This window comes from Agreia bicolorata (genome assembly GCF_000938265.1).
Taxonomy (GTDB): Bacteria; Actinomycetota; Actinomycetes; order Actinomycetales; family Microbacteriaceae; genus Agreia; species Agreia bicolorata.
Map to the genome: position 1 here is coordinate 456,512 of NZ_JYFC01000002.1, position 56,368 is coordinate 512,879.

Below are 56,368 nucleotides of genomic sequence, written 5' to 3' on the forward strand. Positions count from 1 at the left end.
GTGACGAGGTGACGGGCCCGCTCGGTGCCGACTACTCGATGGGGTTGGACGAGTCTCAATTCGCTCGAGTCGCAACGCTCACGCCGAACCTGGAGTCACGGCTCCTGGCGTCCAAAGACCACGAGGATCCCGATTCGCTTCGGGCCTTGGCATTCGCCCAGAACCCGGACGGGCCTTGGCAGGGGATGTTGAACTCCCCTGAGTTCCGGCAACTCGACATGCCGAGTGCCAGCGGGCACGGCAACGCCAGGTCGGTCGCGAGAATATACGCGGCTGTCGCCCGCGGTGGCGAGCTCGACGGCGTGCGCATCCTTTCGCCGGGGGCGATCAGCCAGATGGCGACGGTGCAGCACGATCAGATCGAGCTTCTGCAAGAGCGGCACTACCGCCAAGGGCTCGGCGTTCTACTGAACTCTCCCGAGGCCGTCTACATGGGTCCCCATCCCGACGCGTTCGGTCATCACGGCATCGGGGGATCGATCGGATTCGCCGACCCGGGTGCCCGAATCGGGTTCGGCTACTCGGTGAACAAGATGCACGCCGTCGGAACGAACGGGCCTCGTGCCCGCCGGCTGATCGATGCGCTCTACAGCATCCTCTGACGCCTGAAAGACGCGCGCGAATTCACCCCGAGGTCGGGGCGAGCTCCGCTGCCTTCAGAGTGTTTCTCAGCAGCTCCGCGATGGTCATCGGCCCGACTCCGCCGGGGACAGGCGTGAGATAGCCGGCGTGACCGAGCAGCTCGTCGAACCGCACGTCGCCGATCAATCCTGCCGTCCCACGGTGGATACCGACATCGATCACCGCTGCGCCTTCGGCGACGTCATCGCGCCCGACCAGATGGGGAACTCCCGCGGCGACCACGAGAATGTCCGCCCGTCGCATGATGGCCTGCGCGTTCCGCGTTCGTGAGTGAACCACCGTGACGGTGGCGTTTCGGGCCTGGAGCATCTGCGCCACCGGTCGGCCCACCAACTCTGAGCGGCCGACGACGACCGCTTCTCGACCTGCCAGATCGATGCCGGCAGCGTCCAGCAGAGTGATCACCCCGCTCGGTGTGCACGGCTGCAGCCCTGGTCTGCCTCGCGCCAGCAGTCCGACGCTGGTGGTCGTGAGCCCATCGACGTCTTTGAACCAGGGGATGCGCTCGATCGAGGAGCTCGAGTCGATTCCTTCGGGAAGAGGGAGCTGCAACAGGATGCCGGAGACGGCGGTGTCGGCGGCCAGCCGATCGATTTCGCCGTCGATGTCTGCCGCCGTCGCTTCAGCGTCGAGATGGCGGTGGAAGTCGGCGATCCCGGCACTCGCAGCCTGACGCCGCTTGTTCCGCACATAGACCTGTGAGGCAGGATCGTCCCCGACCAGCACGGTGGCCAGTCCCGGCCGAGTGCCGGTTCGGGATACGAATGCGTCGACGTCACGCGTGACGCTCTCTCGGACGCCGCGGGCGATAGCCGTCCCGTCGATGATGATCGTGTCCATCACAGGTTCCTTCTTCCGATGATCGTGAGGTTCGAGTTCACCCTCTCGCCCAGCTCGAGCTCCGCTTGATCGTGGCCGGTGACGACGATATCGACAGCCCCCGAGGCGAGAAGCTCCTTCACACGCCGATACCCGGCGATGGAATCCGGCAGATCGGTCAGAGCGACGAACGGCAGCTCGTCGCGCAGTTCCTCTCGGAAGTGCGCTACATCCGACGTCAGCAGAACGGTTCCGACCGATGTGGCGACCGTCACCATCGACTGCCCGGGTGTATGGCCGCCGACCTCAAGCACGCGCACGCCAGGAGCGATCTCGGTGCTTCCCTCGAAAAGTCTGAGGCGTCGGCTCTGACGAAGGTGCGACAACTCTGCCAGTTCACTGGCCTCGGTGAAGTGAGCGATCTGCGGCGCACGCGAGATGCTGGTCTCCCAGAATTCGACTTCCGAGCGAGCCATCCAGATGGGCGACGTGGGAAAGAGATCGAGATTTCCGATGTGGTCCCAGTGCGCGTGGGTGACGATGAGAGGCCAGCCGGCTCCGGGCTCGACGCCAAGACTCCGATAGATGTCTGCGGGCGAGCTTATGACCGTGCGTCCTCGCCGCTGAGCCGCAGCGGCGGAGAAGCCCGTGTCCACGAAGATCGTCCGAGTCTCGTTGCGGATGACCCAGAGGAAGTAGTCGGTGACGATCGCGCTATCCGGCTCCCCGCTCAGCGAGTAGTTGAGAAACGCCTCGCTTCGCATCCCCACTCGGGTTCCATGCCGCGCGATGGCCACCTCGTACTCGTCATCCTTCACTACCGCGGTGTTCATGCGGTTCGTCAGAGCGCCGAGCCTTCAACCACCGAAACGGTCGGTTCGAGCCCGTCGGCGCCGACGATCTCCCGCCACGCCTCGAAGCCGTCCTGAAAAGCCACGATGCCGGCTTCCGGAAGGGTAATCTCGATTGCCTCGAGCACCTCCTGAGCACTCGCACCCTCCGCGAGAGCGACGCGAATATGCGCTTGGATCTGCGCGCGCGGCGCGCGAAGCACCGTGAGGCAGCAGATGAATATCAGCTCTTTCGTCTTGCGGTCGATGATCCGCTGATCGAGGTAGGCGGCGGAGACGATCCCGTTGGCAGCTTTCAGAACCGGGAAATCGTGCTTCGCCATGACCTTGTGATAGCTGAGTACGTAGCCCCGCTTCGCGGCCATGTCGTCGATATATTCCTGCGCTTCGTCAGTCATGATGATGATCCTTCTTCTGCTGTTGGTGAATCGGTCGGAATGAAACCTCGCCTGCGTTCTCGTACCAGGCGGCCACCTGGGTGTGGTCGAGCTCGCGTCCCTTGCCGAGTTCGTCGAACGCTGTGGTGGTCACGTCGGCGGCCGAATGCAGTACTGAAGCGGGAATGCCGGCCGCATCGACCACGTCCAGCGCTATGCCGATGTCTTTCACCATGAGTGCCAGGGCGAACCCGGAATCGAAATGACCGGTCAGCACCTGCTGAGGGAACTTGACCTCGCTGGCTTGGCTGCGCCCGGTCGATGCGTTGACCACATCCACCATCACGGCGGGATCTATTCCCCAGGCGGTGGCGGCCACGAGCACTTCGGACATCGCGGCGATGTTCGTCGCGGAGAGCAGGTTGTTCAGCGCTTTCGCGGCGTGGCCGGCTCCTGACGGGCCAACGTGGATGAACGCGGCGGACATCGGATCGATGACCGCGCGCGCCCGGGCCACCGCCTCGACTGTGCCACCCGCCATCACCGCGAGTTCGCCGGTTTTTGCTTTGGCGATGCCGCCGGATACGGGTGCGTCGACGAAGTCGATACCTTGTCGCTTGGCGGCTTCCGCCAGTCGGCGGGTGCTCGCCGGTATCGATGAACTCATATCGATGACGAGCGAACCCGGTCGGAGACGTGTGAAGAGACCGTTCGAGCCGATGGTCACGGACTCGACGACGGCGCTGGTCGGCAGCATCAGGATGACGGTCTCGAGATCGATGGGAAGGGAGCGCAGGTCGTCGACGAGTTGGGCCCCCAGGGCGCTCGCGAGTTCGGCGGTCGCGGGTGCGGGGTCGTAGAGATAGAGGTCTGTCCGGCCGAGGCGGCTCGCCATGGGTGCGCCCATCCGGCCCAGCCCGAGGAACAGGAGGCTCATGCCAGCGCCTCGTGGTGACGCGGAAGGTCGCTGCGCAGGACGGTCATACCCGTGAGCCTGTTGAGCGTCGCCGCTGGGTCGCTGAAGTCGCCAGCCGCACGCACCATGCTCTCCAGGGCTGCGGTGTCGGATGTGTCGTACACCAGCCCCTTGATGCGGGAGGCCATGGGCGAGGCGAACTCGCGAAAAAGGCTAAGCCTCGTTTCCGCCCAGTGGTCGAGAAGGCTCTCATCCGCGGTCCCTCGGAGTGCAGCAGACAGCGGCTCGATCAGGGCGAGGAGGTCATAGATTCCTGAGGTCAGCCCGAATCCGCCGGTGGGATTCGTGGCGTGCGCGGCATCGCCGAGGAGAAGCACGCGCCCGGTGCGCATCGTGTCGACCATTCGCTGGTGCATCCGGTAGGGCGTGAACGAATCGACGTCGAATGGCACATCGCCGAAGCCGAGTGCGGCCAGTCGACCCGGCAGCCGGTCGAGCACGCTGTCCTCGGGCAACTCCGCCGACTCGCTCCACGTCCACCGCCAGAGGCCGGTGTCGTTGATCTGCGCGATGACGGCGCCATGCTCGGGATCGAAGATCATGTTCGCTTTCGCCAGGCCGCCGACGACATCGAAGGGATACTGGATGTTGGTCGCGACAAATCGCTGAGGCCAGGTCGTGCCGTCGAAGCTCAGCCCGAGCGAGCGGCGGACTGCGCTTCGTGCTCCGTCGGCGCCGAGAACCCAACGGGTCGCCCAGGTCTCCAGACCCTCCGGGCCATCCACATCGAGAACCGCGTGATCGGCATCGTTGCGCACGGCCGTAACGGTTGCTCCGTTCAGGATGCGAGCATTCGGGTAGCGGGCGAGATGCTGGAGCGCAATTTCAACGACCTCGTGCTGGCCCAGATGCACATTGTAGGCGTAGGGCGAGATCGCCGCGACCGGATCGAGCGGAATATCGGCTCGGAGTCCCGTCGACAGAACGCGCTGCTGAAAGCTCGTGTTTCGCAGTCCGGCGGCATCCATGTCGCCCAGCACGCCGAGCCGATCGAGTCCGTCGAGGACGTGCCAGTAGTACACCATGGCGCGCGGAGAACGGACGATCAAGGGTTCTGCCTCGAAGACGACCACGTCGTGCCCACGTTGAGCAAGCCCGAGGGCTGCGAGGGCACCGACAGGGCCGGCTCCGACGATGGCTACTTCTGCGGAGTTCATACGAACGATCATCGACGCCGAGGATCTGGATCGCATCAGTGGGGCCACCGGTGACGCACGAGGTGCGGTAGCGTGACAAGGCACGACGAGCACGCAAAGGAGCGTCAGCATGACACGGGCGCGTTTTCCGGGGAGTGAGACAGAACTCGAGATAGCGGTCAGCACGCTTCTAGACGAGCTGCAGAATTCACGGAGCGGCGTGCTGATGGTTCGAGGCGAGTTGCCTGTCGATGCTCTGAGGCTGTCGATTTCGCGCCATTCGTCGCATCCCGAACAACGACATCTCGTCGGCTCTGCGGCAGAGACCGACCTCAGTTTTGCCGGACTGCACCAATTGGTGGGGGCACGACTGCGAGAGAGGGCGACCACGGACTCGTCTGTCCGCGCCGTGGCCGAGGTCTTCGCGGGCGCCGACCGGCATCCGGACGATGTCGCGGCTGCGACGCTCGACCTGCTGCGGACCACGTCGCACGGCGGAGTCGTGTGTGTCGTGCATCGGCCGCACGTGGTTGATCAGGCCTCGATGGAGGTGCTCCTGCGCCTGTTCGAGAGTGCACATGCAGAGCCGATCGGACTTATCTGCGTCGTGCCATTCGAGGTCGATCCTCCGAAGATTCCGGGTATGAGGACGGTTGTTCTTCCGCTGTCCTCCGCCGATCTGCGTGGCCGCATGCTCGCGATGAGCGCCGCAGCGCGCGGGGTGCTCGTGCGTACGGCCGCGGATCGTCGCTTCGGAGCAGATCGCGCGCGGCCGGCGGTTTCGGCAACGACGAGTTCGACCGTGCTCGCAGAGCTCGAGAGGGCGGGGTTGATCGCGGTACTCAGGGGCGACGGTCGCGACGCCGACGATCTTGGTCGTGCGGTGTACTCCATCGCGAGTTCGGCCGATCGACGGCGAGCCCACCACTTCCTGGCGGCCGATGCTGCTCACGACGACGATCGCCGCGTTCTGCATCTGGCGTTGTCGGCAACGGGGCGTGACGAGCTGCTGGCCGATCGAGCGGCGGCCGTCGGTGCGAGCCGGAGGGCGCACGGGCGGCCAGCCGAGGCTGCCGAGTACCTCGAGCGGAGTGCGAGACTGACGGGTGATCCTGCCTCGTATGCAGAACGGATGACAGACGCCGCTGATGCCCGGCGGGCGGCCGGTGGCATGGATGAGGCGCGATCGCTGCTCCGACTGGCGCGGCAGCGCACACTCTCCACTCTGCTCCGCGCTCGGGTCGACCTCATCGAAGGGTCGATCGAGTTCTCGGCGGGGGAGCTCGATTCTGCTTACCGTTTCTTCATGGCGAGTGCCACTGCCGCGATCGAACGTGATCCGGTCGTCGCGACCGGAGCGCTGACCCGAGCCGCCGAGGTGGCGTGGTGGTCCGGACGCGCGGATCGCGCTGCGGAGGTTTCTGCGATGCTCGAGACGCTTCCCTCAGACGGCGGAGATACGGCCGCGTTTATGCTGGCACTGTTTCGCGGCGCCAATCGGAGACTGGCAGGCGAGGGTGTCGGGGCCGGTGCCGACCTTCGACACGCCTTGGAGCTCGCCGACACGCTCGACGCCCCTCGAACAGCGATTCTCGCCGGGCAGGCTGCTTTTCTTCTTGGCGACGACCGGGTGGCATCGATGCAGTTCGGTCGTGCCGCCGAGGAGCTTCAGGCGTCGGGGGACGTCGGAGACCTTTCTGTTGCGCTGCAGGATGCCGCCGCCGTAGCGGCCTGGACCGGAGACCTTCCGGCCGCACGAGATCTGGTCGAACGCTCGATTGCGGGAACCCCAGGAGTCAGCGCGTTCGCTTCGTCGGTGCTGGCTCACGTCGCTGCGCTGAGGGGAGAGGCGGTCGAGTGTCGGCGGCTCGTCGATCAGAGCATGTTCGCTGCCGCACACGAACACTTTCGGAGCGCTTCGGCGACCGCAGTGTGGGCGCTCGGCCGTCTCGAACTCGGCCTCGGCAATCCCGACGTGGCGCTTGACACGATGCTGGGTTTGACCGACAGCCAGTCCGGCCATGCGCATCCGCTCACGGCACTGTTCGCGGCTCCCGATATCGTCGAAGCCGCCATGAGGAGCGGAAGACCCGGCATCGCGCAGCGCGCCCTAGCCGACTTCGAGACATGGGCGGTCGGCGGAGGACACTGGGTGGCGGCCGTCGCGCCGCGTCTGCGGGCCCTGCTGAGCGAAGAGAAGTCGGCGATCGGAGCCTACGAATCTGCCCTGCATGCGGCGGCGGAAGCAGACCTGCCTTTCGAAGAAGCGCGAGTGCGCCTCCTCTTCGGGGAGCACCTTCGACGTGGCCGGCAGCGAACCCGCGCACGAGAGCAGCTTCGCGACGCGATTGTCGTGTTCGATGCGATCGGCGCGGCGCCATGGGCCCATCGGGCTCGTGCCGAACTTGCGGCCAGTGGCGAAACGGCGCGGCCGCGGGACGGCGGCTCGGGAAAGGCTCTCACAGAACGGGAAAGGCAGATCGCCACCTTGGCTGCGGGAGGCGCGAGCAATCACGAGGTCGCAAGTCGATTCTTCCTGAGCCGCAAGACGGTGGAGTACCACCTCCATCAGGTGTACCAGAAGCTGGGCATCGGCTCGCGCGCCGCTCTCGCGGCGGCACTTCAGGACGATGCACGGGATGCCGAATCCGAAGGCTTAGCCGGCGCCGAGCGCCGCTGACAGCTGCGTCCTCGAACTGATTCCGAGCTTCACATAGACCTTCGCCAGGTGGTATTCCACCGTTCGCGGGCTCAGGTGGAGCTCTGCGGCCACGTCGCGATTCGAAACGCCCGTGGCGACCAGCTCGGCGACCTGAACCTCCTGCGCGGTGAGCCCGTTGAGGGTTTCGATCCTCGTCGAGGTCGCCGCTTCGCCGCTCGCCCGGAGTTCTGCCCGGGCCTGGGCCGCCCACGCATCCATGCCAAGCTGCGTGAATGAGGCGGTAGCTGCCCGGAAGTGCTCTCGCGAATCGATCCTGCGTCGCATCTTGCGGAGACGACGCCCGAGCAGAAGCTGCGTGCGAGCGCGGTCGTAGGGTCGAAGCAACCCGTTGTCAGGCTGCAGGGAGCGTTCGAAGTGGCCCACCGCTTGCACGTCGTCGGCGAGTAGTCCGCGCAGTCGGGGCATGACTGCGCGGCCCCAGGGAGACCCGGCCTCTGCCCAGCGATCGAACAACTCAGCGACCTTCTCGGCCGACTCGAGGTGACCGGCATCCACGGCCGCTTCGACGTAGTCGGGCGCGGCGTAGAGCACTGTGAGCGGATGCTGCGCGGGGCCCGAGTAGATTTCCGACAGCTCGCGGAAGGCGTCGGCCGAGCGGCCCAGGGAGAGTTCGAGCCGACCCAGAGCCCAGCGTACGGTGGCGGGGTTCGCGTCGGGAGAGCCGGACAGTGCATCGGCGGCGAACCGACGGCAGTCGACCTCGTCGCCCCGGAGGGCTGCCACATGCGCCAGCACGGCGTACTGAAACGGTCCCCTCCGGCGCTCCCCGTACTTCTCCGCGAGCTCGAGCGCTTGATCCGCGGCCACGGCGGCGGCATCGAGTTGACCGTGCCAGGCATTCACGAACGCGAAGAGTTCAAGGGCGAAGGGGAGCTCAGATGACGAGCCGCCCTCTCTGATCGATGTGATCGCAGCTCCCTGGAGGCTGAGCGCCCGTTCGTCATCCCCGATTAATCCTGCAACCTCGCTGGCGAAGACGAGCTGCCGTCCTTCGAGGCCACTGACCGCGTCGAGTGCGGTGAGCACGTCGGGGATGGCGGTGAAGTCGTGTTGGAGGATCCGGAGTCCGGCAGGGATGGAGTCCGCCACGAATCGGTCGATCGAGGAGACTGCTGTCGGCTCGATGCGCTTGCTGAGGTGAACGGCTGCCTCCGCCCAGTCGAGGCGGCCGGACCACCAGGCGACTCCTGCCACGCGGCTGGTCAAGTCGATCGCCAGCCCGGGCGATTCGCTCGATGCGGCCTCGGTCGCGGAGACGAGCAGATCGAATGCGTCGTCGGGATCGGCGGACCGCTGGGCAAGCGCACCCGCCACGAAAATCGCGGTGGCGCGCGCCTCCGGGTCGTCGACAGGTTCCGCCAGCGCAAGCAGACGCTGAGCACGACGATCCAGGCCTGCTCGCCATGCTGCCAATCCTGCACGCACGAGGAGCGACCCGCGCTGGCCCGTCTTCTCGGTGAGCTGGGCAGCGCGCTCGATGAGCAGCGACTCGCTGGCAGGACCACCCCGACGGCGAGCCTGATCGACCGAAGCCAGGAGTGCGTCTGCTGCGACCTGATCTGGCCCTGCGGCGGCAGCGGACCACTGCCACGCCTGCAGGTCGGAGTCTCCAGCGAGTTCGAGAGCCTTCGCGGCCCGGCGGTGTGCCGCGCGACGCTCGTCGGGCGCCAGCGTGAAGTAGACCTGCGAGCGGAGATCCTCGTCGAGAATCCGAACGCGCTCCACATCGACCGTGACCATGCCTGCGAGTTCCAGCAGGTCGAGATCGCTCAGCTCGGCATTGTCTGCTGCGGTGAGCGCGATGTCGATCTCGGCGTCTCCCAACACGGCGATCGCCGAGAGCAGCCGTCGTGCACCGAGGGGGAGCGCGTCGATGGCGCTCGCGTGGAGACGGACCGACCCATCGTCGGCGGGTGTGCGAGTGGGTTGCCAGATGCCCTGGACCGGCACATCATTTGCGGGAAGAACGATGGTGGGGAGACCGATCTCTCGCAGTCGCTCGTCGGCGTCGGTCGCCGAGAAGAGCAGCGTGATGCGCGTGCCCGCGCTTCGTCGGCCGAAGAACTCCATCAGCGCGAGATGAGGCCGTGTCGACGGGTCGGCTGTGTCGACGAGAACAACGAGCGGGTGCTCCTGCCCGATCCGCAGAGCCTTCTCCCAGGCCTCGGCGAACGCTCGAACCCCATCAATGAGAGGAGGGAGGCCTTTCGCCAGTGACGCTGGCCGTATGCTGCGCCACTCGGGATGACGCAGCGCGAAGGTACGCACGAGTGAGGCCGCGTCAGCGGCATCCGGGGCGGTCACCAGAGCGCCTCCTGAGGAGTCGACCACGATCCACCGGTCGAGCAGGGTGAGGAATCGGTCGCGATCGGCCGGATACGGTCGATGACCGGCGTCGGCGCTGTCAGCTGTGCTCACGATGTGGGGCTCCGTCGCTACAAGTGAGGTCATGGATGCGAGCCGTGCCGTTGGCGCGTCACCATGGTGCAATCGGCCGAGCCTCCACATGGAGCGGGGTTCGGACGATGAGATTCTTTCACACTCCTTCACGAGCACCGTCGCTCCGAGCCCGAAAGCAGATCGATGTCCACCTTCGATGACGTCACAGAACAGGTCCGGCGTGAGAGCGCCCTGACCGAGGAGGTGATCGCCAGCTTCGCCGGCTCGACGGACGATCGTTTCCGCACCGTCATGGAGAGTTTGGTGCGCCACCTTCATGGTTTCGTGCGCGATGTCCGGCTCTCTTCCGCAGAATGGGACGAGGCTATCGCCTTCCTCAACAAGGCCGGCCGGATCACCGACGACCACCGGCAGGAATTCATCCTGTTGTCTGACGTGCTCGGCGTGTCGATGATGACCGTCGGGGTGAACTCGCCGCCTCGCTCACGGGCGACCGAGTCGACCGTATTCGGCCCGTTCTTCGTTGAGGCCTCGCCAGAGTACGAGCGGGGCCAGGACATCTCCCGGGGCATGAGCGGAATGCCGTGTTATGTGCACGGCTCGGTGAGGTCGGTCGACGGTGCAGTCGTGCCGAGCGCTCGTATCGAGGTGTGGGCGGCCGACGACGAAGGGTTCTACGACGTGCAGCACGCCGACCAGGAACTGGCCGGCCGTGGGCACCTGTTCGCATCATCCGCGGGCGAATACGATTTCTGGACAGTGCAACCGGCCGCCTACCCCATTCCACATGACGGCCCGGTCGGCGATCTGCTCACCGCCGCACGTCGGTCTCCAATGCGACCGGCTCACATCCACTTCATGGTGTCGGCCGACGGGTACAAGACCCTGATCACGCATATCTTCGTCGCGGGAGATCCCTGGCTTGACGGGGACGCCGTTTTCGGTGTCAAGTCGAGCCTGATCGTCGATTTCTTCGAGCACCCGGCGACGAGCGCGGCACCTCGTGGGCGCCGGCTCGACGTGCCCTGGAGCGAGGCCGTGTTCGAGATCGTTCTCGCCCCCGTCGACTGACGGCCGTTCGGAGCAACGCCGTTGAGGTCACGGCGGTTGCCGTCACCGCTCAGAGCGCCGCCCCGAGGATGGTGGCGATGCCACTCCGGGATACGGGGCGCGGATTCGCGATCGGCAGCTTCGCGGTGACCACATCGATCGCATACTCGAGCTCTTTCTCGTCGAACCCCAGTGCCCGGAGGGTGCGGGTTGCGCCGATCGAGTCGTACAGTTCATCCAACCCGGACACCGCGTCGGTGGCACCGAGAGCCTGAGCCACTCGCGCCGCGGCGTCCGGTGCATCGTGCAGGTTGAACTCCAGCACGTGCGGCAGGATCACTCCGTGCAGTTCGGCATGGGGAAGGTCGAAGGCGCCGCCCAAGGCATGGCAGATCTTATGGTGCAGCCCCGACCCAGCCGCCGCGAACGACAGACCAGCGAGGAAGGAGCCGTACAGGAGGCTTTCGCGTCGCGCCGAATCGAACGGGTCTCCCGATCCGCGCAGCCCACGGCTCAGCGAGCGCAATCCGTCTGACGCCATGGATGCGGTCACGGGGTTCGAGTCCGGTGTCCAGAACGCCTCCACGCAGTGGGCGATCGCATTGAGAGCGGACGCTACCGCGACCTCATGGGGCAGTTCGGCGAGCAGATCCGGATCGTAGACAACGGCCGTCGGTAAAACGCCGCGGTCGTAGCCCGTCTCTTTTCGAGCCGCCGTCGTCAGGCCCCAGATCGGGGTCACTTCCGATCCTGCATAGCTGGTCGGCACGGCCACGATCGGGAGGCGTAGCGTCAGTGCGATCGCTTTCGCCGTTCCTGTCGCCGACCCGCCCCCGATCGAGACGATTCCGTCTGCATCGAGCTGAGCGGCCAGCGCACGTCCAGCCTCGGCGACCTCGAGCGGAACGTGCTGGCGCACCTGGTCGAAGGTGCCTACCAGCCGGTCGCCCAGCTCACGGGTGAGTCGTTCGGCGCGCGGCCGTTCGCGCCCCGAACACACGAGCAGTACTCGGCGGAGGCCGGCACGGTCGACCTCCTCGGCGATGGCCGTGGCGGCGATGCCCGCTCCGAAGCGCGCACGGGTCGGCAGAGAATCGATGGAGAACCGCACGCCGGGTCTCAATCGAGCAGGTCGGGGTTCTGCACGGCGTCGTCGGCGGGCGGCGTAGGGGCAGGGCCGCCTTTCAACCAGGACAACTCCGCTTCGACGGCGGCCACGGTCATGTCGGGATGGGTCAACAGGTAGAAGCGACGCTCTCGGATGCCGTCCAGCACGAGTTGCGCGACATCCTCGGGCGCCATGCCGATCTTCTCGGTGGCCCGCTCGATGTTGTGATGGATGCTGACGCGCAGGTCATCGGAATCGGTGGCGGGAACGCCGGCCGGACGATTGCGCTCCGAATCGTTCATCCGGGTCTTCACCAGGCCCGGGACCAGAAGAGAGACCCCGACGTGGGGGTCGGTCGTACTGAGTTCGCGCTCCAGATTCGCCGTCATCGACGCGACGGCGGCCTTGGACGACACGTACGCGTGGAAGGTCGGCAGGCCCGTGGCGAAGGCGGCTTGGGAGGCGGTCGTCACGATGTGAGCTTCCTCCTGCTGCCTCAGAATCGGCAGAAAGGCCCTGCAGCCGTAGAGCGGGCCCCAGAAGTTCACGTCGAAGACCCACTTCCAGGTCTGCTCCGACATCTCCGAGAACAGGGCGCCGCCTTCGACCCCCGCGTTGTTGCAGAGGACGTGCACCGCGCCGAACTCTGCGACGGCGCGGTCGGCGAGATTCTGTACTTGATCGGGGTCGGTCACGTCGGTGCGGACTCCGATCGCCTCAGCGCCTGCCGCGCGCAGCTCTGAGACCGCGCGGTCCAAGGCTGCCTGCTCCACATCGGCCAGCACGACCTTCATTCCTTCGTGCGCGAAGCGATCGACCATCGCCCGCCCGATCCCACTTGCCCCGCCGGTGACCACTGCCACCTTTGATGTAAAACTGCGCATCTTCGTCGCCTTTCGTAGCTCGACCAGAACTCTCCTCGCCCCGGCACCTGATCGCATCGGTGCCGCCACCAGTGGTGCGACGCACCCTAGGGAGCTCATGGATGCGACACCGCCCGGACTCGCGTGAACCTGTTGAGCAGACCTGATTCGAAGGAGAACAGCGAATGTCCACGACAGCCCCGCCCACGAACCACACGGACAGCCTGCACGGCGCGCTTGCCGAATTCGAAGCGCTCCTCGGACAGGCGGCCGTCATCACCGACCCCGTCGCGCTCCACGAGTTCCGCGACCCTTTCACCTATCGCGAGTCCGATCAATGGGATGCCGCGGCGGCCGTTCTGCCCACGACCACTGAGCAGGTGGCGGAGGTGGTGAAGATCGCCAACCGGTTCGGCGTTCCCTTGTGGACCTTCAGCCAGGGCCGGAACAACACCTATGGTGGACCGGCGCCCAGGGTCAAGGGTGCTGTGATCGTGAATCTGCGCAATATGAACCGGGTCATCGAGATCGACGAAGACCTCGCCTTCGCCGTTGTGGAGCCCGGCGTGCGCTGGTTCGACCTCTACGATGCGCTCGAGGCCGCTGGTGGTCGCCTCTGGACGTCGATTCCCGACCTCGGCTGGGGAAGCGTCATCGGCAACAGCACCGAGTACGGTCGCGGATACACCCCTTTCGGCGACCACGCCGAGAACATCTGCGGCCTCGAGGTCGTGCTTCCCACCGGGGAGATCATGCGCACCGGCATGGGCGGCATGTCGAACAGCCAGACCTCGCATGTCTACAAGCACGCATTCGGCCCTCAGCTTCAGGGACTGTTCCAGAGCTCGGGTCTCGGCATCATCACTCGCATGGGTTTCTGGCTGCAGCGCCGACCGGAGACCTATGCATCGTGTTGGCTGAGCTTCGAGGGCGACGAGGCTCTCGCGGCGGCAGTCGATCGAATGCGGGAGTTCATGCTCGACGGCACGGTCACGAACTATCCCGTGATTCTGCACGGGGTCGCGCTCGATGACGACGGCAATCCGAGCTTCACCCCGGACGACGACCTCTGGCTCGCCAGGTTCGCTCTGTACGGCCGGCCCGAGATCGTGGATGCGCATTGGGCTGCGTGCGAGCGGGTGTTCGGCGAGATACCGGGCCTCACCCTGCGGCGGCGGGTGTACGACGGCACCGACCGCACGTCTCACGCCGGCCACGAGGACCGGGTCATGGCAGGAATCCCCGACATGGACATCCTCGAGCTGTTCCAGAGCGTCTATGGAGAAGACACGGCTCACCTCGACTTCTCGCCGGTCGGCCCGCTACGGGGAAGCGATGTCGTCGAGACAGCTCACCTGATGCAGGGGCTCTACGAGAAGACCGGCGAGCGATTCTTCTCGGGCCTGATGCTCTCCCCGCGAAGCGTGATCCACATCAGCACGATGTTCTTCGACCCGCACGACGAGCAGCAGACCGCAGCGGTCTACGCGAACTATTCGGCCATGCTCGCGGTCATGCGGGAGCGCGGCTACCCGATCTACCGCACCAACCTGCAGCACATGGACGAAGTGGCGGAGCAGTTCGACTTCAATGACGGAGTGCTGCTGCGAGTGAACGAGCGGATCAAGGACGTCCTCGATCCCAATGGCATCCTGCAGCCCGGCAAGTCCGGCGTCTGGGCCAAGAGGTACAGGGAGCAGAACTCATGACGATCTCAAAGACGGAGATTCCGTACATTCTGGCGGTCGCCTGCGAAGACAGGCCCGGAATCGTGGCCCGTATCACCGGAGTGATCTTCGAGGAAGGGGGAAACATCGCAGAGTCGCAGCAATTCGACGATTCTCTGTCGGGGCGCTTCTTCTCGCGAATCGCGTTCACCCCGTCTGGCCCTGGCTTCGACGAGGCCAGGCTCCGTGCGCGGTTGCAGGCACTGATGGCGGAGTTCGACGCCGATTACCGTTTCGAGCGCGCAGATGTGCGCAGACGCGTGGTGATCCTTGCTTCCAAGCAGGACCACTGCCTCGCCGACCTTCTTTATCGTGCGCGTACCGGGGATTTGGCGATGGACGTGGTCGCCGTCGTGTCGAACCACCCGATCTCGGTCTACGGGTCGCTCAACTTCGGCTCCGTCCCCTTCCACCACTTCCCGGTGCTCGACGGTGACAAACGCGCACAAGAACGCCGTATCTCAGCCCTGATCGAAACCCTGAATGCCGACCTCGTGATTCTCGCCCGGTACATGCAGATTCTCAGTGATGAGTTCTCGGCCGAGCTGAACGGCCGGTGCATCAACATCCACCATTCCTTCCTGCCCGGATTCAAGGGGGCGCGTCCGTACCACCAGGCGTTCGAGAGGGGAGTCAAGCTGATCGGAGCCACCGCGCACTACGTCACCGGTGATCTCGACGAGGGTCCGATCATCGTGCAGGATGTCGAGGCGGTCAGCCATCGCGATCTGCCAGATACTCTCGTGCGCAAGGGCCGTGACATCGAACGCCGGGTCCTCGCCCGCGCGGTGAGGTACCACATCGAAGACCGGGTGTTCGTGAATGGGCGCACATCCGTCGTCTTCCCCGATTGACCGGCTCGTCGACATGAACATGACACGACCCCACCTGAGCGGCGAGATCCGAGAGCGATCGCGTCGCGGCGGGTTCTGGATACCGGGACAGAAGGTCACCGGCGAAGCCGGGACCTTGCTTCGAGGTTCGATGTGGGTGGAGTGGGAGTCACCGGTCGATCCGCTTGCCGACCCCGTAGTCTTCGTCCACGGCGGAGGAGGCCAGGGGACGGACTGGCTCATGACGCCCGACGGTCGGCCGGGCTGGGCCGCGGAATTCGTGGCGGCCGGGCATCCGGTCTATGTCGTCGACCGGCCCGGGCACGGGCGCTCTCGCAGCCACCCCGATCTGGACGGTCCGCTGACCGGCTCGATGCCGTTGGAGGCGGTAGCCAGAGTGTTCGCCTCGTCCGTCGGCCAGGGCGACGAAGCGGCTCGCGACGGTATCCGCGACCTGGTCCTCCACCAGCTCGGCGCCTCGGCCGGCCCGCGACACCGCGACCTCGCCGAGGGCAACCGGCGCGACGCGGACCGTCTCGTCGAGCTGCTGGAGATGATCGGTCCGGCGATCATCGTCAGTCATTCACTCGGTGCCCTCGGCAGCTGGGTCGCCGCGTCCCGACGACCCCGGCTGGTGAGCGCCCTCGTCGCCGTGGAACCACCCGGTCCACCGTTCTCCACGATTCCCGGTGTCGGGCGACTCGATTCCGGTCTCGCTGCAATCGACCCGGCCGACGTCGACACCACCGTGGACGACGCCTGGGCGCGTTCGCTGAGCGGAGTACCGATCGTCGTGGTGACGGCACCCGAATCGCCGTTCCGGGACGGAGCCTCGCGACTCGCCGGCTATCTCGTCGCGCTCGGACTCGATGCGGAGGAGCAGGCTCTCGAGCAGCACGGCCTCCAGGGGAACGGACACGGGCTCATCCTGGAATCCAACTCGTCGAGCACGGCCGCCGTCGTGCTCGAGTGGATCGCCACTCGCCGCGGCCATGCTTCGTTATGACGTGCCCGGTGACTTCGACCTGGAGCGCGCCTATGCCTGTCTCATCGGCGGGAGGACCGACTCGGTCTGGCTAGACAGCGGTGACGGCGCGCGAAGCTATTTCGCCATCGGTGAGCCGGTGGATCTCGCGGGAGGCGTTCTTTCCGCCCTTGACCGGGAGCTTCCTGCCCGGAGGGTATCCCCGCCCTCCGATGTCATCCACGAACTCGAGTTCACGCTCGGTTTGATCGGGTGGCTCGGGTACGGGGTGCTCGGGGAGACGTTGGGCATGGAGACTATTCCGGATCTCCGCCGTACTGATGCCGCGCTGCTGAAAGTTGTTCGGGCGGTGATGATCGACACCCAGGGAGCTCACCTCCTGGCGATAGGCGACGAATGGCTGGCTGAGAACGCGCAATGGCGGCACGACGTACTTCGCCAGCTCGCCCTCATCGAGGGAGTCGGCCCACTCGCGCCGCCTCCACCTCCGCGTCCGACCACGACGCGATGGGCGGACTCGCCAGCGGAATACCGAGGAAAGATCGCCGCGTGCTTCGAGTCGATCCACGCCGGAGACGCCTTCCAGCTCTGCTTGACCACCACTATCGAGGTCGCTGGATCCTTCGACGTCTTCGATCTCTACCGCCGTGTCAGGAAGACGAGCCCGACTCACCACGGAGCGCTCCTGCGCATCGGGGGCGTCAGCGTCGTCAGCGCGTCGCCGGAGCGGTTTCTGGAGATCGACCCGGCCGGCCTCATCACGACCCGGCCTATCAAGGGGACACGTCCCCGTGCGGCGGACAGCGCAGCAGACGACGCGAGCCGCGAAGAGCTGCGGCACAGCGTCAAGGAGCAGGCGGAGAACCTGATGATTGTGGACCTGATGCGAAACGACCTCTCGCAGGTCTGTGAGGTCGGAACCGTCGGAGTACCCGGCTTGTTCGAGATCGAGAGCTATGCCCAGGTGCATCAACTTGTGAGCACCGTCACCGGTCGGCTCACCCCGACGGCGACGGTGGCCGACGTGCTTCGCGCCTGCTTTCCGGCCGGCTCGATGACCGGAGCCCCGAAACGCCGGGCGATCAGCCTGTTGCAGTCATTGGAGATGCGGGCGCGCGGAGTGTATGCCGGGGCGTTCGGATACTTCGGCTTCGACGGATCGGTCGACCTGGCGATGACGATTCGAACCATCGTGGTCGACTCTCACGGCGCGACTGTCGGCGCAGGCGGGGGTATCACTGCCCTGTCGAATCCCGACGCCGAAGTCGAAGAAGTGGCAGTAAAGGCGGCACCTCTGCTCCGGGCGCTCGGCTGTATCGGCTGGTGATCGTGGTTGTGACAGCGAAGGAACCCATCGAAGAATGAAGGAACGACGTGCTCATAGAATCAATTCCGGGAATTAGGACCACTGTCGGGGAGAGCCCCATCTGGGACTCGTCATCCAGGTCGCTCTGGTTCGTGGATATCCTCGAACCCGCAGTGCTCCGCCTCGATGAGCACGGCGACCTGAGCCGATGGGCGACACCTCGTCAGGTCGGCGCCGTAGCGCTCGCGGACTCCGGCACAGTGGCGGTCGCTCTCGACAATGCCTTCACGACGCTCCATCCCTCCAGCGGTGACTTCGCGCCGCCGACGGCGGCCGGAGTTGCGGCAAACGCCGCGATCAGCGAAGGGAAGGTCGATAGGGACGGCCGCTTCGTAGCCGTCTCCGGCGGACGCGATTTCAGCTCAGCTGTCGGGGCGATCCACCGCTGGGAGCCTGACGGCAGCGTCACCGAACTCGACGACGGGTTCATCCTCGGCAACGGCCTCTGTTGGAGCGTGGATGGCTCGATCATGTACGTCGCCGACAGCAAGCGCGGCGTCATCTACGCATACGAGTACGGCACGTCACTGGGCGAACGGCGCGTCTTCGCCCGATTCGACGACGACGGCGCCTTTCCCGACGGGGCCACCGTCGACGAGGACGATCATGTCTGGACGATCCTTCACGGCTCGAAGTGGCTGATCCGGATGGCTCCCGATGGCCGAGAGGTGCTTCGGATCGACATGCCCAGCCCGAACATCACGAGTCTCGCGTTCGGCGGCCACGCACTCGATGAGATCTACGTCACGTCATTGGACCCGGCGAGCATCCCCGATGCCGCCGCGTCAGCTCGGGACCGAACAGAGTCCGGGCTGTTGTACCGGATCTCGGGGTCGGGTTTCGTCGGCGTACCCGAGACGCGCGTGAGGCGAGACAGCTACTAAAAGGCGCAAGCGCTACTAGTGAGGTCATGGATGCCGTGCAATGTCGGTGCTGTGAGACTTCGAGCACGCCGAGCGCGGTAAAGGTTAGTTGCACCGCGGTCTGCGTCACAGTCCAGTTCAGCGAAGAACGGAAGTAGAACATGAAGACAATGGTGTCTGGAGCGTCCGGAGGATTCGGGCGCGAGGCAGTCGAGCTCCTGCTGGAACGTGTCGCTCCTCAGGACCTCATCCTCGTGACGAGGAACCCAGCGAGTCTGGCGGATCTTGCCGCGCGCGGCGCAGAGGTGCGCCAGGGCGACTTCGACCGGCCCGAGGAACTCGATACCGCATTCGCCGGCGCGGATCGCATGCTGCTCATCAGCACCCGCGACGTGGGACGGCGAGCGGAACAGCATGCCATCGCGATCGAGGCGGCGACACGGGCCGGCGTGCAGCACATCGTCTACACCTCGAGTGACGGATCCGAACCCGGCAACCCCGCCATCGTCGCACCGGACCATCTGCGCACCGAGATCCTGCTGGCCGAGAGTGGCGTCGACTACACCGTCATGCGTGACAGTCTGTACGCCGAGGCGGCCGCGTTCATGATGGTGCCTGTCGGCCTGGCCACCGGTCAGCTACGCATGTCTACGGGCGATGGCCGAGTCGGCTTCATCTCCCGCTCGGAATGCGTGGCCGCTGCTGTGGAGGTGCTCACGAGCGACGGCCATTCCGGGCGTACCTATCGGATCGCCAATGAGCAGAACTGGTCGATCCGAGAGCTGGCGTCGATGGCCGCCGAGATCTTCGATCGGCCCATCGAGTACGTCGAGCTCACGTCGGAGGAGCGGGACTCCGAACTTGCGGCCGCGGGAGTTCCCGAGCACTACGAAGTGGGACTCGAGACGGAGACGTACGGAGCCTCGGCTCGAGACGACCTGGTGACATACGAAGCCGGTATCCGTGAGCACTACTTCGGCACGACCTCGCGCGACGTGCGCACCCTGACCGGTCGTGGGCCGACACCGTTGCACGAGGTGCTCGTCCGAGGCCGCGACGCCGTCCTCGAGCGTTCCCGCCTGTTCTGAACGACCTCAGATCCGCCAGATCCTCAATCATCCGAAGGAGAAGCACGTGTCCGACACATCCAGCACCGCCAGTCAGCCGGAGTGGGGGTCAGGTACGCCCGCAACCGCTCTGATCTTCGCACCCGGCAGCCCGGTCTTCGAGGGAGCGACGGCATTGGCGCCGTTCGGCCCCTTCCTCGTGCCGGCGCAGTACTCCTCACCGCGGGAGGAGTTCCTCGCCGCCCGGACAACGGCCTGGCTTGGCACCTTCCTCAATACGAGCCCAGTCTTCGACGTGACCGGCCCCGACGCCGTGGCGTTCCTCAACAGTGTGGCGGTGAATAGAGACTTCGGAAAACTCCCCGAGGGCGGATCACGTCACATGATCATCTGCAACGATGACGGCCAGATGCTTGCAGATGGACTCTGCGTGAAGCTGGGTGAGAACCACTTCCGCACATACTGGCTAGCACCCGTCCTCGACTTTCATCTGCGTCGGAGTGCGCTCGATGTGCACGGGTCGTACGTCCTCGACGAGTACTTCTTCCAGGTCGACGGACCCAAATCGCTCGAGATCATGGAGAAGGTCACAGGGGCCGACCTCCACGGCCTGCGCTTCGGGCGGAACACCCGAGTGGCTCTGGGCGGAGGTGCCGCCGTCGTGCATCGCCTCGGCATGTCGGGATCACTGGCCTATGAAGTCCACGGGCACTCCACCTACGCGCTCGCCGCCTACGAGGCGCTGCGTGAAGCGGTCGAGGCGGCGGGAGGCAAGCCGCAGGGATTCCTCAATTACGCCCTCGGAAACCACACCATCGGGGGCTACCCGAACCAATTCCAGCATTTCCTCTACCCTTACGCGGAAAGCGGCTCGGAGCTTGCTGCCTTCATCGCTCAGGTGCCGCACCTCGACCTGGGACTCGCCGGCAGCGCCGCCGATAGCAGGGCCAACGTCTACCTGACCCCTTACGACGTCGGTTGGGGAAACCTCGTGAACTTCGATCATGACTTTCCCGGGAAAACTGCCCTGCAACGCATCGCGCAGGACCCGCCCCGGCAGGCGGTCACGCTCGAATGGAATGCCGACGACGTTGCGGCCGCGTTCTCGACGCAGCTCAGGGGCCGGGCAGCTACCGCGGCCGACCTGGTGACAACTCCCGGCTTCACGCTCGAGGAGTTCGCGAGCCTCAAGATGCGGGTCGACTACGTTCTCGCGGACGGCGGGAAGATCGGGGTCACTGCGGGCCGCACGATCGATTATCGGGAGAACCGGATGGTGTCGCTCGCGTTCATCGAGCGGGAGTTCGCCGATGAAGGATCACCCGTCGTGGTGCTCTGGGGTGATACCGAGGAATCGCGGGTCGAGATACGCGCCACGGTCGCGCCGATGCCCTACTTTCGAGGCGACGATCGCAACGAGGTATTCGACACGACCCGGATACCCGTCAGGGAGCCGTGAGGGGTACGGACATGCGAGTCTCGCCGTCTCGGCATGAGAGATCCTTTTTCCTAGTGAAGTGGCCATCCGGTGTAGGCCTCGGCAAGGTAGGCGCGACCGGCCTCGGACGATACGACGGTGCGTAGCTCGCCGAGCTGGCGTCGGCGGTCGAAGTCGCTCGCGTCGGGGGCGACATGCAGCATGCTCGTCATCCACCAGGAGAAGTGCTGGGCTTTCCAGATGCGGTCGAGGGCGCGTTCAGCGTAGGAGTCGATGAGTCGTTCGTTGCTCTCGGTGAGCAGAGACCGCAGTGCCTCGGCGAGCAGCACGACGTCGGCGATGGCCAGGTTCATACCCTTGGCCCCGGTGGGGGGAACGGTGTGCGCGGCGTCGCCGACGAGAGCGACCCGGCCGCGTCGCAGCTCGTGCGCCACGAAGCTGCGGAAGCGGAGCACGTCGCGTTGGATGATCGGACCCTCGGCGAGTGTGGTTCCGGGCACCCGGCTCTGCAGGGCATCCCAGATCTCGGCGTCACTCGGCGCGGCGGCATCGGTGGTGGGGTCGCATTGGAAGTACATGCGCTGCACCTCGGGGCTGCGCTGGCTGATCAGGGCGAATCCGTTCTCGGAGTTGCTGTAGATGAGCTCTTGCGCGCTCGGCGGCGCCTCACAGAGGATGCCGAACCAGGCGAAGGGATACTCGCGGAAGTAGCCGCCCGAGCGCGATCCCGTCACGGCCGCGCGCACCACGCTACGCGAGCCGTCGGCACCGACCACGAAGTCGGCCTCGAGGCGCAGAGCCTCGCCGTGCGCATCCGTGCCGACGACCGCCGGATGCGTGGGGTCACCGTCGTCGACCCCGTCGATTGTCACGCCGAAGCGCAGATCCTGGCCTGCGCCGAGCCGCAACGCGAGGAGGTCTTTCAGAACCTCGTGCTGCGGGTAGAGCCAGACGCTCCGACCCACCAGTGACGGGAAGTCGATGCGGTGCCCCTCTCCGTCGAAGCGCAGTTCGATGCCATCGTGCCGGTGCCCCACGGTGTCGACCCGAGTGGCGGGGTCAATCGCTCGGAGGAGGTCGACGGTGTTCTGCTCGAGGATTCCGGCGCGAATGGTCGATTCGATCTCGACTCGAGAGCGGGAGTCGACGATCACCGATTCCACGCCGGCATCAGCCAGCAACTGCGACAGTATGAGCCCCGCGGGGCCTGCGCCGACGATCGCAACGCGTGTTCGGATGGTGGTGGTCATGGCGTCTCCTTCGACGGGGCTGCCGTCATTGTGGGAGGTAGTAGAGGCCACAACCGGTGATATTCCCGATGAACGGGAATCTATTCGCCCTTCAGGAGCGGTAGCCCAGCGACCGCGCGATGTCGTTGGCGGCCCGGTGCAGCTCGACCACGGCGAAGTCGGACTCGGCTTCGCGCGGCAGCACCGCCGAGAGCGCGGCGATCACGCGCCCTGTTTCGTCGCGGATGGGCACGGCGATGCCGGTGGACACATCCTCTACGTAGCCGGGTGCGATGGCGTGGCCGAGCTGCCGCACCTCGGCGAGCTTGCGGCGCACCGTATCCGGGTCGGAGAGGGTCGCGCGGGTGAGCGGCGCAAGCCGTGACGAGAGCACCCGCTCCTGTAGGTCGGGCGGGCCGAAGGCGAGCAGCACGAGGCCCGAGCTCGAGGCGTGCAGTGGGAGCCGGCCGGCGACCCGGGTGATGTTCGAGCCCGAATCGGGGCTGCTGAGGCGCTCGAGGAAGAGCGCTTCGTCCTGCTCCAGGATGGCGAGTTGGGTGTGTTCTCTCACCCGCGATTGCACACGCTCCATAAACGGCATGGCCGCCTGGCGCAGTCGGAGGGCGTGCGAAGATCGGGTGGAGAGCTCCCAGAGGCGCATGCCGATGCGCACCCGGCGGTCCTCGTCGCGTTCGAGCAGGCCAGCGTCGACGAGCTCGTTCACGATGCGGTGGGCGGTGGTGCTCGGCAGGCCCGATCGGCGGCCGATCTCGGTGGCTGTCTGCACGGTGCGGGTGGGCGTGAAGGTGGCCAGGATGCGTACCAGTCGGTCGGTCGCGGAATCGCCGGTGGGGGAGTTGGCCATGCTCCATAATGACACCCGCTCGACGATGTTCCCGTTCATCGGGAAGTGGGCGCGTTTGGAGTCGTCGCTGGCGCACCATGGAGAAACACAGTTCCGAGTCGTCGAAGGAGACACCGTGACCTCACAGACCGCCGCGGCTCCGGAGAGTCTGCTTGCCGCTCCCGATCAAGCCACACAGCGTGATATCACAGACGAGATCGGCCGACTCCACGCCGATCTGGAGCGCCGTGAGCAGGCGGGTGAGCGCATCCGCTCGACCGTGCACGATTTTCCGGCCTATCGCTCGAGTCTGCTGCGGCATCCCACGAAGAACCTCAAGCTGGTCGACCCCGAGACCATCGAGCTGCTCTCGCCGGCGTTCGGGCAGCGCGACGTTGCGGCGGTGGAGTCCGACCTCACCGTTCAGCACGCGGGCGAGCCGCTGGGCGAGCGGATGACCGTGGCGGGGCGCCTGCTCGACTCCTGGGGGCGACCGGTCGCGAATCAGCTGATCGAGATCTGGCAGGCCAACTCGGCCGGCCGATACATCCACCAGCGCGACCAACACCCGGCGCCGCTCGACCCGAACTTCACCGGGGCAGGGCGGGCTGTCACGAATGCCTCCGGCGAGTACACGTTCACCACGGTGAAACCCGGCCCTTACCCGTGGAAGAACCACGTGAACGCGTGGCGGCCGGCTCACATCCATTTCTCGATCTTCGGCAGTTCGTTCACGCAGCGGCTTGTGACGCAGATGTATTTTCCTGGCGACCCGCTGTTCGCACTTGACCCTATCTTCAACACCATCTGGCGGCAGAAAGACCGGGATAGCCTGATCGGCGTCTACGACCACGATCTCACCTCGGCCGAATGGGCCACCGGCTATCGTTTCGACATCGTGGTCGATGGACCGGACGCGACCTGGTTCGAGAACGAGAGCGAATGACGATGACCGTTCCCGCGCGCACTCTGCGGCCCACCCCCGGGCAGACTGTCGGGCCGTTCTTCGCGTACGGCGTCGAGTACGACCGGATGCACCAGGTCGTCGATCCGCATGCGCCCGGCGCGGTGCTGCTCGGCGGCACGATCTACGACGGCGCGGGCGATCCCGTGCCCGACGCGTTCATCGAGATCTTCGGCGCCGATTCGGATGGCCGGGTGCCTCGCGCCCGGGGAGCGTTCCGGCGTGACGGCCACACCTTCACCGGGTTCGGTCGTGCGTTCACGAATGACGACGGGCACTACGAGTTCTTCACCCGCGCCCCCGGGGCCGCACAGGGCCGTCCGGCCTTCTTCGCGGCGATCGTCTTCGCGCGGGGGCTGCCTGACAAGCTGCACACCCGCATCTACCTGCCTGACGACGCGGCGGCGCTGGCCGCCGATCCGTTCCTCGCGTCGCTCGAGTCTGAGGAGCGTTCCACACTCATCGCCTCGCGGCCGACTCCGGCCCAACTCCAGCATGACATCCGCCTGCAGGGCGAGAAGGAGACGGTGTTCCTTGACTTCTGATCGCCCCTTCACCGCGCTCGACGTCGGTCTGCTGTCGCCGGTGACCGTGGAGCACGACGCACTGGTGTCGGACGACGCCGTGCTGACCGCGTTGGTGGGCGCCGAACTCGGCCTCGTGCGCGCGTGGACCGCTCTCGGCGCCCTGTCCTCCCAGTCGGCCGAGGCGATCGCCGCAGCCTGGGGCCTCGGGGCGGCGGATTCGGATGAGGCGATCGGCCCCGCCGGTGCGCTCGGAATCGACGCGGCGCAGATCGCGGCAGCCGCGGTCGGGGGCGGCAACCCGGTCATCCCGCTGGTGTCTGTGCTGAAGCAGGCGCTGCCCGCCGACAAGCGGCAGTGGGCGCATCGAGGCGCGACCAGCCAGGACATCCTCGACACAGCGATCATGCTTGTGGCCCGTCGCGCGGTCGACGCGATCCTCGTCTCCCTCTCGAACGCCGACGCGGCGCTCTCCGCCTTCGCCGTCGAGCATCGCGACGTGGTGGCGGCCGGCCGAACGCTGGCGCAGCACGCGGTTCCCACCACGGTCGGGATGCGCGCCGCGGGCTGGGTCGGCGGCATCCGTCGGGCTCGGACCCGGCTTGAGCGCCTCAGCCTGCCGGCCCAGCTGGGAGGTGCAGCCGGCACCCGCGCCTCGTTCCTCGAGCTCGGCGGCCCAGGCACGACCGAGCTTCCGGCCCGCTACGCCGAGGCACTCCACCTCGACGACGCGGGCGCCGTGTGGCACACCAGTCGCTGGCCGGTCACCGAGCTGGCCGATGCGCTGGTGCAGGCGACGGATGCGCTCGGCAAGCTCGCGGGAGACGTCGTCACGCTCACCCGCACCGAGATCGCCGAGCTCTCGGCGGGCGCCGGCGGAGCGTCATCTGCCATGCCGCAGAAGAGCAACCCCGTCGCCGCCGTGCTCATCCGTTCAGCAGCGCTGCGCGCTCCCCAACTCGCTGCGACCCTGCACCTCTGCGCTGCTCTCGCCGAAGACGAGCGCCCGGCCGGAGCCTGGCACGCCGAGTGGCCCACCCTGCGCGAACTCCTCCGACTCGCGCTGGGAGCGGCCGCGCACTCGGCCCGACTCGCGTCGTCGCTGCGCGTCGACCGCGATGCCGTCGCCCGCAATCTGGTCCTGACGCGCGGCCTCATCCTGGCCGAGCGCATCTCACTTGTGCTCACTCCGCTCATCGGCTCCGAGCGCGTGACCGCTCTGGTCGCCGATGCGGCCGCCGGTGCAGATCTGGCCGAGCTCATCAGTGCCCTGCCCGAGGCCGAGGGGCTCGACGCCAGCGCTCTCCTCGACCCGGCGGGCTACATCGGTGACGTCTCCGCCACCGTCGACCGCACCATCCACGAGGAGCTGCAATGACTGTGCCAACCCTTGCCGTCCAGGAACTGGGCCGCGCGCCGGGTCTGCCGTTACTCGTGCTCGGCCCCTCGCTCGGCACCTCGACGATCCTGTGGGAGGCGGCCGCGCCGACACTGGCTGAGCACTTCCGTCTGCTGGCGTGGGACCTGCCCGGGCACGGCGAGTCGCCGGCAACCACCGATCCGTTCACCGCGGCCGAGCTGGCCGAGGCGGTCGTGGCTGCGCTCGGGGTCGTTGGTGCCGGTGACGAGCCCTTCTTCTACGCGGGTGTCTCGCTGGGAGGCGCGACCGGCCTCGAACTGATGCTGCGGCACGGCGGGCGTGTGCGGGCATCCGCCATCATTGCCTCGGGCGCGCAGCTCGGCGACCCGGCGGGCTGGCGGGAACGGGCGGCGAAGGTGCGCTCCGAGAGCACCTCGAGCATCATCATCCCGTCGGCTCAGCGCTGGTTCGCACCCGAGTCGATGGCCGCGCATCCGGATCTCACCGGCCGGTTGCTCCATGCTCTGCAGAACGCCGACGACGAGTCGTACGCGCTCTGCTGCGAGGCCTTGGCCGCCTACGACGTGCGCGACCGCCTTGCCGAGATCACCGTGCCCGCGCTCGCCCTCTGGGGCCGCCACGATGTCGTCGCCCCCGAGGCCAAAGCGCTCGAGATCGCCGCAGGTGTAGCCCACGGTGAGTCGGCTTTCATCGAGCGCGCCGCCCACCTCCCGCCCGCCGAGCAGCCCGAGGCCACGGCCGCCGCGCTGCGAGAGTTCTTCGCCCGCCACACCGATGGAGTACAGCCATGACCCGCCCCGATAGTGCCGGCTTGAGCGACGCCGAGAGGCATGAGCAGGGTATGGCCGTGCGGCGCGCCGTGCTCTCCGACGAGCACGTCGACCGTGCCACGGCCGAGAGCACCCCGTTCACGGCAGACTGGCAAGACTTCATCACCCGCACCGCCTGGGGCGACATCTGGTCGCGCCCCGGCCTCGACCGTCGCTCGCGGTCGGTTGCTGTGCTCAGCTCCCTGATCGCTCACGGCCACCACGAGGAGCTCGCCATGCACCTGCGCGCCGCCCTGCGCAACGGCCTCACTGTCGAGGAGATCAGAGAGGTCATCCTCCAGTCAGCGCTCTACTCCGGGTTGCCGGCCGCAAACACGGCGTTCCGCATCGCGGGCGCCGTATTCGCCGAGACAGCAGAGGAGTCCTGATGATCGACAAGACCGTTCCCGGCACTGCGGATGCCGTGGCCGGCGTCGCCGACGGCTCCACCGTTATGATCGGCGGCTTCGGCCGCGCCGGCCAGCCCGTCGAGCTCATCGACGCCCTGATCGAGCAGGGTGCCGGCGACCTCACCATCGTGAGCAACAACGCCGGCAACGGCGACACCGGCCTCGCCGCCCTGTTGGCGAAGGGCAGGGTGCGTCGCATGGTGTGCTCCTTTCCCCGCCAGCACGACTCGTGGGTGTTCGATGGCCTCTATCGCGCCGGCGAGATCGAGCTCGAGATCGTTCCTCAGGGCAATCTCGCGGAGCGCATCCGAGCAGCGGGGGCTGGCATCGGCGCCTTCTTCAGCCCCACCGGGGTGGGCACCGAGCTCGCCGAGGGCAAGGAGGAGCGCACCATCGATGGTCGGCGCTATGTGCTCGAGTACCCCATCAAGGCCGACGTTGCCCTCATCTCGGCCTATCGCGGCGATCGCTGGGGCAATCTGATCTACCGCGAGACGGCCCGCAACTTCGGCCCGATCATGGCGGCCGCTGCCACCACCACCGTCGCACAGGTCGACGAGGTGGTCGCGCTCGGTGCGCTCGACCCCGAGGCTGTGGTGACCCCGGGCGTCTTCGTGAACCGGGTGGTGGCCGTTGCTCCGCGCGGCTGGGTTCAGGATGGCATCTTCGTCGGCGGCGTCGACATCGAGGGCCGCCCACTGGAGGTGCTCTCATGACCCGCATCGGCCGCGAGGAGCTTGCTCAGCGCATCGCCTCCGACATCCCCGAGGGCGCCTACGTGAACCTCGGTATCGGAGCACCGACCCTGGTCGCCAACTATCTGCCGTCCGACCTCGAGGTCATCCTGCATACCGAGAACGGTCTGCTGGGCATGGGCTCGGCCCCGGCGCCCGGGCTGATCGATCCAGACCTCATCAACGCGGGAAAGCAGCCTGTCACCGCGCTCGCCGGTGCCGCCTACTTCCATCACGCCGACTCCTTCGGCATGATGCGCGGCGGCCACCTCGACATCTGCGTGTTGGGCGCGTTCCAGGTGAGCGCCACAGGCGACCTCGCCAACTGGTCCACCGGCGCTCCCGGCGCCATCCCGGCCGTTGGCGGCGCCATGGATCTCGCCATCGGCGCCAAGGCCGTGTACGTGATGACCGACCTGCTCACGAAGGCGGGCGAGTCTAAGCTCGTGGCCGAGTGCACGTATCCGCTGACGGGCGTCGGATGCGTCTCCCGCGTCTACACCGATCACGCTGTCTTCGATGTGACCGGCGGTGGCTTCCAGGTGCGCGAACTGTTCGGTGGCACCACCGTCGATGAGCTCGAGCAGCTCACCGGACTTTCTCTGCAGCTAAGGATTGAATCATGATCGCGAGCTTCGTCCACGACGCCGTACGCACTCCATTCGGCCGCGCCGGTGGCGCACTCTCCGGCGTGCGGCCCGACGACCTGGCCGCCGTGGTGATGGCCTCGATCGTCGAGCGTACGGGTCTGGATCCCGCCCGCATCGACGACGTGATCTTCGGCGATGCGAACCAGGCCGGAGAAGACAATCGCAACGTGGCCCGCTTCGGCGCCCTGCTCGCGGGGTTTCCCACGACCGTCACCGGCACGACCGTGAACCGGCTCTGCGCATCGTCACTCGAGGCCGTGATTCAGGGCTCGCGCGCGATCGAGGCCGGCGACGCCGACATAGTGCTCACAGGCGGCGTCGAGTCGATGAGCCGGGCGCCGTACGTGCTCGAGAAGTCGGCCAAACCGTGGCCAGCCTCGGGCAATCCGACTCTGTGGAACACCTCGATCGGGTGGCGCATGACCAACCCCGCCCTCCGAGCAGACTGGACGATCAGCAACGGCGAGTCCGCCGAGCACATCGCCCGCACCTGGGAGATAGGGCGTGAGGCTCAAGACGAGTTCGCGGTGCGCTCGCACCGCCTCGCAGCCGAGGCATGGGCATCCGGGGTCTTCGGCGCCGAAATCGTGCAGGTGCCAGGGGTATCGCTGGCCCGCGACGAGGGTATCCGTGACGGCAGCACCGTCGAGAAGCTCGCCGCGCTGAAGGCGCTGTTCGTGGCTGATGGCTCGGTGACGGCGGGCAATTCCTCCTCGATCAACGACGGTGCCTCCGCCGTGCTCGTGGCCGGCGAGGGCGCCCTCGCCGGGGAGCCGCTGGCGCGGATCGCAGGCCGAGCAGCACACGGCGTCGACCCGCAGAACTTTCCGATCGCCCCCATCGAGGCCGCGAACAAGGCCTTGGCCCGCGCTGGCCGGAGCTGGGCCGATGTCGACTTCGTGGAGCTCAACGAAGCCTTCGCCTCGCAGTCGCTCGCGTGTCTGAAGGGCTGGCCGGAACTCGACCCGCAGAAACTCAACGTGCACGGCGGCGCGCTCGCCATCGGTCACCCGCTCGGCGCATCCGGTGGCCGTATCGTGGGGCGCGCTGCACATGAGCTGGCTCGGCGGGGGAGCGGAGTCGCCGTCGTCGCGATCTGCATCGGGGTCGGCCAGGGCCTCGCGGTCGTACTCGAACGATGACGGCGAGTGCCCGCTGCGTCTGATGGATGGCGGGCGGCGGATCCTGTGGCAGAACCTCATCTCGGCAAGAATGACGTGACAGGCAATTCCGCTCGACGCGCAGGAGGCACGAGATGACCAGATCGGTCCGATCCGTCATCACCCGAATACCGGCGACGCTCATCCTTGCCGTCATCGTGCTCGCCGTCGGAGTCGTTGGTCAAGGCCTCTGGGTGCCGACGCCGCAGCAGCCGTGGTGGGAGGCCGTCGCCTATGGGCTGCCCGCTCTGCAGGACGGACGGTGGTGGACGCCGGTCACGGGCACCTTCTTCGTGATCAGCCCCTGGACCTATGCGATCGCGATGGGAGGCTTCGTCTGGTTGGGCCTCCTCGAGTGGCGTCGTGGAACCAAGGTCGCGCTGACCTACTTCTGGGTCGGCCAGATCCTCGCGGTCCTCGCCACCGCGGCGTTCCTCTGGGCATCGAGCCTGCTTCCCTGGCCCTGGGCCGTCGACCTCGCCGGCATGCTGGATGTCGGCCCATCCGGCGGCACCATGGCCTGCTTTGCCGCCTGCGTCAGCCTTTTCCCGTCGCCGTGGCGGCAGCGCGGCTGGCTCATCGTGGTCGGCTACGCGGCCATCGGCGTGCTGTTCCTCGGCACTCTCGCCGATATGGAGCACGCGTTCGCCGTGATCCTGGTGCTCGCAGTCGACAGGTCGTTCCGCATCCAGCGTGCGAGTCTCCGCGAACGCCGGCTCCTGGCCTTCGCCGGCGGCCTCGCGCTCGGGGTCATCCAGATTCTGACTCTGCTGGTGCCGACCAATGGCCCCTTCGGCCCGACCGCCCCCGGAGACGGCCCGTTGCTGGAGGCCACGATCGACGCCGTGGTGATCCTGCTCGTAGCCAACGGTTTGCGCCTCGGGCGACGATGGGCGTGGGTGCTCACGATCATCTGGGCCGTTGTGAACATTGCTCTCGCCGCCTTGTACCTCGCGCTGTCTGCGGTGGACCCCGTCGACCTCCCCCTGGGGTTGGGAGACATCGACGTCTTCCTCGCCACGGCGGTCATCTGGGCCGCCTTTCTCCTCTATCTCGTCGCGACCCGCCACTCTTTCGGGTCTCGGCGGCGGCGTCCGCTCGGTTCCGGTGCCGACCGTCACGGGCGAGGCGCACCGACCGCGGCCGACGCCAGACAGATCATCGCTCAGTACGGCGGCGGCAGTCTCTCGTGGATGACGACGTGGGAGGGCATGGAGTACTTCCGAACCGAACGGGGAATCATCCCCTATCAGAAGCATGTCGGCGTCGCGCTTGTGCTCGCCGACCCGCTGGGGCCGGAATCCGCGACTGAAGCGAGCATCGCCGAATTCATCACTGCGGCGGAGCGTGACTCCCTCATCCCATGCTTCTTCAGCTCCAGCCAGCACACCCGCGACAGCCTTCCCGACGGATGGCGTGACCTGATCATTGCCGACGACACGATTGTCGACCTCCCCGGCCTGGCCTTCACGGGCAAGAGCTGGCAGCACGTGAGAACGGCGATCAACAAGGCCGACCGTGAGGGCATCACGTTTCGCATGACCACCCTGGCGGAGGTGACGTGGGGCATCCGCCAGCAGATCCGCGCCATCTCCGAGTCGTGGGTGGGTGACAAGGACCTGCCCGAGATGAGATTCACGCTGGGTACCCTGCAGGAGGCTGAGGATCCTGAGGTGCGGCTCGCTCTCGCTGTGTCGCCGGACGGAGATGTCGACGGTTTCCTGAGCTGGCTGCCGATCTACGGGCCCGACGGAACGCACACCGGTTGGACCCTCGACCTCATGCGACGGCGCGACGGCGGTTTCGGCGCGGTCATGGAGTTCTTGATCGGATCATCGGCGCGCACCTTCGCGGAGGAGGGCGCGTCGATCGTCTCGCTCTCCGGCGCGCCGCTGGCTCACCAGGCGACCGACGACGAGGGCACGGTCGCGCACCTGCTCGGCCAGCTCAGCAGCATCCTCGAACCCGTCTACGGGTTCTCGTCGCTGCACCGGTTCAAGCAGAAGTTCAATCCGCGTACCGAGCCGATCTATCTCCTCTACCGCGACGAGGGCGACCTCACCCGCATCAGTGCCGCGCTGACCCGCGCGTTTCTGCCCGATGCCACCCTGCGCCAATTCGCGGGCGCCGGCATCGACATGCTTCGCCGCGACTGACCGGATGCGGCAGAGCCGCGCGTCAGGCGGGCGCGCCGCCGCCCGGGAGGCCGGCCGCGCCGAGTCGCGTGGCGCCGCGCGAACGGGCGCGCTGCTCCTCGAGCGCCGCGGCGAAGCCCGACTCCCAGTCCCCGGCCACCTCGATGCCGAGGCGCCGCGCTTCCTCCACCGAGAGCTCCTTGGGAAAGCCGTGCGTGTCAGAGAGGCGGAACACGTCGAGGCCGGTCAGCGTCGACCCCTGGTACTCGGCGAGGGCGCGGAGCCCGCTCGCAAGCGTGCGCCGAAAAGCCGTCTCTTCCTTCACGAGCACGGCGATGACCTCGTCGCGTGAGGCGGCCACCTCGGGGTAGTCCGACGCGTACAGATCGGCGATGACGGGAACGACCGTCGAGAAGAAGTTCTCGGAGAGCCCCAGTGAGAGGGCGAACCGGATGGCGCGGCGCAGCAGGCGGCGCATCACATAACCCTGCTCCTTGTTCGATGGACGCACACCGTCGACCGCGAGGAAAGTCGCACCGCGGAGGTGGTCCGCGATGATCCGCATCGCCGCCGTCTCGTCTTCGTACCGGCGTCCCGTCAACTCCTGCAGTGACTCGATGATGGGCCACAGCAGCGAGATGCGGAACACGTCGTCGGAGCCGATCGACGCGGCGGCGATGCGCTCCAGGCCGCCGCCGAAGTCGACGTTGCGCTTGGTGAGTTCTTCGAACGAGCCGTCCTCGCGCCGCCGGTACTGCATAAAGACCTGGTTACCGATCTCCATGAACTGCCCACCGTCGCTGGCCGGATGCGCCAGGCCGTACGACGCATCCTGATGCTCTGCGCCGAAGTCGTAGAACACCTCGCTGTCGGGCCCGCAGGGGTCGCCGATCGGCGTGCCATCGAGCGATCCGCCGCGCGACCACCAGTTCTCGCCGCCGTCGTAGAAGAAGATGCGCTCGCCGGGCCGCACACCTCGGGTGTCGCCATCCGCCTGCGAGCCGATCTCGGCGATGCCGTTCGAGACGCCGCGTTCGGCGAAGACCGAGGCCCAGATGGATGCCGCCTCATCGTCGCGGGGGATTCCGTTGGCCGGATCGCCAATGAAGCAGGTGACGTAGATCTTCGAGGAGTCCAGGCCGACCACGTCGACCAGGAAGCTGTAGAACTGCCGGATCTGCGTCTCTTTGAAGTAGTCGCCGAGCGACCAGTTGCCGAGCATCTCGAAGAACGTCGTGTGGCGGTTGTCGCCGACGTCGTCGATGTCCTGGGCGCGCACGCACGGCTGGCTGTCAGTGAGACGCACGCCGGCTGGATGCTCCTGCCCCAGCAGGTAGGGCAGTAGCGATTGCATGCCGCTTCCGTTGAACAGGGTGGACGTGTCGCCCCTCGGCACCAGGGGCGCCCGATCGATGACGGTGTGCCCCTTCGCCTGGAGGAACGTCAGATACGAGTTGCGGATATCGTGGGCGTCCATCCTGCAAGCGTTCCATACGAGGCGCCTGACCGCGTATCCGATTCCCGAGAGCCGCCACGGCTTGGATGTCGACTAGTTCGTGTTCTTTGCACGCGCTGCGCGGATGAGCGCGGTCGAGTGCGCCAGATGCTCTCGCACTGCCGCGCCACCTTCCCGCCCGAGCGCGTCCACATAGGATCGATGCTCCGCGGTCAGGCCACCGGACGGGTAATCGGGGCGAACCTGGGCGAGCAGCAGAAGGATCTCTGCCTCGAGGTGCGCGTGTGCCTCGGCGATGCGGGGGCTGTCAGCAGCCGCGACGATCGCCCGGTGCACACCGGCGTGCGCGCGCGTTGTCGCGGACCAGTCGGCGGAGCCCTCCGCGGACGCGAGCGCGTCGATCGCGGCGTCTATGGGTGCCCGCACCTCGATCGGCCAGCCTGACGGATGCGTGTCGCCTAGCAAGCGCACAGCCTCGGTCTCGAGAGCCGCGCGCAGCTGCTGAAGGGCGATCAGCGCTGCGTCGTCGAGTGTGGCGACGCGGGCGCCGCGATACGGAACAACCTCGACGAGGCGCTCGGCGCCGAGCATCGCCAGCGCGGCACGCACGGTGTGCCGCGAGAGATCGTGGGCCTGTGCCAACTCCTCTTCACGCAGCGCGGTTCCGGGTGCCGGGTCTCCCTCGAGGATGCGTTCGCGAAGACTCTCGGCCAGCGCCGCCGCCGCCGTGGGCCCGGGCGTGCTGTCACGCCGCCTGGGCGACATCGGCTGTCTCCTTTCGGGGTGAGATGCTGAGCAGTGTGAGCCCGGCCGCGATGACCGCTAGTCCCGCGATCGATATGGGGGAGAGCTGCTCGTGCAGCACGATCAGCCCGAGCAGGGTGGCGGTGAGCGGCTCGGCCAGAGTGAGCGTGGCCACCGTTGTCGGGTTGAGGCGTTTCAGGCCCCAGCCGAACAGCAGATACGCGACCGCCGTCGTTACGACGCCGAGCCAGAGCGCAAGCGCGATTCCTTTCGGGGTGACCAGCCATGCCGTGGAGGTGAGCAGCAGCACTGGCAAGCTCAGAACGGCGGCGGTGCCGAAGATCGACCCCATCGCGCCGGTGGTGCTCCACCCTCGGTCGAGCAGAACCTTGCTCGCTATCGCGTACACCGCGTACGAGACTCCGGCGCCGAGCGACGCGGCCAGACCGAGCGCGTTCACGGAGCCCGTCGCGCCGGATCCGACCAGCCCGGAGACCAGTACTACGCCGACCAGTGCGACCGTGGTCGCGAGCCCCCACCGGGCGCCGGGGATCCGGCGTCGGATGATCGCGTCGAGCACACCCGTGACGATCGGTGCCGACCCGAGGGCGATCACCGTGCCGACCGCGACGCCGTTCACGCGGGTTCCCGCGAAAAAGGCGGGCTGGTAGGCGAGCACGCCGATCGCGCCGACGGCGATCACGATAACGGCCGGGATGCGCGCGGCCGGGCGATCAACGGCGGGGGCAGATGCGCGAGCGGGGGATCGTCGCAGTGCGATCAGGGCGGCGATTCCGAGGATCGCGCCGCCGATGAGCACCCGTGCAGCACCGATCGAGAGCGGCGTCGCGTCGGTGTGGGCGAGTGACTGCGCCGTGCCGGTCGTCGAGAAGCACAGCGCGGCCAGGAGGACGGCGAGCATGGGTGGCATGGGAACATTGTTACACAATGTGCCACGCTGTAGGGCCCGAGTAGGGCGTTAACGCATGACCACTGTCTCTCGCCGCTGCAGTCGCCGCAGACCCTCGGATGGCGCGCACCGCCGCAATCGGCGTCAGATCAGAGCGGGCGCAGCTGATCTTCGGTGACAGGAAACGGCAGCGAGTAGTAGACCTGCGTCGCGGTCATGTCGCCCCAATCGTCTTTCTTGACGCGGATCGCGGCGGGAGACACCTCGGCGATTCGAACCCGCAGCCAGGATCCGTCGTCGAGCCGAAACTCGTGCGGGTCGGCGAGGTAGGCCAGTCCGAGCTCGTCGAGCGTCTCTTCGGCCACCATCCAGTCCACCGGGTCTGTCCGTCGGCGTCCCAAGAGATCAATTGCGACGAAGCCGTCGCCGACCGGCTTCATCCACCCCACCAGCTCACGATCGTCTGATCGACGATGTTCGATCCAGTCAGCCTCCATGGCTAGAGGGTAGCTCTCAAACGCTGCTTGCCTCGGGTGGCGCGCACCGCAGCAATCGGCTTCACGAAGGCGATCTCGCCGAGTCGGTAGTCTTTCGCCGCGACCAGGCGCTCAGCGACATCGGGTCGTTGCTTCCAAAGGTATGCGCGTGCCTTCTCCGCGTGCATGCTGTTCGACGCGATCTTCACGGTGTCGAACCCCGCAAGAATGTCGACGACGTTCGCGATGTTCTCCCAGGTGGTTCGACTGAGCCGGTCCAGAACGTAAGCACCGTCGTATCCACAGTGGGTGCGGGCGTACTCGAGCAGAAGATCGGCTTCGGGCACCTCGCTCCCGACGCCGCCTCCGCAGAATACGAGCACTGTCTCAGTCGAGCGGGAGTCGATCGACCGCAGCGCCACGCCTACGCGATACCGGTTGAGGTAGTTGGCTCGTGTGCCTCTATTGCGGCATCCGAGCACCACGATCGCCTGTCTGCCCGGCCCAGATGCGAGATTGCCGAGCCGGCGCCTGCTCGCGCGCCAATGCATCCATTCGGCCCAGGCCAGGATGTTCGCGATTGCGACGACCGGAACGGCGGCGAGGGCCCTCATTCAGGCGTCGACCCTGTAGCCCAGTGCCAGGTCTGCGCCATTGACGCCTCGGATGCCCCAGTTCATTTTCGGCGTCTCGGTGCGTTTCTCTGCCGGGTACGCGAGGGCCGCCATGACCGCCCCATGGACCGCGTCGGAGATCGCGGCGCGACGTGTCTCGATGCAGTGCCGCCGTGCGTAGATAGTCACCTGTGCCATGCGTCACAGCCTATGGCGACCATCTCGGCTTCGTAGACTGGATGCGTGCCCGTCGTCTCTCTCGAATCTCCCCGTCGCGACGACGTGCTGTCGCTTCTTCAGCAGGCCGATGACTTCGCCCTGGCGCTGTACCCTGCCGAGAACTACCACCGACTCGACATCGACGACCTCGAGAGAGCTGACGTGGGCTTCTATGTGGCGAGAGAAGACGGCGAGGCGCTCGGCACTGTCGCGATCGTCGACCGGGGCGATGGATCGGCCGAGCTGAAGCGTATGTTCGTCACGGCATCGGCGCGCGGCCTCGGTGTGGGCCGGGCGCTGATCAACACGGTCGAAGAGCACGCGCGAAACCAGGGCGTCACTGTGATCCGACTCGAGACGGGGGTGCCCCAGACCGCGGCGATCGCCCTCTATGAGAAGTCGGGGTATCGTCCCATTCCTGCCTTCGGGCCGTACATCGGCGACCCCACGAGCTATTGCATGGAGAAGTCCCTCTAGAGGTGCGCGTCGAACGCACCCCGAGGTCGATCAGGATTCGGGGCAGTGCAACTGCGTGCGCTCTCCCGAGCGGTCGATGGTGTGCAGCGCCATCGATCTGCCGCACAGCGGGCAATGCGGATCTGTTGGCGGCACGTACGGTTCTTCCTTGCGGCCGATACCCACCTGGGCCGGACCGGTAAACGTGTAGACGATGCGATTGAGGTTGTTGATGAATCCGGTCTTGCCGTCGAACGGATTCATGGGATTGGGCGTGCGAGCCTGCCTGGTCAACGTCATTCCTCAGGTGATGAGTGCTGCAATGATTAGTGCACTAAGTATATCGCGATCTCGCCGTGTCCGCAGAGTGCGGGGTGCTCGGAGGTTGATCTTGACGGGGCGTCATAATGAGACGACTGGCCACGAGGGAGCGGGAATGCACAGAGGCACGAATCTCCCTGCGGTGGGCGGCTACAACCAGGCGCTCATACTCGACGTGATCCGACGGTCGGGCGAAGGCGCGAGCCGCGTGGAGCTCGCCGAAAAGACCGGCCTATCAGCCCAGACGCTGTCGAATGTCTCGCGCCGGCTGCTCGACGAAGGGCTTATTCGAGAGAGCGGCAAAATGGTGACCGGTCCTGGCAAGCCGCGCACCATTCTCCGACTCGAGCCAGAGGCGCGATTCGCCGTTGGTGTGCATCTCGATCCCACCGTCATCACCTATGTGGTGCTTGACCTCGAGGGCCATGTCGTCGCCCACTCGCGCACAAGAACACCGGTGGGAACGAAGCCGGAGGAGACGATTCGCCGTCTCACGGTATCTGTCAATGCCATCATCGAAACGTCGGGCATCGACGCGACGCGCATTCTCGGAATAGGCATCGCGGCTCCCGGTCCGTTGGATGCAGAGGGCGGTCAGGTGTTCAATCCGCCCCTTATGACCGAGTGGCACAACGTGCCGCTGGGGGCATCTCTTGCAGCATCCACGGGTCTGCCCGTCTTCGTCGAAAAAGACGTGACGGCCGCGGTTGCGGCCGAGCAGTGGATGGGCGCGCTCGGCGATCTGAAGAACTCGTTGTTCTTCTACTACGGCACCGGTGTGGGCGCGGGACTTGTGGTCGACGGGGCCGTCGTCCGCGGAGCCAGCAGCAACTCGGGTGATATCGGCCACCTCATCGTCGATCCAGACGGCCCGCTCTGCCGCTGCGGCAAGAGGGGATGCCTGGGAGACTCCGTGGCCCCGGTCTCCCTCGTGCTCGAAGCCATCGAGGCCGGACTCGTCAGCGCCCCGACCGGCGAACTCGATTCGGTGACCGTCGACAACGACTTCACCAGGCTGCTCTCCCTCGCCGATGAGGGCAACGGCCACGCGGTCGTGATCGTGGAGCGCGCAGCTCGCCGGATAGCCCGAGGGGTGCTCGCCATCGTCAGCATCCTCGATGTCGATCGAGTCGTGTTCGGCGGCCCTTTCTGGGACCGGGCATCCCGCGCCTATCTCGGGGTCGTGCCCGGTGCGGTCGCCGATGATCCCGCACTCATGATGACCCACCCGATCCGATTCGAGCAGTCCAAACTGGGTGCCGATGTTGCGGCGATCGGAGCTGGGTGCCTTGTGCTCGACCGAGTTCTGTCACCCAAGCCGACGGATCTGCTCATCTAGCCGTGAGTTTCGGATCTGGCTTGACAGAGTTAGTCCAATCGATTTATAAATAGATCACCAGTCAGACGCAGCCTTCGCCAGGAGTGCGTAAGCGCGTCTGAATCAGTCACGTTCGGTTGGCGTGCGCACCCGAATGGGTGCGTGAATCACCGCGCGTTGTCGCGGTTGAAAGCAAAGGAGCTTCATATGAAACGACGTCTCGCGGCTGGCCTAGCGGTCGCACTGAGTGCGGCACTCGCACTCTCCGCATGTTCGGCAAGTTCTGACAGCAGCGCGGAGCCCAAGACGATCAAGGTCGCCTATCAGACGACGGCCACCTTCAATCAGATGCAGAATCTGATGGCGGCGGCTAAGTCGCAGTATGAGAAGGCGCATCCGGGCGTCACGATCGAACTCGTGCCGATCCAGGGTGAGAGCGCCGACTATTACACCAAGCTTGCGCTGATGAACCAGTCCGCCGCCACTGCCCCCGATGTCCAGTACGAAGACACGTTCAAGATCCAGTCGGATGCGGCCGCAGGCTATCTGCTTCCCCTCGACGACAAACTCGCCGGCTGGGCCGACTACTCGCAGTTCGCCGCGGGAGCCAAGAGCGCGGGTCTCGGCGCTGACGGAAAGACCTACGGAGTCTCGCTCGGCACCGACACCCGGGCGCTCTGGTACAACAAGGACCTCTTCGCCAAAGCCGGAATCACTGTTCCGTGGGAGCCGAAGACGTGGGCCGATGTTCTGAAGGCCGCGTCGACCATCAAGGCCAAGCTGCCCGACGTGATTCCTTTCAACGTCTATTCCGGCAAGGCTGCCGGTGAGGCCGCATCGCTGCAGGGCTTCCAAATGCTGCTCTACGGAACCAAAGACACCCTCTACGACACCTCGAGCAAGAAGTGGGTCACGGGGAGCCAGGGTTTCAAGGACTCTCTGAAGTTCGTGCAGGATGTGTACCAGGGCGGCCTGGGGCCGACCCCGCAGCAGGCGCTCGACCCGAACATCTTCACCAACGTCACCGCCGAGTGGCTCCCGAAGAGCCAGCTGGCCATCGCGCTCGACGGCTCATGGCAGTCGGCCGCCTGGATTCCCACGGGAACAAACCCCTGGCCCGAGTGGTCGACTGTTCTCTCCCAAGCTCCGATGCCGACTCAGCTCGGTGATGCTCCTGGCGTGAACAGCATGTCGGGTGGCTGGACGCTGGCCGTCGGAGCGAAGACGAAGGCACCCAACCTGGCCTTCGACTTTCTGACCACCGCTCTCAACCAGGAGAACTCGAAGTCCTACGACATCGGCAACAGCCAGATCGCCGTGCGCAACGACGTGGCTACCGATCCCGAGTACACGGCGGCCAACCCCTCGTTCGGCTTCTTCTCCAGCCTCGTCGCCAACACGCATTTCCGCGCCGCGACCGAGGACTATGCACAGATCTCCAACGCGATCACGGTCGCCATGGAGGCGGTCATGACCGGGCAACAGAGCGTTGACGATGCCGCTGCGGCATATGACCAGGCTGTTGTGGGCATCGTCGGGCAAGACGGCACGCAGTCAGCAAACTGAGCAATGTCCACAGCCTCGTCAACATCTGACGTCACGGTCGCGGGCGGTCTGGTGCACCCGAGCACCAGGCCGCCCGGGGCCGGGCGGCCGCGGGCGAAAGCCGCTACCCGGCGCCGGAACGCAGTTGTGCGCACCATTCCTCTGCTGCCCGCAACCGTGCTGCTCGCCGTCTTCCTGCTGGGCCCGATCCTCTCGTCGTTCTACGGCTCGTTCACCGACTCATCGCTGTCGGGAAGCGCTGCCGCCGGCAGCAAATTCATCGGTTTTGACAACTACTCGGCACTCTTCGCCGACCCCGATTTTCCGACCGCCGTCATCCTGACTCTGCTTTTCGTCATCGGATCTGCTGTCATAGGTCAGAACGTGCTCGGCCTCGGCCTCGCCTTGCTGATGCGGTCGAGTGGTCGGCTGGTTCGATCTGTCGTGGGCACATTCGTCGTCGCCGCCTGGGTTCTTCCCGAGATCGTCGCCGCTTTCGCGTCGTACGCGTTCTACCGCGACACCGGAACCGCGAACTCGTTTCTGGCCCTGTTCGGCATCGCCGGGCCGAGCTGGCTCTACGTCTTTCCGATGCTGGTGGTGATTCTGGCGAATACCTGGCGAGGCACCGCATTCTCGATGCTGGTGTACTCCGCTGCGCTCGCGGATGTGCCGGATGAGATTCAGGAGGCGGCGGAGATGGATGGGGCGAACGGCTGGAAGCGGCTGCGGCTCGTCACTCTGCCCATGATCCGGCAGAGCATCGCGACCAACGCGATGATCACGACACTGCAGACGCTCTCTGTCTTCACTTTGATCTTCGTGATGACGGGCGGTGGCCCGGGCGTGCAGAGCACCACACTTCCTCTTCTCGCCTACCAAGAGGCGTTCAAGTTCGGCCAACTGGGCTTCGGAACCGCCATCGCGACCATCATGCTGCTCGTGGGCGCGATCTTCTCGATCTTCTACATTCGCGCTCTACGCACCGATCTGGAATAGACCATGACAACCACTCTCGGCCCTGCCGTGCGGGCAGGTGCACTCTCCACACCCGGCCGATCCATGTCATCGCCGACGAGGCGATGGATGAAGGCACTCTCGAGCATCACGCTCGCGATCATCGGGATCTGCTTCGCGGTTCCCCTGCTCTGGCTTGTGCTCGCCTCGGTCGATGCGCAGCCCAGTCTCTCCGTCAAGATCCCCGAGGTCTTCACGCTCGACAACTTCGGCCAGGTGCTGACGCCGAGTCTGACCTTCGTTCCGCTGATGAACAGCGTGATCCTTTCGGGCGGATGCGCGGTGCTCACGGTCGTTCTCGCGATCTTGGCGGCCTACCCGCTCTCCCGATACCGGATGCGGATCACCAAACCGTTCCTGTATGGGGTGCTGTTCGGAACGTGTCTGCCGATCACCGCGATGATGGTGCCGGTCTACAGCCTGTTCGTGCAGCTGAACCTGATCGATTCTCTTCCCGGCACGATCTTCTTTATGGCGGCGACATCGCTTCCCATGGCGATCTGGATGATGAAGAACTTCATGGACTCGGTTCCGGTCAGTCTCGAAGAGGCCGCCTGGGTCGATGGCGCGTCGTCGATGAAGACGTTGGCGAGGATCGTGGTTCCTCTGATGCGTCCCGGCATCGCGGTGGTGTTCATCTTCGTTTTCATCCAGGCCTGGGGCAACTTCTTCGTTCCGTTCGTGCTGCTTCTGAGCCCTGACAAGCAGCCGGCGGCGGTGAGTATCTTCAACTTCTTCGGAGCGAATGGGGCTGTCGCCTACGGGCAGCTCGCGGCCTATTCGATCGTCTACTCGCTCCCCGTTCTCGCACTCTACGTGCTGATCTCACGGGGCCTCGGCGGATCGTCCGCTCTGGCCGGCGCAGTCAAGGGCTGACGCCCGCTCGTACCCCGCACACTTCATCTCTGGCCCGCCAGAACCCTGAGAGGTTTCTTATGCACGACAGCCGACTGCTCACCGAAGCGAGACTCGATCGTTTCATCACCGAACGCCTCAAGCCGGCCCTGTATCGCGACACTGTCGCCTTGACAGCCGAAGTCTGGTCTGCGCCCGGCGAGCCTGTCACCTTCGCCGAAGCTACGGCTCAGCAGTACTCGCCGTTCAGCAACGGTACCGCGTGGGGGAGACCATGGTCGACGTCGTGGTTCCGGGTGCGCGGAGTGGTTCCCCAGGCTTGGCGTGAACTGGCCGAGGGCGCGGATGCTGCCGTGCGCATCGAGCTGGTCTTCGACCTCGGCTTCGATGGCGGTCAGTCCGGCTTCCAATCGGAAGGGCTCGTCTGGGGCCTCGACGGGGTGCCCATCAAGGCGATCTCGCCGTTCAATGCCGCTGTCGTCGTTCCCATGGATGCCGACGGCCGGGTCGACGTGTTCGTCGAGGCGGCCGCGAACCCCGATGTCGGAAGCGACTGGTCGTTCACCCCGACGACCATCGGCGACCCGGCGACCGCCGGTGATCAGCCCACGTATGTGATGCGGCAGATGGACATCGCGCTCTTTGACGTGAACGTCTACGAGCTCGTCAGCGATATGGAGGTTCTGCGTGGCCTGATGCGCGAGCTCGCGCCGACGTCGCCGCGCCGGGCTCAGATTCTGGCCGCGCTGGAGCGTGCACTCGACGTGCTCGACCCACACGCCGTCTCCGCGACGGCGGCCGCGGGCCGAGCCGAACTGGCGGAGGTGCTGGCGCGTCCGGCATCGGCCAGCGCGCATGTGCTGCACGCCGTAGGCCATGCTCACATCGACTCGGCCTGGCTCTGGCCGGTGCGGGAGACCATCCGCAAGTGCGCCCGCACGTTCTCGAACGTGATCGTGCTGATGGATGCCAATCCGGACTTCACCTTCGCGTGTTCATCGGCCCAGCAGCTGTCGTGGATGAAGGAGTACTACCCCGCGCTGTTCGAGAAGATCCGTGAGAAGGTGCGCGGCGGGCAGTTCATTCCGGTGGGAGGCATGTGGGTCGAGTCCGACACCAATCTGCCCGGGTCCGAGGCCTTGGCACGGCAGTTCATCGCCGGCAAGCGATTCTTCATCGAGGAGTTCGGCGTCGACAACGAAGAGGTCTGGTTGCCGGATTCCTTCGGCTATTCCGGTGCTCTGCCGCAGATCGTCGCCGCCGCGGGCAGCAAATGGTTCCTCACGCAGAAGATCTCGTGGAACGAGACGAATGTGATGCCTCATCACACGTTCCAGTGGGAGGGCATCGATGGCACCCGTGTCTTCACCCACTTTCCGCCCGTCGACAAGTACAACTCCGATCTGTGTGCCCCAGACATCCACCATGCCGAGCGCAACTTCCGTGACCACGGCCGAGCCACGATGTCCCTTCTGCCCTACGGCTACGGCGATGGCGGAGGTGGACCGACGCGCGAGATGGTGAGCATCGTGGAGCGCACGACCTCGCTCGAGGGGTCGCCGCGGGTGGTGCACAGTTCGCCTCGGGCGTTCTTCACCGCAGCGCAGCAGGAGTACCCCGACGCTGACGTCTGGTCGGGTGAGATGTACCTCGAGCTGCACCGCGGCACGTACACGAGCCAGCTCGCCACGAAGCAGGGCAATCGTCGCAGCGAGCACCTTCTGCGCGAGGCAGAGCTGTGGGCGGCCACCGCCGCGGTGCAGGGTGCGCACGCGTATCCCTACGATCGGCTCGAAAAACTGTGGCACCTCGTTCTCCTCCAGCAGTTCCACGACATCCTGCCCGGCAGCTCGATCGCCTGGGTGCATCAGGATGCCGAGAGGAATTACGCTTACATCGCCGGAGAGCTCGAGGAGCTGATCGCAACGAGTCTTCGGCAGTTGGCCGGAGACGGTGAACGAACGCTCGTCTTCAACGCGGCACCGCACGAGCGGAACGGGGTTCTGGCGCTGTCCGCTTCGGGGAACTCGGAGAGGCCAGAGGCCGACGGCTCGGCCGCGAGCCGTGACGAAACCGGCTTCATTCTGCAGAACGATGCGCTCTTCGTGCGCATCGACGAGCGAGGCCTGGTCGTCGAACTCATCGACCTGGCTTCGGGCCGCGATGCGATTCCGCCGGGCGAGGTTGGCAATCTGTTCCAGCTGCACCGGGACACCCCTACCCAGTGGGACGCGTGGGACATCGATCGGCACTATCGGCACGTCTATACCGACCTGACGGCAGTCGACTCGATAGCGCTGGGCGATGACGGGTGCTCCGTCGTCGTCGAGCGAAGCTTCGGTCAATCGCATCTCGTGCAGACGATCTCGTTGTCCTCTGGTTCGGGCCAGCTCGACCTCACTATCGAACTGGACTGGCATGAGACGCAGAAGCTGTTGAAGCTGGCGTTCCCCCTCGACGTGCATGCCGATCGCTTCTCGTCGGAGATCCAGTTCGGCCATATCGAGCGGGCCACCCATACCAATACCTCATGGGATGTCGCGCGGTACGAGACCAGCGCGCACCGCTGGATCCACGCGGGCGAGCCGGAATTCGGCGTCGCCATCGTCAATGACTCGACCTACGGCTATGACGTGACTAGGCAGGAGAGATCGGGCGGCGGGGCGTTCACGCTGGCGCGGCTTTCGGTCGTGCGGGCGGCCGTGTTCCCCGACCCGAACCAGGACCAGGGTCGCCACACCCTTCGAGTCGGCGTCGTGGTCGGCGCTGACATTCAGGATGCTGTCGAGGCCGGGTACCGGATCAACCTCGACGAACGCCATGTCTCCGGGGCAGCGGTGAACGCGGTCGACGCGCTCTTCTCCATCGACAACTCTGGCATCGTGATCGAGACGGTCAAGCTGGCCGAAGACCGCAGCGGGGACGTTGTTGTTCGGCTTTACGAATCGCTTGGGCGGCGCAGCACGGCCACGCTCGACGCTGCGTTCGGCTTCGATGAGGTAGTGGCGACCGATCTGCTCGAGCGGGCGACCGCATCCGGTGCAGGACCGGCGCTGTCGGTCAGCGGGGCATCGGTATCGCTTTCACTGCGGCCGTTCCAGCTGGTGACCCTGCGCTTCGCGGTCGGCCGGAGCTGAACCACGCAGCTGGGAAAGTGATTCGGCTTCGTGGCGTGGTCATGCGGTCCACGCCTCGTAGCCGTGATCGCCCGCCCTCAGGCGGGTAGCGATGTGGCCCGACATCCACGCGATGCCGCCCGCCTGGATGGGTTGGTTGATTGCGGCAGTCCACGTTCGGCCGTCGGCGGATTCGACGATGGTCGCGAACACGGTGGATTCAGCTCCCCGGTGAACCTTCTCGTGAACCCGGCCCGCCGCCGCGGCGGCGATCAACTCGCGAAGCTCGGATGCATGCTCGACGTCGGCAGGAAAAGCGAACTTGCCCTCGCCCAACGACACCGTGATGCCGTCAGCATCGACCGATGTGGGCCTCGTCCATGCGACGCCCGCGGTGCCCGAACGATGAGGCATGATCGCAACGGTGAAGCCTTCACTGTAACGCTCGATTCTTGCAACGGACGAGTATGCGGCTATGGCATCGTCGGCGATCGAGCCGAGCACAACACCCACCGCGTCGGCGCGCCGTTGCCGTGCGCGCTCCTGATCGGCGGCGGCACGCTCGGCGGCCGCGACACGTCGGTCTTCGCTCGCGACGTAGGACGGAAGGGCAGTCGCGTCGTCGAGGTCGATAAGAAGATGAAGATCACCGAATCCACCGGTGTCACGTGCTTCGACGCCGTCGAGCTCAGACGATGACACGATCGAGTCTCCTCTTTCGAAGACAGGATGCGGGCCCGGTCTGCGGCGCTGTTCGTAGCTCACCCCGGTGATCCTCGCGACTGTACCCGTCACATCCCATTGCGGTACGTCGGCGGGCGTTTGGCCGTGGTGCTCCTCGAGAAACCGGGCCGGGGCATCCGGCGCTTTCTGAGAGGGGTCGAGCGCGACGATCGAGACGGTCGCCGGCGTGCCCCGAGTGAACGCCTTGCCGCAGCAGTGTTGCTCCCACCCTGAAACCACAACCTCGATGCGCATGCGTCCAGCCTAAAGAGGTCGCGCGATGAGTTTGCTGCTGGGCTGCTCACGAATCGTCGTAGTCTGCTGGCATGGACGAGACCCCCTCTGAGCAAGTGCGTCGCTTGGTGAGGCGCACTATCGAGGCGCTTGAAGCGCAGAGCGTGCACGACGAGGCCCTCGGCGTGATGCGTGAGCCGCGAGGTTTCTCGGTGTTCAGGACCGCACCGATGATCGTTCCAGCCGGTCGAGCGTGGAGGCTCGGCGTGCTGCTGGTCGACCGTGCGGGCGGGGTCTACGAGACCGGCGATGTGACGCGAGCGATCGAGCCGCTGCGCGCGGTCACCAATCGTTCGGCCGAGGCCGAGGCACGACGCGATGACCGCCGGGCCGCCGCACGCGGAAAGTTTCCCGAGGGCGAGGTCGTGAACCACCGCTTCGCCCCGCTCGCCCTCGATGACGAGAGTCTGGCCGGCGGATCGGGCCCGCTGGAAGTGAACGACGGAATCGTCATGGTTCATTGGGATCGCACGAGCCCGGGGCGAGGAGTGTCGACCCTTGACCGCTACCTCGCCGACCGGGTGAGCGTGCTGACCCTCGACTGAGGCTCAGCGGCGGATGGCGCCAGCGTCTCGATCCAGGCCAGGCAGAGGCGCTTTCACCCACGGGGTGGACGGGATGCCGCGCGCATCGGGGCGCGCGCCGAACAGCCCGCCCGCGTCGGGCCAGCGCATCCGTTCGGCCCCGTCGAGATCGCGCGACGCGCTCGTGATGACGAGCTGATCGAGCGCCGGCCCGGCGAAGGCGACACTCGACGAGTGCGGGGCCGGGATGCGCACGCCGAGTTCCGCGAGTTCGTCGCCTCGGTCGTCGAAGACGCGGACGCCGTGGCCGCCCCAGATGGCGACCCAGAGCCTCCCCGAGGCATCGACCGTGAGTCCGTCGGGGTAGACGCCCTCGTCGAACACGATGAACGGCTCGCGCGCGCCGATAGTTTCGGCGCCGTAACTGCGGCGGAAGATGGTGCGAATCGCGGTGTCGGTGGAGTAGAACACGGCGCCATTCGGAGACCAGCCCAGGCCGTTGCTCAGACCGAGATCGTCGTCGAGCACGGTGAGCTCGCCCGTCGTCTCGAGCCGCAGCAGCACGTTGTCGTTCGCGTCTCCGGAGAGTGAGAGCGACCCCACGACGAGGCGACCCTGAGGGTCGATGGAGCCGTCGTTCAAACGTTGGTGGGCGGGAAGCAGCTCGGAGCCGCGTTCGACCAAGCCGTCGGCGCCGACGATCGCCAGGCTGTGGGTCAGGGCCACCAGTATCCGATCGCCGTCGAGCGGGATGGCGCAGCCCACGTATTCGCCCAGTTCGGTGCGGCGGGTCACGGCGACGCGCCCGCACTCATCGAGTTCGCCCCGCAGCACCAGGCCGGCCTCGATGTCGACCCAGACAAGCGTTTCGGTCGCTGCGTGCCAGATCGGGCCTTCGCTCAGAACGTAGTTCGGGGTGCCGGCGGGCCGGGCGTCGATCATCGATCGCGGTCGAATCCAGCGGCGGCGTAGATCGCGTCGATGGCCTGCATCTGCGCCACCGAGTCCTCGCCCTCGGTCAGGAGCTTCTCGCCGCTGGCCAGGCCGTCGACGATGGCGGCGAGCTGGTGGTCGTAGGTTTCGAGGCCGGCGATCGTCCAGTTGCGGGTGATGCCGTCGCGCGTCTCGCTGACGAAGTGGCCCTTCGACGGAAAGACCATATTGTCGACGTGCAGCGTGGCGAGCGTGCCGACCACGTCGAGCGACGAGTTCAGTTCCGCGCCATCGACCATGCTGCAGGTCATGCGGGCGGTCGCGCCCGATGCGAAACGCAGCGAAGCGTCCACGCTGAGATCGGCGCCGAGCGAATTGACCGTCGCCGTCGCATCCAGAACCTCGGGCTCGTCGGCCATCAGCGCTCGGAGCCAATGCACGGGGTAGCAGCCGAGATCCATCAGTGACCCGCCGCCGACGGCCGGGTTGTGCCGGATCGACGCCGGATCGAAAGGAATGGATGCGGTGAAGTCGGCGTGTGCCGACACGATCTCGCCGAGGCGCCCGGATGCGACCAGACGGTCGATCTCGGCGCTCAGCGGGTGGTACCGATCGTGAAAGGCCTCGATCAGGCGCAGGCCCGTGTCGCTGGCGGCCGCGGTCATCAGACGAGCCTCGTCGGCCGACATCGCGAACGGCTTCTCGCAGAGAACGTTCTTGCCGGCCTCGAGCGCGGCGATCGACCAGCGCGCGTGCTCAGAAGGCGGAAGGGCGTTGTAGACGAGGTCGATGTCGGGGTCGGCGAGCAGCTGCTCATAGCCTCCGTGGGAGCGCGGGATCGAATGCGTCGTCGCGTAGGCGCTCGCCGACGATGCGCTTCTGGATGCGACGGCCACGATCTCGACGTCGTCGCGGCGGCGGGCCGGGGTGATGATGGCGTTGGGGGCGATCCCGGCTGCGCCGAGGATTCCGATTCTGAGCATGCGTCCAGCGTGCCATGCGGGCGCGACGACCGCAGCCTCCGGCAGCCGTGAGCCTAGGATGGGGCCGTGAGTCGCATCCGAGATCTGCTCGACGAACTGCACGAGCCCCTGCTGAACGTCTCCATCCGCAGCGAGCCCCCTACTGGGGCGGACGCGCCCACGGTGGTGCTCATCCACGGCATCGCGTCGAGCTCGAGCACCTTCGACTTCGTCGTGCCCCTCATTTCGCAGACCCATCGTGTCGTCGCCATCGACCTTCTGGGTTTCGGAGAATCGCCCTCACCCGACGACGCCGAGTACACGCTCGAGGAGCACGTCGCCGCGATCGCCCGCACGATCCGTCATCTGCATCTCGGTCACTTCGTGCTGGTCGGACACTCGCTGGGTTGTCTCATCGGCTCCCGCTATGCGGCGATGCATGGGCGCCACCTCGACAAGCTCGTTCTGGTGAGCCCTCCGGTCTATCCGGCACCAGCGGAGATCAGTGATCCTCTGACGCGGGCCCAGGTATCGGGCTACCTCGGCATATACCGGTTCCTGAGGAAGAACAAGGAATTCACCATCGCGCACGCGGCACGTGTGGCGAAATTGCTGCCGATCGAGCATGTTATGGAGATCACCGAGACGAATTGGACAGCGTTCGTGAAGACGTTGAAGAACTGCATCGAGACTCAGACGATCATCGCCGACCTCGCCGCCGTGGACGCGCCGGTCGAGATCGTCTACGGTCGCTTCGACGAATTCATCGTGCCGGGGAGCCTCGCGATCCTCTCGAGGATGCGCAACGTCACGACGCACCGGGTCGAGGCGAGCGACCATGTCATTCGAAGGCCGATGGCCCGGGTCGTCGCCACGGCGATCGACTCCTGAGCCACGAGGACCTTCGACAGGCTCAGGGAACGGTGAGCTGCTAGACGCCCAGCGCGTTAAGAGAGTCGTCGACGATCGTGAGGCCCTCGAGGCCGGGAAGCCCGCTGATGGCGGTGTCGATCTTGCGAGCGGCCTTGCGACCGTCTTCGCCGCCCATGAGGTGGCCCATCACGTGCTTGACCTCGTTCTTCTCCATGATGCTGGAGCCGACCGGAGCCCAGAAGTTGCTCAAGGCGAAGCGGGCGAACTTCTGCGCCTTCGTGCTCTTTGCCAGACGATCGCGTGCCTGCGAGGTGTAGAACGCCACGTGGCGCGCCTCCTGCTTGGCGATGCGCTTGAGCAGCTCGGCGAGCACGGGATCTTCTTCGAGCGCGGCCATGCGGTTGTACGCGGTGATCGCCGACCACTCGTTGGCGGCGCCCCAGGCCATGTGCACAGCCACGAAGTCGGCACCCACGACCTTGCCGATCACGGACTGCTTGATGGGGTCGAGTTTGTCGCGCCAGCCGAGCTTGAGGCGTTTGGCCTTGAGCTCGTCGAAGTCGACGACGATGCCGTGGATGCCCAGAACGGTGGCGAGTGCCTCGCCGTGCCAGAACTCCTCGCGGTTCCACATGGTCATAAAAGCGCCCATCTCGGCCTCTTTGTGAGAGGGCGTGGTGAGCAGATCGCGGGTGTAGCAGACGGTGTGATATTCCACATCGGCCATATAACGCAGGGTGCGCAAAGAACCCTCGGGCAGAGGGTGCTCGCGGAATCGCTCGAGATCGAGATCGTCCCAGTTCACGCTGACCGAGGTGGCCGTGTATTTGTCTACGTCGAATGCCATGGTGTGGGGAGAGTTTACTCTCCGGTTCCCTTCGCGAATTGCGGCAGAGCGGATGCCCCGCGTGTGCCGCGTTTCCAGTTGTGGATGCTCCATCTTCTTCGGAGCGCCTCGCGAGAGAGATTGGTGTCCGGGTTGATCGCCGTTGGATTGCCGACGAGCTGTAGCCACACGAGGTCGGAGTGGCTGTCGCCGTAGCCGTACGATTTCGACAGATCCATGCCGTGCGTCTCGGCGTAGCGTCGCAGCCAGGCCGCGCGCGCCTCATCGACCAGGGGCGGCTGGGCGAGGTAGCCGGTCAGAATACCGTCGCGCTCATGCATCGATCCGGCGACCACATCGTCGAAAAGCGCCGCGAGCGGCGAGGCCAGGATGCCGATGGATCCGGTGACAAGCACGGTGCGGTGCCCCGCGGCCCGGTGCTCCTGGATGCGCGCGATCGCCGAGGGCATCGTGTGCCGCAGCAGCGTCTCGCGGTATCCGCCAGACACGACCTTCTCGAGCCGCTTGGCGGGCATACCGCTGTAGCGCCGAAGGAACGCGCGAATGAATTCACCGCGGTCGCGGTGCTCGGCTTTGAGATAGCCGGGAAGCGATGTAAGAAGGCTCGCGACCTCGCCCGGCCACGCAGCCTTTCGGAAGCCGGCCGAGCGCACCCAGAGGTACTGCTCGACGATGTTGGAGTCGACGACGGTGCCCTCGAAGTCGAAGACGGCGAGAACGTCGCTGCGCTTCGGGAACGCCTTCGCCACCCGTTCCGACGCGGCCGGGCGCAGCGCGAATGCCCGAGTCAGCGCCGTGATCGAGGGGAAGTGCACCTTCTGCAGGTAGTCCTCCCAGTCGATGGCGGTCACATCGAAGCCGATGTCGTCACGCAACTCGGCGGGCAGCGCGTTGTGCAGCGCACGTGTGTTGCGGTCGTCGAAGATGATCTCGGTCTGCACGTAGGCGCGATAGAGCTCCACGAAGGTGCGCAGATTCTCGAGGTCATCTTTGCGCTTCAGAGCCTTCTTCACGTGCACGCGGGTGCGTTCGGTCGAGGGCAGTCGTTCGAGGGCCCTCTCGAGCCGGGCGTTCCAGATCTCCTGGTTGTGCAGTACCCGGTCGACCTTGCGGGTTCCGGGGAAGGTCCAGTACGGAACCTCGATGTGCCCGTCGCTCTCGTGCGGCAGCGGGGTGGCCGTGAAGAACTCATTCATGTTCGTGAACATGCGGTGGATCGGCAGCGGGTTCCGGGCACCGGAGCTCACGTGGTAATACGCGGAGTCGACCTCGGCGTCGGCCGCAGCCGGGTTAGCGGCGACGGCGAGGATGACGTTGACCACGTAGTCGACGGGAATCACGTCGAGCACGGTGTCGGGCAGGGCCGGGAACTGCGTGAGGTTGCCGCGGGCGTAGGCAAGAACCAGGGGATCGGCAACCTTGAACCCGTCGATCCAACCGGGATACGGGTGGCGCAGCGCGCTCTCGATGATGGCTGGACGCACGACCGACAGTCGGTGGCCGGCGTCGCGCCAGAGCTCTTCTGCGGCCCGCTCGGCGAACGATTTGGTGAGCGTGTAGACGTCGGTCCAGCCGAGGCTCTGGGCCCGGCTGCGCCCGTAGTCGACGAGTCGCTCGCGCACCCACTCGACGCGTCCGGTCTCTGCGGCGGTCGCCACCGCCTGCGGGCCTTCCTTGCCATGCACGGCGCGGGCATCGTTCATAAACGTGCGCAGCGTCTCGGGTTGGCGCGATGCCATCTCGACGCGCACCCGGGCATCCCGGGCGGCAGTGAGCTCTGCGCGCCAGTCGACCTCGTGCTTCAGCCGCCCCTCGGGCACGATGCCCTTGCGCAGCCCGCCGACGTAAGCGGTCGAGACGTGCACGACGTGAGGGTCGCCGCCGGATTCGGCCAGAGCGGTGTAGAGGGCGATCGCGCCGCCGAGGTTGGTCTCGAAGGCCTGATCGATGGGCGGGTCGAACGACACGGTGGATGCGCTGTGGATCACGACGTCGAGATCGGCCGGCAGCGGGGGAACGTTGGCGAGGTCGCCCTCGATCACCCGCAGTCGCTCACGCACGGCGCGTTCGACCTCTTCTTCACCGACGCGCTCGCGCCACGGTCCGAAGACGGGCTTGCGCAGCAGGGTTCGCAGGCGGTCGTCGGCGGTGGTGCTGCCCTTGGTGCGGATGAGCAGCGAGATCGTGGTCGCCGGATGCGACGAGAGCAGCCGCTCGACGATCGCCTGACCCACGAAGCCGGTGCCGCCGGTGATGAAGACGTGGGCGTCGCCGAGATCGGAGGACGCGGTCCACGACAGCGCCTCGCTGACGGTGGTGGCCACCGCGTCACTCACGATCGCAGCTTTCGGGCGACGGCGTCGCCAATCTGCGGGGTCAGGCCGGGAAGTTCTGCCACTCTGTTTCCGATCGTGGTTGCGCGCTGGAGTCCGTCGGTGCCGCCGAAGACGGTCTGTTCGAAAAAGGTTCTGTCGGTGTCGGAGCGGTCGACCGCTCCGATCGGCCAGGCCGCGTGGGCGAGTTGATTCGTCGCCTGTTTCACGGTCTTGGGAGATTCGGCGAGGCGGCGGCGGGCTTCCTCAGCGAAGAACGATTCGTGCCGGCTCTTGATGCTGCGGATCGTGTCGAGTGTCGCACCGAGCGTCGGGTGGTCGGCCAGAGCATCCAGCCGTTCGTAGGCCGTGGCCATGACCCACTCGTCGATCAAGCCCGCCGTCATATGAACACCGGTGAGCGGCACACCCTGGCCCATGGCCAGGATGGCGCGTCGGATCGGCCCTCGGCGCTCGGCCGACTCGGAGCGGTCGGCCCTCGGCGCGCCCTCATGGCCAACTTGCGCGCCGGTGCTGCCGTTGGCGACGAGGATCTGGTCGATCGCGTCGGCGATCCAGAATTTCTCGAACGCCCAGGTGACGAGAAAGGCGGTGACTCGGGCATCTTTGTGGGTGGCGGTCACGAGAAGGTTGCGCAGCTGCTCCATCGTGGCGCTCTCGAGACGGCCGAGATAGCGAAGCAGATGCACCGCATCGGCCGAGAGCTGCGCGCCCTCGTAGCCCTCGAGTTGAAGCTCGGGTCTGAGGTTGCCGCGGGCCGTGCTGGCAAACTGTCGCACGTCGAACCGCGCTCGTGAGGTTGCATTTGTGGATGTCATGAAAGCCCTGCCGACCGGTCGAAAACCCGCGTGCGTAAACGACGCCGTGAAGAGCAGACTAACCTAACCCCATGGCTGTAGCTCTCGTTACGGGAGGAACGTCTGGCATCGGTGCTGCGTTCTCCCGGTCCCTCGCTGCGCAGGGATATGACCTCGTTCTTGTCGCTCGAAGCGTTCCGCGACTGGAGGAGATGGCCGATGAAATCCGCGCGCTCGGTCGTTCCGTAGAGATTCTGCCGGCTGACTTGGCCGACCGCGCCGACGTCGCTCGGGTGGCCGAGCGACTCGAAGACCCGTCGAGGCCGATCGACATGCTGGTGAACAATGCGGGATTCGGCGTGCACACCTCTCTGATCGACGCCGATGTCTCGGCTCATGACCGGGCATTCGAGGTCATGTGCCGCGCCGTGCTCGTGCTCTCGGGTGCGGCGGCGCGGGGGATGCTGCCACGCGGCACGGGAAAGATCGTCAACGTCTCGAGCACGGCCGGCTTCGTGACGATGGGCGCGTACTCTGCATTGAAGGCGTGGGTCACGTCGTTCACCGAGGGGCTCGCCGTCGAATTGCGCGGCACGGGCATCGGTGTAACGGCTCTCTGCCCGGGCTGGGTTCACACCGAGTTTCATGTGCGCGCCGGAATCAAGGCGTCGAGCATTCCAAACTTCTTGTGGCTCGACGCCGAACAACTTGTCACGGCATGCTTGCGCGACGTCGACCGGGGCAGGGTAATCTCCATACCGACTGTTCGGTACCGAACCCTCATCTGGTTGGCTCGCCACGCACCGAGGAGTGCGATTCGCGCAGTCTCCGGGTCGATTTCCTCGAGTCGAAAGAAGCCGGTCACCTAGATGGCTGAAGAAGAACCCGCCTCAGCAGGGCGCCCCAGCGAAATGGCCGGTGAGCGCGATCGCTTCAACTCGCCCAGCGTCGCGGCTGCCCGATTCCTGGTGCAGCGCGGGCTCTTGAAGCCCCTCATCTGGTCGCTCACCCGTGTCACGGTGATCGGCCGCGAAAAGCTCAAGGACGTGGCAGGCGGCTTCGTGGTCGTCGCAAACCACTCCAGTCATCTGGATGCGCCGCTCATCGTCGGCTCGCTTCCCCGCCGCCTCGCGCGGTACCTGGCCACAGGGGCCGCCGCCGACTACTTCTTCGCAGTGTGGTGGAGGCGCGGTCTCACCGCACTGTTCTTCAACGCCTTCCCGGTGAAGCGCATGGAGTCGAAGGCCAAGTCGATCAGCGCCCGCTCACTGCTGTCGCGTGGAATTCCGATCCTGATCTTTCCCGAGGGAACCCGGTCGAAAGACGGCGAAGTCGGCACCTTCAAGCCCGGTGCTGCCGCGCTCGCGGCATCCTGCGACGTTCCCACCATTCCGATGGCCCTGATCGGCGCCCACGTGGCACACCCGCGAGGAGCGAACTGGCCCCGTCGGGGCCGTTACCCGGTCGGTGTGGTCTTCGGTGAACCGTTGAGGCCCGTTCCGGGGGAGACCCCGGGCCACTTCGCCGAGCGCACGAAGCAGGAGATCCTGCGCCTGCGCGACCTTCATTCGGCCACTATCCTTGGCCAGTCCCCACGATCAAGAGGAGCCCTGCAATGAGCGATGTCAAGCACATGAAATGGTGGGGCTGGGGCGTCGACGGCGTCGCCTTCCACCACGAGAACAAGCCGGGCTTCGCGCCCTTCGTGAAGAAGAATCTCGGACTCGACCTCAAAAAGACCAAGGGCGAACCGCCGGCATTCGCCGACATCGATGTTCCCTCCAGCCGGGCGGCAGAGTCCTTCGTTCTTCTCCTGGCCGGAATCGTCGGAGATGATCACGTCGAGACCGACGACATGTCCCGGGTCGTGCACACCTTCGGCAAGAGCATCCGCGACCTCATCCGCGTTCGAACCAGCGCGTTTCCCCGCGCCGTCGACGTCGTCGTGTACCCGGCCAACGAGGCCGAGGTTCGTCTGATCGTCGACGCGGTCGTCGCATCCGATGCCGTGGTCATTCCGTTCGGTGGTGGCAGCAATATCGCCGGCAGCCTCGAGCCCCTCGCCACCGAAGAGCGCACTGTGGTGTCGCTCGACCTCGGCCGACTCAACCGCGTCATCGAGCTCGACGCCGATTCGAGCCTCGCGCGCATCCAGGGCGGCGCCCAGGGTCCCGACCTCGAGGCCGAGCTCAACGCGGCCGGCTGGACCCTCGGACACTTCCCTGACAGCTTCACCCACTCCACGGTCGGCGGCTGGGTGGCGACGCGCTCGTCCGGCATGCAGAGCGACAAGTTCGGTGACATCGCCGACATCGCAAAGGGCCTGCGTGTCGTGCGCCCCGGTGGTGTGCTCGTTCTGCGCCCGCTGCCCAGCACCTCGACCGGGCCGAGTGTGCGCGAGATGATCCTCGGCAGCGAGGGGCGCCTCGGCATCATCACCGAGGTCACCGTGCAGATCCATCGCATCCCGGCCAAACGCGAGATCCTCGCCTACCTCTACCCCACGTGGGATGCCGGACTCGCGGCCATGCGTGAGATCTCCGAGAGCGACGCCACGCCCTCGATCACCCGCGTCTCCGACGGCAACGAGACGCTGTTCTCGTTCGCCACGTCGAAGAAGAGCAAGGGCGTCTCCGCCCTCGCCACAAAAGGCCTCGGCGTCTTCCTGAAGGCAAAGGGCTGGGACACCGAGAAGATGTGCCTGTCGTTCGTCGGAAACGAGGGCGGCGAAGAGCTGGTTGCGACGAACCAGAAGATCATCGCCCGCATCGTCAAGAAGCACGGCGGCATCACGGTGGGCAAGGGCCCCGGCGTGCTCTACGACCAGAAGAAGTTCGACACGCCCTACATCCGTGACTGGTTCCTCGACTGGGGCGGCTCGGCCGACGTGTCAGAGACGGCCGCGCCCTGGGCGAAGCTGCCCGAGCTCTACCGCAACGTGATCGCCAGCGCCAACCACGCGTTCGACGAGA

The 56,368-nt window shown here is 66.1% G+C and carries 53 protein-coding genes (2 of these 53 cut by a window edge); 30 read left to right on the top strand and 23 right to left on the bottom strand.

Going from position 1 to position 56,368, the window contains the following annotated elements; all coding sequences use genetic code 11:
* Nucleotides 1-602: the 3' end of a serine hydrolase domain-containing protein gene (locus tag TZ00_RS05625; protein WP_161793735.1), read on the top strand. It extends 610 nt beyond the left edge of the window; only the last 602 of its 1,212 coding nucleotides appear in the window; the start codon falls outside the window, past its left edge; it ends in the stop codon at nt 600-602.
* Between the two features lie 22 nt (nt 603-624).
* Here TZ00_RS05625 and TZ00_RS05630 read toward each other — a convergent pair whose 3' ends face one another.
* Genes TZ00_RS05630 through TZ00_RS05650 form a run of 5 tightly spaced genes read right to left on the bottom strand, consistent with a single transcriptional unit; the run spans nt 625 to nt 4,822 of the window.
* A complete protein-coding gene (locus tag TZ00_RS05630; RefSeq protein ID WP_044439886.1) occupies nt 625-1,482 on the bottom strand; it encodes a bifunctional 5,10-methylenetetrahydrofolate dehydrogenase/5,10-methenyltetrahydrofolate cyclohydrolase in 858 nt (285 codons plus the stop codon).
* A complete protein-coding gene (locus TZ00_RS05635; RefSeq protein ID WP_044439887.1) occupies nt 1,482-2,294 on the bottom strand; it encodes an N-acyl homoserine lactonase family protein in 813 nt (270 codons plus the stop codon). Before TZ00_RS05635 ends, TZ00_RS05630 begins: the two co-directional genes overlap by 1 nt.
* An 8-nt stretch (nt 2,295-2,302) precedes the next feature.
* The gene (locus TZ00_RS05640) at nt 2,303-2,710 is read right to left on the bottom strand and encodes a carboxymuconolactone decarboxylase family protein (protein ID WP_044439888.1); all 408 of its coding nucleotides are present in this window, start codon (nt 2,708-2,710) and stop codon (nt 2,303-2,305) included.
* Nucleotides 2,703-3,626, bottom strand: a complete 924-nt coding sequence (locus TZ00_RS05645; protein ID WP_052521321.1) for an NAD(P)-dependent oxidoreductase — start codon at nt 3,624-3,626, stop codon at nt 2,703-2,705. Before TZ00_RS05645 ends, TZ00_RS05640 begins: the two co-directional genes overlap by 8 nt.
* Complete coding sequence (locus tag TZ00_RS05650; protein ID WP_052521322.1) at nt 3,623-4,822, bottom strand: FAD-dependent oxidoreductase; 1,200 nt, start codon at nt 4,820-4,822, stop codon at nt 3,623-3,625. The genes TZ00_RS05645 and TZ00_RS05650 overlap by 4 nt, the downstream gene beginning before the upstream one ends.
* A 109-nt stretch (nt 4,823-4,931) precedes the next feature.
* Here TZ00_RS05650 and TZ00_RS05655 point away from each other — a divergent pair, with 109 nt between their 5' ends.
* A complete protein-coding gene (locus TZ00_RS05655) occupies nt 4,932-7,481 on the top strand; it encodes a LuxR family transcriptional regulator (RefSeq protein ID WP_044439890.1) in 2,550 nt (849 codons plus the stop codon).
* Here TZ00_RS05655 and TZ00_RS05660 read toward each other — a convergent pair.
* On the bottom strand, nt 7,458-9,941 hold the full coding sequence (locus tag TZ00_RS05660; protein WP_238579590.1) for a helix-turn-helix transcriptional regulator: 2,484 nt from the start codon (nt 9,939-9,941) through the stop codon (nt 7,458-7,460). The genes TZ00_RS05655 and TZ00_RS05660 overlap by 24 nt on opposite strands.
* Nucleotides 9,942-10,106: 165 nt before the next feature.
* On the opposite strand from TZ00_RS05660, the gene TZ00_RS05665 reads away from it, so the two are divergent.
* Nucleotides 10,107-10,994, top strand: a complete 888-nt coding sequence (locus tag TZ00_RS05665) for a dioxygenase family protein (RefSeq protein WP_044439894.1) — start codon at nt 10,107-10,109, stop codon at nt 10,992-10,994.
* 49 nt (nt 10,995-11,043) lie between these two features.
* Here the strand turns inward: TZ00_RS05665 and TZ00_RS05670 are convergent, their stop codons facing one another.
* Nucleotides 11,044-12,084: a maleylacetate reductase gene (locus TZ00_RS05670; RefSeq protein ID WP_052521323.1), complete on the bottom strand. Its 1,041-nt coding sequence runs from the start codon at nt 12,082-12,084 to the stop codon at nt 11,044-11,046.
* Nucleotides 12,085-12,092: 8 nt separating this feature from the next.
* Nucleotides 12,093-12,965, bottom strand: a complete 873-nt coding sequence (locus TZ00_RS05675; protein ID WP_044439896.1) for an SDR family NAD(P)-dependent oxidoreductase — start codon at nt 12,963-12,965, stop codon at nt 12,093-12,095.
* A 164-nt stretch (nt 12,966-13,129) separates the two neighbouring features.
* Between TZ00_RS05675 and TZ00_RS05680 the strand changes: the two genes are divergently transcribed.
* From TZ00_RS05680 to TZ00_RS05710, 7 genes are all read left to right on the top strand, one after another.
* Entirely contained in the window at nt 13,130-14,653 is a 1,524-nt protein-coding gene (locus TZ00_RS05680; protein WP_044439897.1) for an FAD-binding oxidoreductase, read from the top strand.
* Complete coding sequence (gene purU, locus TZ00_RS05685) at nt 14,650-15,525, top strand: formyltetrahydrofolate deformylase (protein ID WP_044439898.1); 876 nt, start codon at nt 14,650-14,652, stop codon at nt 15,523-15,525. Before TZ00_RS05680 ends, purU begins: the two co-directional genes overlap by 4 nt.
* Before the next feature lie 19 nt (nt 15,526-15,544).
* Nucleotides 15,545-16,510 (top strand): alpha/beta fold hydrolase, encoded by a 966-nt coding sequence (locus tag TZ00_RS05690; RefSeq protein WP_044440389.1) that lies wholly within the window; start codon nt 15,545-15,547, stop codon nt 16,508-16,510.
* Nucleotides 16,497-17,816 carry an anthranilate synthase component I family protein gene (locus TZ00_RS05695; protein WP_044439900.1) on the top strand — a complete coding sequence of 440 codons (1,320 nt, stop codon included), beginning with the start codon at nt 16,497-16,499 and terminating at the stop codon, nt 17,814-17,816. The genes TZ00_RS05690 and TZ00_RS05695 overlap by 14 nt, the downstream gene beginning before the upstream one ends.
* Before the next feature lie 47 nt (nt 17,817-17,863).
* On the top strand, nt 17,864-18,739 hold the full coding sequence (locus TZ00_RS05700) for an SMP-30/gluconolactonase/LRE family protein (protein WP_084605937.1): 876 nt from the start codon (nt 17,864-17,866) through the stop codon (nt 18,737-18,739).
* A gap of 140 nt (nt 18,740-18,879) precedes the next feature.
* Nucleotides 18,880-19,806 (top strand): SDR family oxidoreductase, encoded by a 927-nt coding sequence (locus TZ00_RS05705; RefSeq protein WP_044439902.1) that lies wholly within the window; start codon nt 18,880-18,882, stop codon nt 19,804-19,806.
* Between the two features lie 46 nt (nt 19,807-19,852).
* Nucleotides 19,853-21,244 carry an aminomethyltransferase family protein gene (locus TZ00_RS05710; RefSeq protein ID WP_052521325.1) on the top strand — a complete coding sequence of 464 codons (1,392 nt, stop codon included), beginning with the start codon at nt 19,853-19,855 and terminating at the stop codon, nt 21,242-21,244.
* 50 nt (nt 21,245-21,294) lie between these two features.
* On the opposite strand, the gene TZ00_RS05715 is transcribed toward TZ00_RS05710, so the two are convergent.
* Complete coding sequence (locus tag TZ00_RS05715; RefSeq protein WP_044439903.1) at nt 21,295-22,473, bottom strand: 4-hydroxybenzoate 3-monooxygenase; 1,179 nt, start codon at nt 22,471-22,473, stop codon at nt 21,295-21,297.
* Between the two features lie 91 nt (nt 22,474-22,564).
* On the bottom strand, nt 22,565-23,317 hold the full coding sequence (locus TZ00_RS05720; protein WP_044439904.1) for an IclR family transcriptional regulator: 753 nt from the start codon (nt 23,315-23,317) through the stop codon (nt 22,565-22,567).
* A 115-nt stretch (nt 23,318-23,432) separates the two neighbouring features.
* Between TZ00_RS05720 and pcaH the strand changes: the two genes are divergently transcribed.
* The 9 genes from pcaH (at nt 23,433) to TZ00_RS05765 (ending at nt 32,084) form a co-directional block, all read left to right on the top strand.
* Nucleotides 23,433-24,242: a protocatechuate 3,4-dioxygenase subunit beta gene (gene pcaH, locus TZ00_RS05725; protein ID WP_044440392.1), complete on the top strand. Its 810-nt coding sequence runs from the start codon at nt 23,433-23,435 to the stop codon at nt 24,240-24,242.
* Nucleotides 24,239-24,805, top strand: coding sequence for a protocatechuate 3,4-dioxygenase subunit alpha (pcaG, locus tag TZ00_RS05730; RefSeq protein WP_078713823.1), 567 nt, complete (start codon nt 24,239-24,241; stop codon nt 24,803-24,805). The genes pcaH and pcaG overlap by 4 nt, the downstream gene beginning before the upstream one ends.
* Entirely contained in the window at nt 24,795-26,162 is a 1,368-nt protein-coding gene (locus TZ00_RS05735) for a lyase family protein (RefSeq protein ID WP_052521326.1), read from the top strand. The genes pcaG and TZ00_RS05735 overlap by 11 nt, the downstream gene beginning before the upstream one ends.
* Nucleotides 26,159-26,956 (top strand): alpha/beta fold hydrolase, encoded by a 798-nt coding sequence (locus TZ00_RS05740; protein WP_044439907.1) that lies wholly within the window; start codon nt 26,159-26,161, stop codon nt 26,954-26,956. The genes TZ00_RS05735 and TZ00_RS05740 overlap by 4 nt, the downstream gene beginning before the upstream one ends.
* A complete protein-coding gene (gene pcaC / locus TZ00_RS05745) occupies nt 26,953-27,363 on the top strand; it encodes a 4-carboxymuconolactone decarboxylase (protein ID WP_044439909.1) in 411 nt (136 codons plus the stop codon). The genes TZ00_RS05740 and pcaC overlap by 4 nt, the downstream gene beginning before the upstream one ends.
* Nucleotides 27,363-28,100: a 3-oxoacid CoA-transferase subunit A gene (locus TZ00_RS05750; RefSeq protein WP_044439910.1), complete on the top strand. Its 738-nt coding sequence runs from the start codon at nt 27,363-27,365 to the stop codon at nt 28,098-28,100. Before pcaC ends, TZ00_RS05750 begins: the two co-directional genes overlap by 1 nt.
* Nucleotides 28,097-28,744 carry a 3-oxoacid CoA-transferase subunit B gene (locus TZ00_RS05755; protein ID WP_044439912.1) on the top strand — a complete coding sequence of 216 codons (648 nt, stop codon included), beginning with the start codon at nt 28,097-28,099 and terminating at the stop codon, nt 28,742-28,744. Before TZ00_RS05750 ends, TZ00_RS05755 begins: the two co-directional genes overlap by 4 nt.
* Entirely contained in the window at nt 28,741-29,910 is a 1,170-nt protein-coding gene (locus TZ00_RS05760) for a thiolase family protein (RefSeq protein WP_044439914.1), read from the top strand. Before TZ00_RS05755 ends, TZ00_RS05760 begins: the two co-directional genes overlap by 4 nt.
* 113 nt (nt 29,911-30,023) lie before the next feature.
* A complete protein-coding gene (locus tag TZ00_RS05765; RefSeq protein ID WP_044439915.1) occupies nt 30,024-32,084 on the top strand; it encodes a bifunctional lysylphosphatidylglycerol flippase/synthetase MprF in 2,061 nt (686 codons plus the stop codon).
* A 22-nt stretch (nt 32,085-32,106) separates the two neighbouring features.
* Here the strand turns inward: TZ00_RS05765 and TZ00_RS05770 are convergent, their stop codons facing one another.
* The 6 genes from TZ00_RS05770 to TZ00_RS05795 form a co-directional block, all read right to left on the bottom strand.
* Nucleotides 32,107-33,540 (bottom strand): alanine--tRNA ligase-related protein, encoded by a 1,434-nt coding sequence (locus TZ00_RS05770; RefSeq protein ID WP_044439916.1) that lies wholly within the window; start codon nt 33,538-33,540, stop codon nt 32,107-32,109.
* Between the two features lie 72 nt (nt 33,541-33,612).
* Nucleotides 33,613-34,284 carry a GntR family transcriptional regulator gene (locus TZ00_RS05775; protein ID WP_044439917.1) on the bottom strand — a complete coding sequence of 224 codons (672 nt, stop codon included), beginning with the start codon at nt 34,282-34,284 and terminating at the stop codon, nt 33,613-33,615.
* Nucleotides 34,265-35,194 (bottom strand): DMT family transporter, encoded by a 930-nt coding sequence (locus TZ00_RS05780; protein ID WP_044439919.1) that lies wholly within the window; start codon nt 35,192-35,194, stop codon nt 34,265-34,267. The genes TZ00_RS05775 and TZ00_RS05780 overlap by 20 nt, the downstream gene beginning before the upstream one ends.
* A 128-nt stretch (nt 35,195-35,322) precedes the next feature.
* Nucleotides 35,323-35,670: a hypothetical protein gene (locus tag TZ00_RS05785; protein WP_044439921.1), complete on the bottom strand. Its 348-nt coding sequence runs from the start codon at nt 35,668-35,670 to the stop codon at nt 35,323-35,325.
* A gap of 2 nt (nt 35,671-35,672) precedes the next feature.
* Nucleotides 35,673-36,263, bottom strand: a complete 591-nt coding sequence (locus TZ00_RS05790) for a YdcF family protein (RefSeq protein ID WP_202965827.1) — start codon at nt 36,261-36,263, stop codon at nt 35,673-35,675.
* A complete protein-coding gene (locus tag TZ00_RS05795; RefSeq protein ID WP_044439923.1) occupies nt 36,264-36,461 on the bottom strand; it encodes a hypothetical protein in 198 nt (65 codons plus the stop codon).
* A gap of 45 nt (nt 36,462-36,506) precedes the next feature.
* On the opposite strand from TZ00_RS05795, the gene TZ00_RS05800 reads away from it, so the two are divergent.
* Nucleotides 36,507-36,959, top strand: a complete 453-nt coding sequence (locus TZ00_RS05800; protein ID WP_044439924.1) for a GNAT family N-acetyltransferase — start codon at nt 36,507-36,509, stop codon at nt 36,957-36,959.
* A gap of 30 nt (nt 36,960-36,989) precedes the next feature.
* On the opposite strand, the gene TZ00_RS05805 is transcribed toward TZ00_RS05800, so the two are convergent.
* Nucleotides 36,990-37,202, bottom strand: a complete 213-nt coding sequence (locus tag TZ00_RS05805; protein WP_044439925.1) for a hypothetical protein — start codon at nt 37,200-37,202, stop codon at nt 36,990-36,992.
* Between the two features lie 172 nt (nt 37,203-37,374).
* Between TZ00_RS05805 and TZ00_RS05810 the strand changes: the two genes are divergently transcribed.
* From TZ00_RS05810 to TZ00_RS05830, 5 genes are all read left to right on the top strand, one after another.
* Nucleotides 37,375-38,598 (top strand): ROK family transcriptional regulator, encoded by a 1,224-nt coding sequence (locus TZ00_RS05810; RefSeq protein ID WP_044439926.1) that lies wholly within the window; start codon nt 37,375-37,377, stop codon nt 38,596-38,598.
* Between the two features lie 186 nt (nt 38,599-38,784).
* Complete coding sequence (locus TZ00_RS05815; protein WP_044439927.1) at nt 38,785-40,143, top strand: extracellular solute-binding protein; 1,359 nt, start codon at nt 38,785-38,787, stop codon at nt 40,141-40,143.
* Nucleotides 40,144-40,146: 3 nt separating this feature from the next.
* Complete coding sequence (locus tag TZ00_RS05820; protein ID WP_044439929.1) at nt 40,147-41,121, top strand: carbohydrate ABC transporter permease; 975 nt, start codon at nt 40,147-40,149, stop codon at nt 41,119-41,121.
* A gap of 3 nt (nt 41,122-41,124) precedes the next feature.
* On the top strand, nt 41,125-42,015 hold the full coding sequence (locus TZ00_RS05825; protein WP_044439930.1) for a carbohydrate ABC transporter permease: 891 nt from the start codon (nt 41,125-41,127) through the stop codon (nt 42,013-42,015).
* 59 nt (nt 42,016-42,074) lie between these two features.
* Entirely contained in the window at nt 42,075-45,131 is a 3,057-nt protein-coding gene (locus TZ00_RS05830; protein ID WP_044439931.1) for an alpha-mannosidase, read from the top strand.
* A 39-nt stretch (nt 45,132-45,170) separates the two neighbouring features.
* Here the strand turns inward: TZ00_RS05830 and TZ00_RS05835 are convergent, their stop codons facing one another.
* Nucleotides 45,171-46,088, bottom strand: coding sequence for a DUF6578 domain-containing protein (locus tag TZ00_RS05835; RefSeq protein WP_044439933.1), 918 nt, complete (start codon nt 46,086-46,088; stop codon nt 45,171-45,173).
* A 71-nt stretch (nt 46,089-46,159) separates the two neighbouring features.
* Between TZ00_RS05835 and TZ00_RS05840 the strand changes: the two genes are divergently transcribed.
* The gene (locus TZ00_RS05840; RefSeq protein ID WP_044439935.1) at nt 46,160-46,672 is read left to right on the top strand and encodes a hypothetical protein; all 513 of its coding nucleotides are present in this window, start codon (nt 46,160-46,162) and stop codon (nt 46,670-46,672) included.
* Nucleotides 46,673-46,675: 3 nt separating this feature from the next.
* On the opposite strand, the gene TZ00_RS05845 is transcribed toward TZ00_RS05840, so the two are convergent.
* Together TZ00_RS05845 and TZ00_RS05850 are read right to left on the bottom strand one after the other, a co-directional pair.
* The gene (locus TZ00_RS05845; protein WP_044439936.1) at nt 46,676-47,593 is read right to left on the bottom strand and encodes an SMP-30/gluconolactonase/LRE family protein; all 918 of its coding nucleotides are present in this window, start codon (nt 47,591-47,593) and stop codon (nt 46,676-46,678) included.
* Nucleotides 47,590-48,567 (bottom strand): Gfo/Idh/MocA family protein, encoded by a 978-nt coding sequence (locus TZ00_RS05850; protein WP_044440397.1) that lies wholly within the window; start codon nt 48,565-48,567, stop codon nt 47,590-47,592. Before TZ00_RS05850 ends, TZ00_RS05845 begins: the two co-directional genes overlap by 4 nt.
* A 66-nt stretch (nt 48,568-48,633) precedes the next feature.
* Here TZ00_RS05850 and TZ00_RS05855 point away from each other — a divergent pair, with 66 nt between their 5' ends.
* Nucleotides 48,634-49,437, top strand: coding sequence for an alpha/beta fold hydrolase (locus TZ00_RS05855; RefSeq protein ID WP_052521328.1), 804 nt, complete (start codon nt 48,634-48,636; stop codon nt 49,435-49,437).
* Between the two features lie 40 nt (nt 49,438-49,477).
* Here TZ00_RS05855 and TZ00_RS05860 read toward each other — a convergent pair whose 3' ends face one another.
* Genes TZ00_RS05860 through TZ00_RS05870 form a run of 3 tightly spaced genes read right to left on the bottom strand, consistent with a single transcriptional unit; the run spans nt 49,478 to nt 53,417 of the window.
* A complete protein-coding gene (locus TZ00_RS05860; protein ID WP_044439938.1) occupies nt 49,478-50,266 on the bottom strand; it encodes a ferritin family protein in 789 nt (262 codons plus the stop codon).
* A gap of 14 nt (nt 50,267-50,280) precedes the next feature.
* A complete protein-coding gene (locus TZ00_RS05865) occupies nt 50,281-52,602 on the bottom strand; it encodes an SDR family oxidoreductase (RefSeq protein WP_238579593.1) in 2,322 nt (773 codons plus the stop codon).
* The gene (locus TZ00_RS05870) at nt 52,599-53,417 is read right to left on the bottom strand and encodes a hypothetical protein (RefSeq protein ID WP_044439940.1); all 819 of its coding nucleotides are present in this window, start codon (nt 53,415-53,417) and stop codon (nt 52,599-52,601) included. Before TZ00_RS05870 ends, TZ00_RS05865 begins: the two co-directional genes overlap by 4 nt.
* Nucleotides 53,418-53,488: 71 nt before the next feature.
* Between TZ00_RS05870 and TZ00_RS05875 the strand changes: the two genes are divergently transcribed.
* The 3 genes in view from TZ00_RS05875 to TZ00_RS05885 are tightly spaced (each overlapping or abutting the next) and all read left to right on the top strand, a layout consistent with a single transcriptional unit that may run on beyond the window.
* Complete coding sequence (locus TZ00_RS05875; protein WP_044439942.1) at nt 53,489-54,265, top strand: SDR family NAD(P)-dependent oxidoreductase; 777 nt, start codon at nt 53,489-53,491, stop codon at nt 54,263-54,265.
* Nucleotides 54,266-55,015 carry a lysophospholipid acyltransferase family protein gene (locus TZ00_RS05880; protein ID WP_044439944.1) on the top strand — a complete coding sequence of 250 codons (750 nt, stop codon included), beginning with the start codon at nt 54,266-54,268 and terminating at the stop codon, nt 55,013-55,015. It abuts the gene before it with no gap.
* A protein-coding gene (locus TZ00_RS05885) for an FAD-binding oxidoreductase (RefSeq protein ID WP_044439946.1) crosses the window boundary here: on the top strand, nt 55,012-56,368 show its 5' portion. Its footprint extends 311 nt past the window's final position; only the first 1,357 of its 1,668 coding nucleotides appear in the window; it begins with the start codon at nt 55,012-55,014; its stop codon lies beyond the right edge, outside the window. Before TZ00_RS05880 ends, TZ00_RS05885 begins: the two co-directional genes overlap by 4 nt.

Excerpts from the sequence above, each read along its gene's own strand:
- TZ00_RS05630 (WP_044439886.1), bottom strand. The coding sequence starts at position 1,482 with ATGGACACGATCATCATCGACGGGACGGCTATCGCCCGCGGCGTCCGA.
- TZ00_RS05635 (WP_044439887.1), bottom strand. The coding sequence starts at position 2,294 with ATGAACACCGCGGTAGTGAAGGATGACGAGTACGAGGTGGCCATCGCG.
- TZ00_RS05640 (WP_044439888.1), bottom strand. The coding sequence starts at position 2,710 with ATGACTGACGAAGCGCAGGAATATATCGACGACATGGCCGCGAAGCGG.
- TZ00_RS05645 (WP_052521321.1), bottom strand. The coding sequence starts at position 3,626 with ATGAGCCTCCTGTTCCTCGGGCTGGGCCGGATGGGCGCACCCATGGCG.
- TZ00_RS05650 (WP_052521322.1), bottom strand. The coding sequence starts at position 4,822 with ATGAACTCCGCAGAAGTAGCCATCGTCGGAGCCGGCCCTGTCGGTGCC.
- TZ00_RS05655 (WP_044439890.1), top strand. The coding sequence starts at position 4,932 with ATGACACGGGCGCGTTTTCCGGGGAGTGAGACAGAACTCGAGATAGCG.
- TZ00_RS05665 (WP_044439894.1), top strand. The coding sequence starts at position 10,107 with ATGTCCACCTTCGATGACGTCACAGAACAGGTCCGGCGTGAGAGCGCC.
- TZ00_RS05675 (WP_044439896.1), bottom strand. The coding sequence starts at position 12,965 with ATGCGCAGTTTTACATCAAAGGTGGCAGTGGTCACCGGCGGGGCAAGT.
- TZ00_RS05680 (WP_044439897.1), top strand. The coding sequence starts at position 13,130 with ATGTCCACGACAGCCCCGCCCACGAACCACACGGACAGCCTGCACGGC.
- purU (WP_044439898.1), top strand. The coding sequence starts at position 14,650 with ATGACGATCTCAAAGACGGAGATTCCGTACATTCTGGCGGTCGCCTGC.
- TZ00_RS05690 (WP_044440389.1), top strand. The coding sequence starts at position 15,545 with ATGACACGACCCCACCTGAGCGGCGAGATCCGAGAGCGATCGCGTCGC.
- TZ00_RS05695 (WP_044439900.1), top strand. The coding sequence starts at position 16,497 with ATGCTTCGTTATGACGTGCCCGGTGACTTCGACCTGGAGCGCGCCTAT.
- TZ00_RS05705 (WP_044439902.1), top strand. The coding sequence starts at position 18,880 with ATGAAGACAATGGTGTCTGGAGCGTCCGGAGGATTCGGGCGCGAGGCA.
- TZ00_RS05715 (WP_044439903.1), bottom strand. The coding sequence starts at position 22,473 with ATGACCACCACCATCCGAACACGCGTTGCGATCGTCGGCGCAGGCCCC.
- TZ00_RS05720 (WP_044439904.1), bottom strand. The coding sequence starts at position 23,317 with ATGGCCAACTCCCCCACCGGCGATTCCGCGACCGACCGACTGGTACGC.
- pcaG (WP_078713823.1), top strand. The coding sequence starts at position 24,239 with ATGACGATGACCGTTCCCGCGCGCACTCTGCGGCCCACCCCCGGGCAG.
- TZ00_RS05740 (WP_044439907.1), top strand. The coding sequence starts at position 26,159 with ATGACTGTGCCAACCCTTGCCGTCCAGGAACTGGGCCGCGCGCCGGGT.
- pcaC (WP_044439909.1), top strand. The coding sequence starts at position 26,953 with ATGACCCGCCCCGATAGTGCCGGCTTGAGCGACGCCGAGAGGCATGAG.
- TZ00_RS05750 (WP_044439910.1), top strand. The coding sequence starts at position 27,363 with ATGATCGACAAGACCGTTCCCGGCACTGCGGATGCCGTGGCCGGCGTC.
- TZ00_RS05755 (WP_044439912.1), top strand. The coding sequence starts at position 28,097 with ATGACCCGCATCGGCCGCGAGGAGCTTGCTCAGCGCATCGCCTCCGAC.
- TZ00_RS05760 (WP_044439914.1), top strand. The coding sequence starts at position 28,741 with ATGATCGCGAGCTTCGTCCACGACGCCGTACGCACTCCATTCGGCCGC.
- TZ00_RS05765 (WP_044439915.1), top strand. The coding sequence starts at position 30,024 with ATGACCAGATCGGTCCGATCCGTCATCACCCGAATACCGGCGACGCTC.
- TZ00_RS05770 (WP_044439916.1), bottom strand. The coding sequence starts at position 33,540 with ATGGACGCCCACGATATCCGCAACTCGTATCTGACGTTCCTCCAGGCG.
- TZ00_RS05775 (WP_044439917.1), bottom strand. The coding sequence starts at position 34,284 with ATGTCGCCCAGGCGGCGTGACAGCACGCCCGGGCCCACGGCGGCGGCG.
- TZ00_RS05780 (WP_044439919.1), bottom strand. The coding sequence starts at position 35,194 with ATGCCACCCATGCTCGCCGTCCTCCTGGCCGCGCTGTGCTTCTCGACG.
- TZ00_RS05785 (WP_044439921.1), bottom strand. The coding sequence starts at position 35,670 with ATGGAGGCTGACTGGATCGAACATCGTCGATCAGACGATCGTGAGCTG.
- TZ00_RS05790 (WP_202965827.1), bottom strand. The coding sequence starts at position 36,263 with ATGAGGGCCCTCGCCGCCGTTCCGGTCGTCGCAATCGCGAACATCCTG.
- TZ00_RS05795 (WP_044439923.1), bottom strand. The coding sequence starts at position 36,461 with ATGGCACAGGTGACTATCTACGCACGGCGGCACTGCATCGAGACACGT.
- TZ00_RS05805 (WP_044439925.1), bottom strand. The coding sequence starts at position 37,202 with ATGAATCCGTTCGACGGCAAGACCGGATTCATCAACAACCTCAATCGC.
- TZ00_RS05810 (WP_044439926.1), top strand. The coding sequence starts at position 37,375 with ATGCACAGAGGCACGAATCTCCCTGCGGTGGGCGGCTACAACCAGGCG.
- TZ00_RS05815 (WP_044439927.1), top strand. The coding sequence starts at position 38,785 with ATGAAACGACGTCTCGCGGCTGGCCTAGCGGTCGCACTGAGTGCGGCA.
- TZ00_RS05820 (WP_044439929.1), top strand. The coding sequence starts at position 40,147 with ATGTCCACAGCCTCGTCAACATCTGACGTCACGGTCGCGGGCGGTCTG.
- TZ00_RS05825 (WP_044439930.1), top strand. The coding sequence starts at position 41,125 with ATGACAACCACTCTCGGCCCTGCCGTGCGGGCAGGTGCACTCTCCACA.
- TZ00_RS05830 (WP_044439931.1), top strand. The coding sequence starts at position 42,075 with ATGCACGACAGCCGACTGCTCACCGAAGCGAGACTCGATCGTTTCATC.
- TZ00_RS05835 (WP_044439933.1), bottom strand. The coding sequence starts at position 46,088 with ATGCGCATCGAGGTTGTGGTTTCAGGGTGGGAGCAACACTGCTGCGGC.
- TZ00_RS05840 (WP_044439935.1), top strand. The coding sequence starts at position 46,160 with ATGGACGAGACCCCCTCTGAGCAAGTGCGTCGCTTGGTGAGGCGCACT.
- TZ00_RS05845 (WP_044439936.1), bottom strand. The coding sequence starts at position 47,593 with ATGATCGACGCCCGGCCCGCCGGCACCCCGAACTACGTTCTGAGCGAA.
- TZ00_RS05850 (WP_044440397.1), bottom strand. The coding sequence starts at position 48,567 with ATGCTCAGAATCGGAATCCTCGGCGCAGCCGGGATCGCCCCCAACGCC.
- TZ00_RS05860 (WP_044439938.1), bottom strand. The coding sequence starts at position 50,266 with ATGGCATTCGACGTAGACAAATACACGGCCACCTCGGTCAGCGTGAAC.
- TZ00_RS05870 (WP_044439940.1), bottom strand. The coding sequence starts at position 53,417 with ATGACATCCACAAATGCAACCTCACGAGCGCGGTTCGACGTGCGACAG.
- TZ00_RS05875 (WP_044439942.1), top strand. The coding sequence starts at position 53,489 with ATGGCTGTAGCTCTCGTTACGGGAGGAACGTCTGGCATCGGTGCTGCG.
- TZ00_RS05880 (WP_044439944.1), top strand. The coding sequence starts at position 54,266 with ATGGCTGAAGAAGAACCCGCCTCAGCAGGGCGCCCCAGCGAAATGGCC.